Origin of the sequence: Streptomyces neyagawaensis, from assembly GCF_023516595.1 — a bacterium.
Classification (GTDB): Bacteria; Actinomycetota; Actinomycetes; order Streptomycetales; family Streptomycetaceae; genus Streptomyces; species Streptomyces neyagawaensis.
Map to the genome: position 1 here is coordinate 1 of NZ_JAMGBG010000065.1, position 57,671 is coordinate 57,671.

33 protein-coding genes and 2 pseudogenes are annotated in these 57,671 nt (G+C 72.7%); 27 read left to right on the forward strand and 8 right to left on the reverse strand.

Annotated elements, in window-relative coordinates; all coding sequences use genetic code 11:
* The 4 genes from M8J73_RS25625 to M8J73_RS25640 form a co-directional block, all read left to right on the forward strand.
* Window positions 1–148 (forward strand): SDR family oxidoreductase (locus M8J73_RS25625; RefSeq protein WP_249829130.1); only part of this gene is annotated, 148 nt, incomplete at its 5' end.
* Window positions 145–1,155, forward strand: a complete 1,011-nt coding sequence (locus tag M8J73_RS25630) for an aldo/keto reductase (RefSeq protein ID WP_249829101.1) — start codon at window positions 145–147, stop codon at window positions 1,153–1,155. The genes M8J73_RS25625 and M8J73_RS25630, both read left to right, overlap by 4 nt.
* Window positions 1,152–1,463, forward strand: coding sequence for an L-rhamnose mutarotase (locus tag M8J73_RS25635; protein WP_249829102.1), 312 nt, complete (start codon window positions 1,152–1,154; stop codon window positions 1,461–1,463). The genes M8J73_RS25630 and M8J73_RS25635 overlap by 4 nt, the downstream gene beginning before the upstream one ends.
* The gene (locus M8J73_RS25640) at window positions 1,460–2,368 is read left to right on the forward strand and encodes an amidohydrolase family protein (protein ID WP_249829103.1); all 909 of its coding nucleotides are present in this window, start codon (window positions 1,460–1,462) and stop codon (window positions 2,366–2,368) included. The genes M8J73_RS25635 and M8J73_RS25640 overlap by 4 nt, the downstream gene beginning before the upstream one ends.
* 306 nt (window positions 2,369–2,674) lie before the next feature.
* Here M8J73_RS25640 and M8J73_RS25645 read toward each other — a convergent pair whose 3' ends face one another.
* Window positions 2,675–3,421: an amidohydrolase family protein gene (locus M8J73_RS25645; protein ID WP_249829104.1), complete on the reverse strand. Its 747-nt coding sequence runs from the start codon at window positions 3,419–3,421 to the stop codon at window positions 2,675–2,677.
* A gap of 101 nt (window positions 3,422–3,522) precedes the next feature.
* Between M8J73_RS25645 and M8J73_RS25650 the strand changes: the two genes are divergently transcribed.
* Window positions 3,523–4,575: a LacI family DNA-binding transcriptional regulator gene (locus M8J73_RS25650; protein ID WP_055540811.1), complete on the forward strand. Its 1,053-nt coding sequence runs from the start codon at window positions 3,523–3,525 to the stop codon at window positions 4,573–4,575.
* Window positions 4,576–5,007: 432 nt separating this feature from the next.
* Here the strand turns inward: M8J73_RS25650 and M8J73_RS25655 are convergent, their stop codons facing one another.
* Entirely contained in the window at window positions 5,008–6,558 is a 1,551-nt protein-coding gene (locus M8J73_RS25655; protein ID WP_055540812.1) for a hypothetical protein, read from the reverse strand.
* Window positions 6,559–6,789: 231 nt separating this feature from the next.
* Here M8J73_RS25655 and M8J73_RS25660 point away from each other — a divergent pair, with 231 nt between their 5' ends.
* The 3 genes from M8J73_RS25660 (at window position 6,790) to M8J73_RS25670 (ending at window position 8,982) form a co-directional block, all read left to right on the forward strand.
* The gene (locus M8J73_RS25660) at window positions 6,790–7,113 is read left to right on the forward strand and encodes a hypothetical protein (protein WP_206187950.1); all 324 of its coding nucleotides are present in this window, start codon (window positions 6,790–6,792) and stop codon (window positions 7,111–7,113) included.
* Between the two features lie 377 nt (window positions 7,114–7,490).
* Window positions 7,491–8,408 carry a hypothetical protein gene (locus M8J73_RS25665; RefSeq protein WP_157873240.1) on the forward strand — a complete coding sequence of 306 codons (918 nt, stop codon included), beginning with the start codon at window positions 7,491–7,493 and terminating at the stop codon, window positions 8,406–8,408.
* Window positions 8,409–8,646: 238 nt separating this feature from the next.
* Complete coding sequence (locus M8J73_RS25670; RefSeq protein ID WP_055540815.1) at window positions 8,647–8,982, forward strand: hypothetical protein; 336 nt, start codon at window positions 8,647–8,649, stop codon at window positions 8,980–8,982.
* A 150-nt stretch (window positions 8,983–9,132) separates the two neighbouring features.
* Here the strand turns inward: M8J73_RS25670 and M8J73_RS25675 are convergent, their stop codons facing one another.
* On the reverse strand, window positions 9,133–9,732 hold the full coding sequence (locus M8J73_RS25675; RefSeq protein WP_240501563.1) for a hypothetical protein: 600 nt from the start codon (window positions 9,730–9,732) through the stop codon (window positions 9,133–9,135).
* Between the two features lie 77 nt (window positions 9,733–9,809).
* Entirely contained in the window at window positions 9,810–11,123 is a 1,314-nt protein-coding gene (locus M8J73_RS25680; RefSeq protein ID WP_079055053.1) for an MFS transporter, read from the reverse strand.
* A gap of 44 nt (window positions 11,124–11,167) precedes the next feature.
* Between M8J73_RS25680 and M8J73_RS25685 the strand changes: the two genes are divergently transcribed.
* Window positions 11,168–11,797 carry a TetR/AcrR family transcriptional regulator gene (locus M8J73_RS25685; RefSeq protein ID WP_055540817.1) on the forward strand — a complete coding sequence of 210 codons (630 nt, stop codon included), beginning with the start codon at window positions 11,168–11,170 and terminating at the stop codon, window positions 11,795–11,797.
* Between the two features lie 71 nt (window positions 11,798–11,868).
* Here M8J73_RS25685 and M8J73_RS45570 read toward each other — a convergent pair whose 3' ends face one another.
* On the reverse strand, window positions 11,869–12,060 hold the full coding sequence (locus M8J73_RS45570) for a Tn3 family transposase (RefSeq protein ID WP_107424057.1): 192 nt from the start codon (window positions 12,058–12,060) through the stop codon (window positions 11,869–11,871).
* A 60-nt stretch (window positions 12,061–12,120) separates the two neighbouring features.
* On the opposite strand from M8J73_RS45570, the gene M8J73_RS25690 reads away from it, so the two are divergent.
* The 14 genes and pseudogenes from M8J73_RS25690 (at window position 12,121) to M8J73_RS25755 (ending at window position 51,723) form a co-directional block, all read left to right on the forward strand.
* Complete coding sequence (locus tag M8J73_RS25690) at window positions 12,121–13,449, forward strand: DUF4241 domain-containing protein (RefSeq protein WP_055540818.1); 1,329 nt, start codon at window positions 12,121–12,123, stop codon at window positions 13,447–13,449.
* Between the two features lie 810 nt (window positions 13,450–14,259).
* Window positions 14,260–15,501: an NAD(P)/FAD-dependent oxidoreductase gene (locus M8J73_RS25695; RefSeq protein ID WP_055540819.1), complete on the forward strand. Its 1,242-nt coding sequence runs from the start codon at window positions 14,260–14,262 to the stop codon at window positions 15,499–15,501.
* Window positions 15,502–16,038: 537 nt separating this feature from the next.
* Complete coding sequence (locus M8J73_RS25700; protein ID WP_249829105.1) at window positions 16,039–17,244, forward strand: aromatic ring-hydroxylating oxygenase subunit alpha; 1,206 nt, start codon at window positions 16,039–16,041, stop codon at window positions 17,242–17,244.
* Complete coding sequence (locus tag M8J73_RS25705; RefSeq protein WP_249829106.1) at window positions 17,241–26,762, forward strand: polyketide synthase; 9,522 nt, start codon at window positions 17,241–17,243, stop codon at window positions 26,760–26,762. Before M8J73_RS25700 ends, M8J73_RS25705 begins: the two co-directional genes overlap by 4 nt.
* A pseudogene (locus M8J73_RS25710) lies at window positions 26,759–33,544 on the forward strand (SDR family NAD(P)-dependent oxidoreductase); the annotation flags it as partial. The gene M8J73_RS25705 and the pseudogene M8J73_RS25710, both read left to right, overlap by 4 nt.
* Before the next feature lie 169 nt (window positions 33,545–33,713).
* A pseudogene (locus tag M8J73_RS45905) lies at window positions 33,714–35,384 on the forward strand (ketoreductase domain-containing protein); the annotation flags it as partial.
* A gap of 330 nt (window positions 35,385–35,714) precedes the next feature.
* Window positions 35,715–36,155 (forward strand): acyl carrier protein, encoded by a 441-nt coding sequence (locus M8J73_RS45910; protein WP_283947005.1) that lies wholly within the window; start codon window positions 35,715–35,717, stop codon window positions 36,153–36,155.
* A 34-nt stretch (window positions 36,156–36,189) separates the two neighbouring features.
* A complete protein-coding gene (locus tag M8J73_RS25725) occupies window positions 36,190–42,711 on the forward strand; it encodes a type I polyketide synthase (protein WP_249829107.1) in 6,522 nt (2,173 codons plus the stop codon).
* Window positions 42,704–43,825: a DNA alkylation repair protein gene (locus tag M8J73_RS25730; RefSeq protein WP_055543344.1), complete on the forward strand. Its 1,122-nt coding sequence runs from the start codon at window positions 42,704–42,706 to the stop codon at window positions 43,823–43,825. Before M8J73_RS25725 ends, M8J73_RS25730 begins: the two co-directional genes overlap by 8 nt.
* On the forward strand, window positions 43,822–47,709 hold the full coding sequence (locus M8J73_RS25735; RefSeq protein WP_249829108.1) for a bifunctional SDR family oxidoreductase/pyridoxal phosphate-dependent aminotransferase family protein: 3,888 nt from the start codon (window positions 43,822–43,824) through the stop codon (window positions 47,707–47,709). The genes M8J73_RS25730 and M8J73_RS25735 overlap by 4 nt, the downstream gene beginning before the upstream one ends.
* Window positions 47,710–47,797: 88 nt before the next feature.
* A complete protein-coding gene (locus M8J73_RS25740) occupies window positions 47,798–48,106 on the forward strand; it encodes a hypothetical protein (RefSeq protein ID WP_055542698.1) in 309 nt (102 codons plus the stop codon).
* Window positions 48,103–49,326: a class II histone deacetylase gene (locus M8J73_RS25745; protein WP_240501738.1), complete on the forward strand. Its 1,224-nt coding sequence runs from the start codon at window positions 48,103–48,105 to the stop codon at window positions 49,324–49,326. Before M8J73_RS25740 ends, M8J73_RS25745 begins: the two co-directional genes overlap by 4 nt.
* On the forward strand, window positions 49,319–50,158 hold the full coding sequence (locus M8J73_RS25750; RefSeq protein ID WP_055542699.1) for a thioesterase II family protein: 840 nt from the start codon (window positions 49,319–49,321) through the stop codon (window positions 50,156–50,158). The genes M8J73_RS25745 and M8J73_RS25750 overlap by 8 nt, the downstream gene beginning before the upstream one ends.
* Entirely contained in the window at window positions 50,155–51,723 is a 1,569-nt protein-coding gene (locus M8J73_RS25755) for an MFS transporter (protein ID WP_055542700.1), read from the forward strand. The genes M8J73_RS25750 and M8J73_RS25755 overlap by 4 nt, the downstream gene beginning before the upstream one ends.
* Before the next feature lie 21 nt (window positions 51,724–51,744).
* Here M8J73_RS25755 and M8J73_RS25760 read toward each other — a convergent pair whose 3' ends face one another.
* Complete coding sequence (locus M8J73_RS25760; protein ID WP_249829109.1) at window positions 51,745–52,179, reverse strand: VOC family protein; 435 nt, start codon at window positions 52,177–52,179, stop codon at window positions 51,745–51,747.
* A gap of 158 nt (window positions 52,180–52,337) precedes the next feature.
* Between M8J73_RS25760 and M8J73_RS25765 the strand changes: the two genes are divergently transcribed.
* The 3 genes from M8J73_RS25765 (at window position 52,338) to M8J73_RS25775 (ending at window position 54,154) form a co-directional block, all read left to right on the forward strand.
* Window positions 52,338–53,048, forward strand: coding sequence for a 4'-phosphopantetheinyl transferase family protein (locus M8J73_RS25765; protein WP_169797877.1), 711 nt, complete (start codon window positions 52,338–52,340; stop codon window positions 53,046–53,048).
* 78 nt (window positions 53,049–53,126) lie between these two features.
* Window positions 53,127–53,501 (forward strand): VOC family protein, encoded by a 375-nt coding sequence (locus M8J73_RS25770; RefSeq protein ID WP_055540301.1) that lies wholly within the window; start codon window positions 53,127–53,129, stop codon window positions 53,499–53,501.
* 47 nt (window positions 53,502–53,548) lie between these two features.
* Window positions 53,549–54,154, forward strand: a complete 606-nt coding sequence (locus tag M8J73_RS25775; protein ID WP_055540302.1) for a hypothetical protein — start codon at window positions 53,549–53,551, stop codon at window positions 54,152–54,154.
* Between the two features lie 66 nt (window positions 54,155–54,220).
* Here the strand turns inward: M8J73_RS25775 and M8J73_RS25780 are convergent, their stop codons facing one another.
* Entirely contained in the window at window positions 54,221–54,811 is a 591-nt protein-coding gene (locus tag M8J73_RS25780; RefSeq protein ID WP_055540303.1) for a TetR/AcrR family transcriptional regulator, read from the reverse strand.
* Between the two features lie 217 nt (window positions 54,812–55,028).
* Here M8J73_RS25780 and M8J73_RS25785 point away from each other — a divergent pair, with 217 nt between their 5' ends.
* Window positions 55,029–57,107, forward strand: coding sequence for a SpoIIE family protein phosphatase (locus M8J73_RS25785; RefSeq protein ID WP_055540304.1), 2,079 nt, complete (start codon window positions 55,029–55,031; stop codon window positions 57,105–57,107).
* A 26-nt stretch (window positions 57,108–57,133) separates the two neighbouring features.
* Here M8J73_RS25785 and M8J73_RS25790 read toward each other — a convergent pair whose 3' ends face one another.
* Window positions 57,134–57,544 (reverse strand): winged helix-turn-helix transcriptional regulator, encoded by a 411-nt coding sequence (locus tag M8J73_RS25790; RefSeq protein WP_055540307.1) that lies wholly within the window; start codon window positions 57,542–57,544, stop codon window positions 57,134–57,136.
* Between the last annotated feature and the right edge of the window lie 127 nt (window positions 57,545–57,671).

The following is a 57,671-nucleotide window of genomic DNA, read 5'->3' on the forward strand; positions in this document are numbered from 1 at the left end:
GCCCATGGGACGCCTCGTCACCCCCGACGAGGTCGCCGCCGCCATCGTCTACCTGGCGAGCCCGGCGGCGGCGTCCGTCACCGGCACCTCCCTCGCGGTGGACGGCGGCATGCAGGGACTCCGGCTCCGACCGGTCGACCCGTCATGAGGACGACCACGCTGGGCGGCAGCACGGTGCCGGTCTCGGAACTGGCACTGGGCTGCGCCGCCCTCGGCAACCTCTTCCACCCGGTCAGTGACGAGGCCGCCCACGCCACGGTGGACGCGGCCTGGGACGCCGGCATCCGCACCTTCGACACCGCCCCTCACTACGGCCTCGGCCTGTCGGAACGGCGGCTCGGCGCCGCCCTGCGCGACCGCCCCCGTGACACCTACACCCTCTCCACCAAGGTGGGCCGGCTGCTCGTACCGGATCCGGACGGCGGCGCGGGTGACGACCTCGCCCATGGCTTCGCCGTCCCGGCCACCCACCGCCGCGTCTGGGACTTCAGCGCCGACGGAGTGCTGCGCTCGCTGGAGGCGAGCCTGGAGCGCCTCGGCGTCGACCGTGTCGACGTGGCCCTGCTGCACGACCCGGACAACCACGCCGACCAGGCGTTGCGCGAGGCCTACCCGGCACTGGAGCGCCTGCGCGCCGAAGGCGTGGTCGGAGCGATCGGCGTCGGGATGAACCAGTCCGCGCTGCCTGCCCGCTTCCTGCGTGAGACCGACATCGACGTGGTGCTGCTCGCCGGCCGCTACACCCTCCTCGAACAGGACGGGCTGACCGAACTGCTCCCGGAGGCAGTTGCCCGCGGCCGGAGCGTCGCCATCGGCGGCGTGTTCAACTCCGGGCTGCTCACCGCGCCCCGGCCCGGCGCCACCTACGACTACGCCCCCGCTCCGCAGCCGGTGCTCGACCGGGCGCTGCGACTGCTGGCGGTCTCCGAGCGCCACGGCGTGCCGCTGCGCGCCGCCGCGCTGCGCTTCCCCTTCGGCCACCCCGCCGTCGCGAGCGTCCTGACCGGCGCACGGTCGCCGCAGGAGGTGCGCGACACCGTGGAGCAGCTGCGACGCCCCATCCCGCAGGCCCTGTGGGACGAGCTGCGTGCCGAGGAACTGCTTGCGCCTGGCACACCCTTCCCCGCCGCCACGCCGTCGAAGGGGCCGTCATGAGGGTCGCCCTGCACACCACGGTCCGTGCCGACCGCATAGAGGAGTACGAGGCCGCGCACCGCGAGGTGCCCGAGGAGCTGACCGCCGCCATCCGCGCCGCAGGCGTGAGCGAGTGGACGATCTGGCGCAGTGGCACCGACCTGTTCCACCTTCTGGAGGTCGAGGACTACGCCGCGATGATCGCCGAACTCGAGAAGCTGCCGGTCAACATCGCCTGGCAGGCGCGGATGGCCGAGTTGCTGGACGTCGTCCACGACTACTCGGCCCAGGGCTCGGACGCCTCCCTGCCGGTGGTGTGGCAGTTGTGAGCCACGAGGAGACCGAACCCGGCATCGTCGACGCGCACCATCACGTGTGGGACCTGTCCGTCCGCGACCAGGACTGGATCCGCGGCCCGGAACTCGCCCCGCTGCGCCGCGACTTCACCCTCGCCCACCTGGAGCCGGAGGCCCGCGCGGCCGGAGTCACCGCCACGGTGCTGGTGCAGACGATCACCGTGCCCCAGGAGACCCCGGAGTTTCTGGCACTGGCCGCGCACAGCGATCTGGTCGCCGGCGTCGTCGGCTGGACCGACCTGACCGCACCCGATGTCGCCGACCGCCTCGCGTGGTTGCGCGCGGGCCTGGGCGGCGCATACCTGGTGGGCATCCGCCACCAGGTGCAGGGAGAACCGGACCCCCGCTGGCTGGTCCGCCCCGACGTGCTGCGCGGTCTGGCCGCGGTCGCCAAAGCGGGGCTCGTCTACGACCTCGTGGTGAAGCCCCACCAGCTCAAGGCCGCTGCCGAAGCCGCCTCGTGTCTGCCGGACCTCACGTTCGTCCTCGACCACCTCGGCAAACCGCCCATCGTGTACGGCGCCCTCGAACCCTGGGCCGAGGACGTCCGATGGTTCGCCGCCCTTCCCAACACCGTCTGCAAGCTCTCCGGCCTGGTCACCGAAGCCGACTGGGGTTCCTGGACCATGAAGGATCTCAAGCCGTACGCCGACACCGTCCTGGACGCCTTCGGCCCCGACCGGCTGATGTTCGGCTCCGACTGGCCCGTCTGCCGGCTCGCCGCCCCCTACAGCGAAGTCATCGCCACCGCCCGTAAGTTGACGGCGTGTCTCACCCCCGCAGAACGCCACCAGGTCTTCACCGGCACCGCCGCGCGGACCTACGGCCTGACCGTCACCGGATCCCCAGGCCCACCCCGGGAAGCACCATGCGCATAGCTGTCTCCATCACCTGCTTCAACGACGCCTGCACCGTGCCCGCCTTGGCCTCTCACCCGGCGACGTCCCCCCTGTGACGGCGCCGCCGCGCTGACGCCCGAGCTCGACTGCGTCCACGTCGCCTCTCCCGCCGGCCGGGTGTGTCAGCGGCCGGCGCGGCAGTCGTAGACCGTGAGAGCAAGGGTCTTGAACGAGTTCTCCCACGAGGCGGGGGCGGTTTCTGCCGTACAACGACAGGCACTCACGCCCTCCCCGACGTGCCCCGGCCCCTGCTCGCAGGATCCGGGGCGCGTCGGGCTGCGCGGGTCAGTGCCCTTGGCAGCAGGAACCACCCGATGTCCGGCGGGCGCCCTGCGCGCCGATGCGCCGCGCCACCTCGGCTCGGGCCCGTCCCGTCTGGGACTCCGCGTCGTGGACCACCCGTCCGGAGATCAGGGTGTACTGGACCTTGGTGGCGCGGATCTCCTTCACGGGCACCTTGGTGATGTCCCGGTCGAGGACGATCAGATCCGCCCGCTTGCCCGGACAGCCGGTTCCCGAGTTCCCGTCGTGCAACTGGTGAGCAGCGCCCGCGGTGTGCATGACCAGGGACTGGGCGCGGGTCAGTCCTTCGCGGGCGTTGAGCGGCGGCTGGTCCTCGTCGGGGTGGCTGCGGTCGATCGCGGTGGCGATCTGGGTGAAGGGTGCCAGCGGGTCGACCGGCCAGTCCGAGCCGTCGGCCAGCAGGGCGCCCGCCTTGGCCAGACTGCGAGCCGGGTACAGACGGGCGTACCGCTCGGGCCCGATGTAGGGCTTGAGCGCGTCATTGGTGAAGGAGGAGGGCTGTGCCCACTGCAGCTGCATGCTGGCCACCACTCCGGCGCGCGCGAAGCGCCGGTAGGCGTCGGGGTGCACCAGTCGGAGGTGGGTGATGGTGTGCCGTCGGCTACGGCGCCAGGTGCGGGCGACGGCCTCGTAGGCGTTCAGGGCCGTGCGTACGGCGCGGTCACCGATGGCGTGGGCGTGCATCTGCCAGCCGTCCGCGTCCAGGGCCCGGACGAGGGCGTCTGACATCTGATCACACCTCACCCGACGGCCGTACCGGCCGCCGACGCCCGGTACGGTGTGTGCTCAACGTCTTAACCACAAGCCGCCGCAGGGCCGTTGGGGTACAGATGACGAGCTCACGTGTCTGGCGGCGCCCCACACTCGGCGCAGTCGCCGCACGGGCCGGGGTGTCCACGGCCACAGTCTCCAACGCACTCAACGGCACGGGTCGGCTGTCCGATGCGACCAGGCAGCGGGTGCTCGCCGCCGCACGTGAACTCGGTTACGCCCAGGCCAGCACGGCCAGGGCCCTGGCCCGTGGCGGCACCGGATTGCTCGGCCTGACCATGACGACGTACGGCGACCTTCCCATCCCGTACACCGAGATCCCGTACTACGCCCAGCTGACGCTGAGCGCCATGGCGGCGGCGCACGAGCGCGGCTACCTGCTCACGGTGATGCCGAGTTCCCTGTCACCGTGGATGTGGCTCAACACTCCGATGGACGGCGTCATCCACGTCGATCCGCGCGCCGACGACCCGGTGCGTCACCTCCTGCGGGAGCGTGGCATCCCCATGGTCTGTGACGGCCGGCCGCCCCAGCCGCACTGGTACGACGCGTGGGTCGACACCGACTACGAAGCGGGCCTGCACCTCCTGCTCGACCACCTGGCGGAGGCCGGCGCCCGGCGGATCGCGCTGTCCCAGCCGCTTCACGACGACGCGTACCCGCGCCTGATCGCACGCGCGTACCAGTCGTGGTGCGACGGACGCCAACTGCCCGCCCTCGTCGAAGAGTACGACGCGCTGCCCGACTACTTCACGGCCGAACAGGACGCGGTCGGCCGGCTCCTCAAAGGCGATCCACGACCGGACGCCGTCATCGGTGTCTACTCCGACTCCGGCCACACCATCCTCGCCGCCGCACGCCACCACGGGCTTCGGGTACCACAGGATCTGTTGGTGGCGTGCGTCAGTGAAGATCCGGACTACGCGACGACGACCCCGCCCGTCACCACGCTCAGCCTCCGCCCGGACCTGGTGGGCGCCGAAGCGGTCGACCTGCTGATCTCCCTGATCAACGCCCGCGGCGGCGTGGACCGGCGACGATCCGTGCAGCCGGCGCTGGCCCCTCGCCGGTCCACACGGCGCCCGGTGCGGCGGACGAACGGCACACCGTGACCACAGGGCCCCGTAACCCATCGGCGAGGCATGGCTTCGCTGGACGGATTCGAGTGCATCTGCCGACCCATCGACCTGGCGTGCCCGTCAGCCGTTCGTGGCATACCGGGCGCCTGCCCCCAGTGCCTACCGGCACACAGCCGTAGTCTGCCGCAGGGCCATGGCGGCCGGGTGACGCAGGCGGGGTCCCAGGTTGCGTTCGAGTGCGGGGTGGACGGCCACGGTCGCGGGCGCTTTGGCCCGGTCCCGGCACGTCCAGGAACACCGACGAGCTGCTGGGTGTGGTCACGGTGCTGCAGGCCGGTGCAATGCCACGCTCCTTGCGCACCGGTACGCCGGATCGGGCCGCGGTCGGAACGTGGCCCGGCTCGGGCCAGTTCCGACCAGCATCCAGCGCAACCACGGCCAGGAACGGATCACACCGTCACCGGTTCACTCGGACGGGCGTGAAGCCTGGAGGGGACAGGTGAGCGGGAGCACGCGTTCGGTCAACTGCCCGGTGAGCTGGGCATCGGTGAGGGCGGCGTCGGTGAGCCAGTCCGCTGCGGTCAACTGGTCGACCAGGTGTTGCAGCTCGCCGCAATCGACCGCGACCCGGGCGGTGAGAGCGTTCAACGCGATGCCCTGACCGCCGGGACCCAGGATCCCCGAGGCGTCGGTCTGTGTGGCCAGCGTCAGGGCGAGCAGCCGGGTGCCGGCGGTGGCCTTGGCCTTGCGGAGCTTCTTGTCCGAGATGACCTTCTGGGCCCAACCGGAGAGCTTGGGCCGCGTCTTCTTTCCGAACGTGAACGGGCCTGCCTTGTCCTCGTGGGGCACCAGGGAGGGGACAGTGATCGGGGTGGGGTTCTCCGGCCGGGAGGCGAGCAGGTCCCCGGCGGTGCCGGGCAGGATGAGCCAGCCGCAGCCGGTCAGCTTCTCGACCAGGTCCTCCGGGTCGGTGAGGCCCAGAGCGGTGACGTCCTGGCCGACGAGGTTGCCTGTGCCGGTGTGCGCGGTACGCAGGGTCAGCATCAGTACCAGCAGCCGTGCCTCCGGGCCGGGCAGCGGGCTGTGGTCGGCCACGTACGCGAGGACAGAGCGCGCGTGGTCCCCCTGTGTCGGCACAGTCAGCAGGCGCGACACGGTCGGCCCGTCGCTGTCCGCGATGCCGCCGGTGCGCTGCTGGTGCTGGAACCGGGCAGCGGTGGCGGCCTGCTCGGCGCGCCGGGCCTCCAGTCGCAGGCTCATGATGCCGCTGACGTCGGCCCAGGTGGTGAAGGCCCGTGCCTTGCGCTCGTGGAGGTCGGCGAGCAGCGCGAGATCAGGCTCGGTGCGCTGCTGGTAGGCGCGGAAGAGGTCACCGAGTTCGATGAGTTCGTCCCGCAGGGCGGCGGGCCTCAGGTTGTGGGGGATGATCCGCTGGGCGATCTTCGCCTGGGGTGGGCGGCGCCGTGCAGGTACCGAGCGGGAAGCCGGAGCCCGCGTCACGGCGGCGACCTGGTGGTCGGAGAACTGCGGGGCACCCGCGCTTGCGCCCGTGGCTGCGGGGGCCGGGCGGTCGGTGGTCTGCGGCCCGGGCGCCTGGGAGGTGGCCGCGGTCCTGGCTCCGGGGGTGGCGGCCGCGCACCGCGAGCAGCACTCCATGGCGTGCCACCAGCGTCCTTCCCGGTCGGTGATCACGGCCAGGACGACCGGCCCGCCGCACCGCCAGGGTTCGGAACGCACCTGCCGGCCGGTGTCCGGCAGGTGCGTGTGGCAGCCCTCTGCCCTGCACGCGCAGTACGCCCCGGCCCTGGGGACGGGGGCGGCACGCAGGTGGGCCTTGAGGTGAGCGACCGCGGCCGCACGGCCGGCGGCCGCGGACGGAAGACGCTGCTCGGCACAGGCGGGGCGGCTGCACGAAATGCGTACTGCCCCACTGCCCTGGCCGGCGGCGTCCAGACGTACCGTCCAGCGGCGCCCCGGCACCCGTTCGTCCAGCTCGCTCACAGCGGCCTGCGTCATCCCGGTCTTCCTCCCGTCCCGTGGCTGCGATGCTCGCCCCCGCTTCCCGCCGTGCCGGGCGGTACACGTGGGCGGCGAGGGCCACCGTATGCGGCACAGGAGCGAAAGCCGATGAACTCGCCCCGCCGTTCAGACCTTTCCGGGAGCTCTCACTGGCAGGTGAGGGCTCTTCGTCGTGTGCCGCCGCGCCCATGAGGCGTCAACCCAACGCCGCCAGCACCGCCCGTTTCGGTGAGCTCCGACCTGATGACCGCAGCGGCGGCCAAGCTCATCGCCAAACTCGCGATCATGCCCGAGTCCCATGCCCACCTCCCCTCCGCCGACTCCCCCGACGGCTCGGGCTCATTGGCGGCTGGCACGGGGAGAGTCCGCTTCCCGCTCGTACGGTGGGTGCTCGCCCCGTGCACGACGTGGCAGGCGCGGCGCCTGGCCGCCGACTTCGGCGGGGGAATGGACGCGAAGACCGCGTGGGTGATGGCCCGCCTCGCCCGCCACCCGGATGAGCACGGCTACGTCATGGCCCACCTGGACGACGAACACCGCACGCCGGACTGAATGGAGCGCCGTTCAGATGTCGGCATGTGGGAGAGCCGGCAGCGGTGGAGCGGCTGGGTGCCCCCGCGCGTTGCCGTGCCGCAGGTCACGTGGCTGCCGTACGTGGTGTGCTCCCCCCACCCGCGGGGATGGTTGGCGAAGACCAGGCGCAGCCCGGGGCGGCCACGAACTGTCACCAACTTCCGCTTCCGGCGCTGCCGAAACGCTGAAACAGCTTGTCACCTCGGGAGCCGCCTGCTGGGATCCCTGCGGTCGGTGCGACATCCCAGACGCACCCGGCTCTGTCTCCAGGAGCAAAGTGACTGTCTGCGTTACTCATCTCAGCGGGGGCCTGACCGCACCCTGGTGCACGGACAGTGCTTCCCGTACAACGAATCATGGCCAACCGTCCGGAGCCCGACGACCTGTCACCGCCGGAAGAATGGAGCGCTCCTGAGCGCCGTCTGTGGTCCGCTTTCCGTGCCGGCAGCATGTTGGACCTTCGTACAGGAGTGGCGACAGGCGACGCGCCGGCGGGCGGAGCAGAGTGGGGCCCAGAGCGGCAGATCAGAGCCGACGTAATCGCGCTCCTGCTTCTCGATGGCCCGCCCGCCACTCCTGGGAAGGTTCGTGCGCTTCGTGTTTCGGGCGCACGAGTGACGGGTGAACTCGACCTCACGTCAGCGACCGTCGACTGCGAGATCGACTTTGATGCCTGTTCCTTCTCCGATGTTCTGAGCCTTCGGCACGCTACGACTCTCGCCGTCTACCTGTGTGGGTCGCATCTGCCTGAGCTCAGCGCGGAAGCCCTGCACTGTCCAAGCCTCGACATGCGCGACGCGGTCGTCGAGGGGAACGTATGGATCCAGGCGAGCGATTTCACGATCGACCTCAACCTTGATCGTGCGAAGGTCGGCGGTTGGATCAACGGCAACGTCCTCACGATCGGGACATGGTTCAACGGCCGATTCGGCCTGTCCGTAGGCAAGTGGCTCTCACTGGCCAGCGCCCGGATCGGGGGTGTCGACCTGCGCCAAGCCGATATCGGGCTTTCCGGAGGCACCGAAGAGGCACTCGGCGCCCATCTGCTGGCGTGTGACACCTTCTGGGCCTCGGAAATTCGAGTGGCACACGGCATCATCCTGAGCGGCGCACAGATCACCGGCGAAGCGGTTCTGTCGAAGGCCGTTGTGCACGGAACTCCCTCGGGCAGGCCCGCAATCCGGCTCGATGAGATCCACGCGCGACGCCTGGAGATCGATACCGCAAGGGAGGACGCGGAGTCCGTCTCGCTGCGGCCACCATTGGCAAGCTGATCGACCGTCCTCAAGGAGGTCCGCTCCTTGAAATGGACGCGCTCACCTACGCGCGACTCGAACCGCTCCCGCCTCGTTCGACCCGTATGCGCCTCGCCTGGCTCCACGAGAGCCTCGGCGACCGGTACATGCCTCAGCCTTACGAGCAACTGGCGGCAGCCTATCGAGCCCTCGGCCATGACAGCGAAGCCCGCAGAGTCCTGCGGGCGAAGTACCGCCACCACCGCTCAACTCTCCCGTGACAACCAAGATCTGGGTCTGGTTGCAGGATGTTGTCGCAGGCTATGGCTACCGCCCCGCTCTGGCCGGTGGGTGGCTTGTCGCCCTCACACTCCTCGGCACACTCGTCTTCAGCACCAACGAGCCACAGCGCTCCGAACCGGGCCGCGGCCCGGCCTTCAACCCCACTGTCTACACACTCGACCTGTTGCTGCCCATCATTGACTTCGGTCAGGAAAGGGCGTTCGTGTCGGCGAGCGGACAACAGTGGTTCGCCTATGTCCTCATTGCCTTGGGATGGATACTCGCCACCACGCTTGTCGCTGGCCTTACCCGTGTGCTGGGGCGCTCCTGATGCAAGTACCCATCGGTAGGTCCTCGCGGTTCACCGACGGCGGCGGGCTGCCGGACCGCGCCCGGCGACGTACGCGGCGACCGCGTCGACGCCCGGCCTGGGCCTTGCGGTCGGTGAGGAACAGGGGGCAGCCGCAGGTGCGGCGGACGATCAGGCGGGGACAGGAGCTGGGCGGTGCCGGACTGTCAGTGAAATCCACTCGGTCGCCCCGTCCTTGGCGGTGATCTTTCCGCGCCTGTCCTGCGGGTACAGGTCTTCCACGTTGAGGCACAGCTCCTCGTCTGCCCGTGCGGCACTTTCGTAGAGGAGCTTCCAGAAAGTCTTCTCCCGCAGTGTAGGGTCGCCGACGATCCAGCCCTGACGCTGCCACCAGCCGATCGCCTTGCGCGCGATGGACAGTTCCCGGTTGAGGGTGTCGACGTCCGTCGCGTCCGCCCGCGCCGCCGCCAGTTCGGCCAGGACTTCCGGCAGTGCCGGGTCGTCGATCGCCGTGACGGGGAAGAAGGGCGGTGTCGCGCCCCGGCGGGCGGGTCCGGTCGGCGGCGGTTCGTCGGCGAGCATCCATCCCCACGTCGTCAGCGAGATCCGGGAGATACGCACGGAGGACTTCGCGATGCCCGCGCCGGTGAGGTACCGCTCGACCGCCGCGGTGTATGACGACGGCGGGGCGGCGGACAGAGGTACGACCCGAGCGCGCGGCAACCGAAGCGCGCCCCCGCTCTCGAGTTCGGTCGCCGGTTCGATCGTCACGCTGTCCCACCCTTCCGGCGCTGCCGCAGTAAACGCCTACGCCTCGCCCCTGCGGCAGTACCGTCGTCGCCCCGGAGTCAGCGGGTCTCCGCATCGTCTGTTCGTGTGGATCCGGTGCTGTGGCGTGCTTCCCTAGCACCGTCGTCGAGGGCCGTTGGGCTCTGGGAGGGTGGCGCTGTCTTCTCGCTGGAGCGTGTGCCGATCAGGCTGGCGGTGAACAAGAGGACGGCCCCGGCGTAGAAGGGGGCGCGCAGTCCGAAGGCATGGGCGGTGAAGCCGGCTGCCACGGCACCCAGTGCGGTGCCGACGCCGATGGCCATCTGGTAGGCCGTGGCGACACGCCCCAGCAGTTCGGCGGGCACAAGTGACTGGCGCAGCGATACCGCGGTGACATTCCATGCCAGGTTCGCTGCTCCGTACGCGGCGATGCCCATGCCGGCCATAGGGCCTGAGGTCGCGGCGCCTGCGACTGCGGCGGCGATGGCAGTGCCCGCAGCGGTCAGTTTGAGGACGCGCGGAGCACCGAAGCGTGCGGTTAGGCGCGGTGTCGACATTGCCCCTGCCACGCCGCCGAGCGCGAAGGAGGCGACCAGCAGGGCGAAGCCCAGGTTGCTCAGGCCCAGGGTTTGCCGGGCGTAGAGCACCAGGATGGCGATGAGGCCACCGCCGACGAGGTTGGTGATCCCGGATGCCAGGCAGAGCCGGCGCAGCAAGTGCTGGCGCCAAAGCCAGCGGACGCCCTCGGTCGTGTCACGGCGCAGGGTCGTCCATGTCTTCGACGCTGGCTGGGAACGGGGCTGGAAGCTCCCGCGGAGGACGCATACCAGTGCGGCGGCGGTGGCGAAGGACACCGCGTCGACAGCGAAGGGGAGCGCGGCGGCGATGCCGAACAGCAGCGCACCCAGGGGGGTTCCAAGCAGGGTGTCCGTGATGAGGGAGCTGGACTGCAGACGGGCGTTGGCCCGTGTGAGTTCGCCGTGGTCAACCAGTGCGGGGACCATGCCGGCCCAGGCGCCGCTGTAGAGGGTCTGCCCACAGCCGAGCAGGAAGGCGACGAGCGTCAGGAGTGGAATTGTCACCATGTCGGCTGCCACCGCCGCGGCGAGCGCTCCGACAAGCAAGGCCCGGGACGCGTCGACGAGCCACAGGATTCGGCGGCGGTCGAAGCGGTCCGCCAGAACACCGGAGGGCAGACCGAGGAGCAGCCAGGGCAGTTGCTCCGCCAGGGACACCAGCGCGATCTGCCGCGGATCGGCGGTCAGTTGCGCCGCGAGGAGCGGCAGAGCAACGAAGCTCATGCCGTCACCGAGGCTGGATACGGTGACCGAGGCCCAGATCCGATTGAAGCTCGGCCCGAGCCGTGTGCGGGGAATCCCTCTGACGGATAACATGAACCAGACTCTGGTTCTGGTTTTGGGAGGTGTCAAGAAGTCAGATGACTGAGCAAGTCCACAAGCCGCAGCAGCAGCGCAGCCGGGAGAAGGTGACCCGCATCCTTGAAGCGACGGCGACGCTGCTGGAGACGACTTCCTATGAAGAGCTGGGCACCAAGCTGATCGCCGCCGAGGCGGGAGTCTCGGTGGGCGTGCTCTACCGGTACTTCACCGACAAGGAAGCAATTGTCGCCTCCCTGGTTCACCGCTGGTTCCAGATGGACGTGCAGATTGCCGAGCGGATCACTGAGGAGCCCTTGCCTCAGCGCTCGCAGGAGCTGCTGGAGAAACTGCTCAGCGCCTACGCGGACCGCTTCCGCAGGGAGCCCGGCTACCGGCGCGTCTGGTACCACGGGCCACGTATCGCCGCGCTGCGCGCGGATGGCCGGCAGACGGACCAGGCGATCGCTGAACGGGTGCACAAGGCACTCGTCCGCGGTTACGCGATGCCGGACACCGAGCAGTTCCGGCGACGCGCTCGACTCGCCGTGGAAGTCGGGGGCAACCTGCTCGACCTCGCCTTCCGCGAGAACGCCGAAGGCGACCCCGAGATCCTCGCCGACGCCGCGCTCATGATGGACCGCTACCTCTTCGCACCGTCCACCGCCTCAGGGTCTCCAGGAACCGGGTGAAGCTGCGACAGAAGCCCTCCGGTACGGACTGTCAGGCGGCCTGACCGAGAACAGCAGCGGTCAGGTCCTGCTCACGCAGCGGGGCGAAGTCGACGTCCCGCTTCGGGTCGTACGCCTCGGGCTGGGTTCCGAGCTCGTGGGTTGAACCTCATCGCCTGCTCCTGCTCGATGGGGTCGTTGTCGGCGATGACGCCGCGATTGCCGAAGCCAATCCACTGGGAGAACCGGTTGAACGACTCGACGTTGCTAGTCGCCGCCGTCACCCGACTGTGAAGCGGTGTCCACTGTGTGCGTCAGGATCAGGCAAAGCGGGCGGTGGCCGTATGGGTGGGGATCAGGGACAGGGGACCGTCGTCGAGGTTGCGTACGCGTTGGCCTGGGATCTGGAGGCCTGCGCGTTGTGGCGGCCTCTGACCGTCGAGGCGGCGCGTGAGCGGGATGCCGCGGGGCTGCCGTACGTCGTGGTGTACCGGATCCCGGGGCGGGAGGTTCCACTGGAGGTCCGGCTGGTTTCCTGGCGGGACCACTACGTGGGCCTGTGGGTCTACGACGACCAGGGCCGCCGCACCGACGAGCTGGACCTGCGGCTGCTGGACGATCAGAGTCGGCTGCTCAGGCGACGTACCCGCAGGTGGCAGTACACCGGGCCGGAGATGGCGGAGTTCGACGACGAGTGTCCCCGCTCCGTGGTGGAGCTGTTCCCGGACGGCAGGGGATCGATCACAGAGGCGCCCCGAGGCGAGCGTGGGCGGAGGCTCGTCACCGTGCCCGACGCCGATACACGACGTTGGCAGGACCGTCCCGGGTTCGAAGACTGGCCGGTGGCCGCCGCCCGCTGGCGGGGTCTGCCGGGACCGGTGGAGCTCCAAGCGGCGGCGCTCGACTCAGGCACGGTGGAGACGCCTCGCGACGCGTCCGAGGCTCCCGCCACCTGCTGGCGACCGCCCCGCCCCGCGCAGCCCGGGCTGCTCGACGCGCTGTTCCGGGCCGGGACACGTGTGACCGACGGGTTCCACCCCGAGATGACCGTGGTGGAGCCGCTCCGGACTGGGACCCTGCGCGTGCCGAGCGGACTGCTGGCCGTCTCCGGGCCGGACAGCCTCTCCGACGAAGGGCCCGCCATCACGGTTCCTGTCCCGCCGGGGGAGTACGTACTCGAAGAAGCACAGGTCCGCTTCGGCTACGACTGTGAGTGGAGCCAGGGCTGGGTGACCCGCACGGAGACCACAGCGGTCCGGCTGCGCATCAGCGACACCCCCGCCGCGTCGTGGGAGATGGGCCTCGGGCCGGATGACGACCCCAGGCTGCTCGGGGAGAACGAGATCTTCGGCTTCGACACCGACGGTGCGACCGGATGCTTCGCCGATGCCGGGGCCTGGGAGTCGCTCCGCCGGCTCTTCGAGCGGCACGTTGTCGGAGGGGAGCCGGGCGTCGGGGAGGACACACCCGACTCCATGTACCTTCTGCGTACTCGGGACGAGGCATCCGGCGGTGAACTCGTCGCCTTCGCGACGACCGGCGACGGTACCTACCCCGTGTGGGTGGGGCGCTCCGCAGACGGGGATGTGGCCGAAGTGGTGGTGCTGGTGGAGGGGATGCCTACGGTGCTCCGGGACGGCACTGCCGACGGGGCGGAGGCGACGCTGGTTTGAGACCGGGGACTGGCGGGCTCGCGCAATCAACTGTTGTCGCTTCCCTGAGGAGCCCAGCCCGGTGGTGACCTTCCGTGGTCCCCTGGGGCGTACCGGCTCCATGTGCCGCCGGTCGTTGCGGAGCCGGGTGGTGGTTCTGTGGTGGTAGCCGAGCGCGTCCATGGCCAAGGGGGGGGCGGGCATTTCGAGGAGCTGCTGGCGGATGGCGGCGCTGCGGGCAGCCGCGGCCGGGACCCGGATCTCATTCAGCAGCGCGGGCAGGTGATCGGGGCGGGCTGGCTGGTGTCACTCGCAGCATCGAGACGTCGTCGCTGGTGCCCACCAGTCCTCGATCGAGTTGCCGCGTCCCGCTCATGGCAGGCGAATTCGGCCACTCTTGGCGCGATTTTTTCCTCTAACTTCTCGGGTTACGTCAACTGAGTAATTCGAGCCGGAAGGCGGAGTGGAAGCGCATTTCTCAAATCGCTTCCTTTACCTACGCCATGTGCTCCAGCGGGGTGGGATCGCTTACCGAGCGTGGTTGCGGCGTCGGCCTTCTCGTGTGTGACGCAAGCCATAGCTGGGGTCAAAACCCCCATTCCGAATGGTGCATGACGGTGCATATCGGGCGTCAATGTTCTTCCATGTGAATGGAGTTAGGTATTCCGGCGTCTTATCTGCGTGATGCTCAATTGACTCCTCTCTAACCATCTCTTGACCTTTGTTGGCTGATACTCATAGCCTTCACGTCACTATCGGCGCCGCCGACCACGAGCGCTGGAACCGGGCCCGATTGTCTTTCGGGTGCCTGATCAGAATCATGGGGGATGCGTGTACGACGTCATTGTTGTGGGTGCCCGCTGCGCCGGCTCACCGGTCGCCATGCTCCTGGCGCGCCTCGGCCACCGGGTCCTCGTGGTGGACCGGTCCTCTTTCCCCAGCGACACGGTCTCGACCCACTACATCCACCAGGCGGGGCTGCTGAGGCTCCGGGAGTGGGGACTGCTCGACGAGATCGTCGAAGCGAAGACCCCGGCGATCCGCAAGATGCACTACAGCTACCGGGGCATCGAGCTCAACGGCTTCGCCGACCCCGTCGACGGCCTCGACGCCATCTACTGCCCGCGCCGCACCGTGCTCGACGAGATCCTGGTCAACGCCGCCCGCAGAGCCGGCGCCGAAGTGCTGGAGGGCTTCACCGTCTCCGACGTCATCGCCTCCGAAGGCCGGGTGACCGGCATCCGGGGACGCGAGGGCGACGGACCGGAGCGGGAGTTCCGGGCCTCGGTGGTCATCGGCGCGGACGGCTTCCACTCCACGGTCGCCAAGAAGGTCGGCGCCGAGTTGTACAACGTCCGCCCCGCGGCCGGGTTCATCTACTACTCGTACTACAGCGGCCTCGACTGGGGCCTGCACCACAAGACCGGCTTCAACGAGCGCTGGTTCGGCAGCTGGCCCACCAACGACGGGCTGAACATGCTGGCCGTCATCTGCACCCGGGCCCAGCTCAAGGACTTCCGCACCGACGTGGAGACCCGCTTCCAGGCCGTGTTCGACGACGTCCACCCGGACATGGGCGCCCAACTGCGCGACAGCGGGCGGCGCGAGGAGGACTTCCGCCCCATGCGCTACCCGGACAACTACTACCGCCGCGCCCACGGCCCCGGCTGGGCTCTCGTGGGCGACGCCGGCTACCACAAGGACCCCTACACAGGGTGGGGCATCACCGACGCCTTCCTCCACGGCGAACTGCTCGCCGAACGCATCCACCAGGGACTGTCCGGGGAGCGGCCGATGGACGAGGCGCTGGCCGAGTACAACAAGGTGCGCGACGAGGAGAGCGCCGGCGTCTACGACTTCACCACCACGCTCGGCGAACTCACCGAACTCCCGCCGTTCTTCAAGGCGACGATGAGCGCGATGAGCGCCAGCCAGGAGTGGACCAACAAAATGCTCGGCCTGATCGGCGGCGTCGTCCCCGACTACGAGATCTACGCGCCGGACGCCCTGGAGCGTCTCTACGACGACGCGGGCGTACCCGAGGAGGAGCGGGTCTACGACCCGGCCGCCTGACCCGGGCGGGCGGCGACCTCCCCGGCGGCCGTCGCCGGGGAGCGGCCACCGTGACCGGTGTTCGGGCCGACCACCGCGTGCGGTTCGATCACAGTGTGCGGTTCGATCACGGTGTGCTGTTCGACCACGGTGTGCGGGCCGCCGGCAGCGTCGCACCATACGCCGGGGGCCACGGCACCCGGCGTGCCGCACCGGCCTCCGCCGCCCGCCCCTCGCATCCGCGGCCGCACGGCCCGTGCGCTGTGCCGCACCTGCCGAAGGAGCCCGGGGAGGCCGCGCCACGCCGGCGCGGTGGCGGGATCGGCGCCGTCGACCGCCGTTCGCCGTACCGCCGCCCCCTCCCCGTCCTTCCCGCCCTCCCCGGGCTCCGAGCCGCCCCGGCCCGCCGCCTCGCACGGAGTCGCGCCACCGACCACCACCGGACGGGGCGGGCGCACTCCCCGGGGGCCGTCGCACTCCCGTGCGTACACCCCGTGGCCCGGGCCCGGTGCCCTCCTCCACCGCCTTCCCGCACCTCACCCCGAGGGAGCCCAGCAGATGACGCGCGCGTCCAGCATGTTCGACCTCATCAGCGAGCAGACCGAGCAGAGGCCCTACTTCGAGTCCGGTGGCATCGGCCGGTCGCACGAGTTCTACACCGGCGAGGAGCAGTTCCAGCGGGAGATGTCCCGCATCTACGGCCGGCACTGGCTCCCGGTCGACCATGTCTCCCGCCTGAAGGAGAAGGGCGCCTACAGCACCCTGAACATCGGCAGCGGCTCCGTCCTCCTCCTCCACGGCGACGACGGCATCCAGGCGTACCACAACTACTGCCGCCACCGGGGCTACAAGCTCGTGGAGGAACCCAGCGGCAAACGGCAGAGCCTCGTCTGCCTGTACCACTGCTGGGTCTACGACCGGAACGGCCGGCTCAAGAGCCTCAACGGCACCTACTTCGACCACTTCTTCGAGAAGGAAAAGAACGGTCTGCTGCCCATCCGCACCGAGATCCGCCACGGCGTCGTCTTCATCACCTTCGCCGACGACGCCCCCGACCTCGACGAAGTCCTCGGCGAGTTCGGGGAGTTCGCGCGGGTCTACGAACTCGCCGACCTGGAGTGCGTCCAGGCCAAGGACTATCCCGTCGCCTCCAACTGGAAGCTCGTCGCGCACAACGTCAACGAGAGCCTGCACTTCCCGACCGCCCACAAGGACCTGCACCGCATCACCGACTTCGACGACGCCGGCACCTACGACCTCCGGGGCGACATCGTCGGAGCGTGGCAGTCCATCCGCAGCGGCTTCAACTCCGTGTCCATGACGGGCCACAGCCGGCGCACCCCGCTGCCGCTCGTGCCCGAGGCGGACCGGCAGCGGATCAACTGGATCACCATCCTGCCCAACCTCCTGTTCGGGTTCACCGCCGACTACGTGATGATGCAGTGGGTCTGGCCCGAGAGCCCCGGCACCTGCTTCGTACGGCACTTCTGGCTGTTCCACCCCTCCGAGACCGCCAAGGACGACTTCTCCCACGAAGCCGTGTTCGCCCTGTGGGACAAGGCGAACCACGAGGACTGGGAGATGTGCGAGCGCACCCACCGCGGTCTGTCGAACCCGCTGTGGAGGCCGGGCCAGCTCTCCCTCGACGAGGAGGTCGTCTCCCAGATCGACGCCTGGGTCGCCGCCCGCACCGCGGACCACGCGCGGGACACGGAGGCCCCCGGACCCGCCCGCCCCGCCGCCGTGGCAGAGGGGGGAGCATGACGACCACCTGCTACGTCATAGGGGGCACCAGGGTCCTCACCCGGTGCACGGAGAAGCTGCTCGACGCCGGCGTACACGTCGAGGGAGTCCTCAGCGACGACCCCGCGGTCGTGGCCTGGGCCGGCGCGCACGACGTGCCCGTGCTCGACCCGCACGACGACCTCGCGGGGACCCTGTCCCGGCGGCCGTTCGACTACCTGCTCAGCATCGTCAACTTCCGCATCCTGACCGCGGACGTCCTGAACCTTCCCCGGGTCGCCGCCGTCAACTTCCACGACGGCCCCCTGCCCCGCTACTCCGGCAGCCACGTCCCGGCCTGGGCCCTGTACGAGGGCGCCACCCGGCACGCGGCGACCTGGCATCGGATGACGGAGGCCGTGGACGCGGGCAGCGTCCTCCTCGAACGCTGGTTCCCAGTGCGCGACCACTCCACGGCGCTCTCCCTGACGTACGAGACCGCCGAGGTCGGAATCGACCTGTTCGACAAGCTCGTCCCGCACATCGTGGCGGGCACCCTGCCCGACCCCGTCGACACCGCCGGCCGGGAGCGCCGCTTCTACCGGCGGTCCGCGCGCATGGCCTCCGGCGGCATCGTCCACGCCGGCACCCCGGCCGCCGAGGCCGCCCGTATCGCCAAGGCCCTGGACTACGGCAGCTTCCCCAACCCGCTCGGCATCCCCACGCTCGTCACCGAACAGGGCGCCGTCCTCACCCGGCAGATCAGGCTGATCCCCCGCGACGAGCCCCGCACGGACACCGTGGTGCGGTCCGTGACCACCTCGGCGCTCACCCTGTCCGCCCCGGACGCCGACCTCGTCCTCAGCGACTTCGCCGCCGTCGACGGCAGCGCCCTCAGCGGCCAGGCCGCCGCCCAGCGGCTCGGCGCCGTCGAAGGTGCCGCCCTGCCTCCCGTGAGCGAGGAACGGCTCGCCGCCGTCGCCGCCGCCCAGAAGGCACTGCGCCCCCACGAACCCTGGTGGCGCGCCCGGCTGCTGGACCTGCGCCCGGCCCGGCTGCCCGTCGACGACTTCAGCGCCGGCGCGGCCCACTACGGCCGCTACGAGCTCGCGTTCGTCCCCGGCTCCCGCGAGGAGACCATCAGCGTCGTCCGCGCCTTCCTCGACACCGTGGCCGAACGTGCCGACGCACCGGTCTTCGACTTCGCCTGGTCGCCGTCGGCCGCCCGCGCACGCGCCGAGGACACCCAGGGCATAGCCGCCGCGCGATTCCCCGTCCGCTACGACGGCGACAGCGCGAGCGCCCTGCGCGCCAAGCTCGACGAAGCCGCGGCCCGGAACGGCTACACCGCCGACCTGGAGGTCCGGCTCGGCCTCGCCGGGCGGCCCCTGGGGAGCGGGGAGCCCACGTTCACCGACGTGATGGTCCTCGAACGCGGCGCGGGCGAGGAGGCGTCCGCCGAACCGCACACCGAGATCGCGCTCCTCTGCCTCAGGGACGGCCCGCCCACGGTCTTCGTCCGCGACACCGCCATGGCACGGGAGGAGGCGCTCGCCTTCACCGAGCGGATCGAGGACCTCGCCCTCACCGCCCTCCTCCACGGCGACGACACCCGGCCGGCCTCTCGAACCGGCGCCACCTCGCCCGCATCCCGGACCGACGACACCCGGCCCGCCTCACGGACCGGCGCCACCTCGCTCGCCCCTGTGTCCGACGGCGACGCCCCGCCGACCGCCGAGGAGACGACGGCGCCCGGGGGCGCGACCGTCCTCGACCTGTTCGCCGCCACCGTCGCCGACCGGCCCACGGCCACCGCCGTCCGCAGCGGCGCCCGCACCCTCGACTACGCGGCCCTCGACGCCTGGGCCGACGCGATCGCCGCCCGTCTGCACGACCAGGGCATCGAGTCCGGGTCGGTCGTCGGTGTCCTCGTCGACCGGGGCATCCCGCTGCTCCCGGCCCTGCTCGGCATCCTCCGCGCCGGAGCGTCCTTCCTGCCCCTCGACCCCGGACACCCCACGGACCGGCTGCGCGGCTACACCGAGGTCGCCCGGTGCGACCTGATCCTCACCGACCCCGCCACCCACGCGCTCGGTGCCTCCCTGGGCACGGCCCTGCTCGTCCCCGAGGCGGACGGGTCGGCACCGGCCGTGCCACCGACCGTCACCGCGGACGACCTCGCGTACACCCTGTTCACCAGCGGCTCCACGGGCACCCCCAAGGGCGTCGAGATCGAGCACGGGGCGCTCGCCGACTTCCTCACCGGCATCGGCGAGCGGCTCGGCACCCGCGCCGACGACGTCGTCCTCGCCCACACGACGGTTGCCTTCGACATCTCCCTGCTGGAACTCCTGCTGCCGCTGACCGTCGGCGCCGAGGTCGTCCTCGCCTCCCGCGAGACGGCCCGCGATCCACGGCGCCTCGCCGAACTGGCCGACCGGGTGACCGTCGCCCAGGCCACCCCCAGCATGTGGCGGCTGCTGCTGGCCACCGGCTGGACCCCGCCCGCCGACCTCACCGTCCTCTCGGGCGGCGAGGCCCTGCCCCGCGGCGTCGCCGAGAGCCTGCACGCCACGGCCCGGGCCCTGTGGAACCTGTACGGCCCCACCGAGGCCACCATCTGGGCCTCCGCCCACCGCGTCACCTCCGTGGGCTCCTTCGTCCCGCTGGGCGAACCGCTGCCGAACCTGCGGCTGCACGTCCTGGACGAGCACCTCACCCCCTGCGCACCCGGTACGGAGGGCGCGCTGTGGATCTCCGGCACCGGCCTCGCGCGGGGGTACGCCCACCGGCCCGACCTCACGGACGACGCCTTCACCGTCCACCCCGGGAGCGGGGTGCGCATGTACCGCACCGGCGACGAGGTACGGCTCCACGCCGACGGCGCCCTGGAATGGCTCGGCCGCGCCGACGCCCAGGTGAAGGTGCGGGGCAACCGCATCGAGCCCGCCGAGATCGAGCAGGTGCTGGAACGGCTCCCCGGCGTCACCGCGGCCGTCGTCGCCGCCGCACGCTTCGAGGGCCGGGGCGAGCCGCGTCTGACCGCCTACCTGGTCGGCGACGACCTGCCCGCGAAGGACCGGTTGGACGAGCACGTCGGCGCCACCCTGCCCGAGTACATGGTGCCGGACGCGTACGTACGGCTCGACGCGCTGCCCCTGACCGACAACGGCAAGGTGGCCCGCGCCCGACTGCCCCGGCCCACACGCGACACGATCCTGCGCACGGACACGACGACCTCCGCCCCGCACACGACGTCGGCCACCGAGGGCGCCGTCCTCACCGGCGAGGCGCTGACCGTGCTCGTCGCCCGGGTCTTCGGCGAGGTGCTCGGGCAGGACGACTTCCCGGCGGACGCCAACTTCTTCGACCTCGGCGGCGAGTCGGCCAACGTGACCGTCGCCGCCGTGCGCCTCGGCCGGGAGCTGGGCGCGGAGGTCACCGCCCCGTCGCTCTTCGCGACCGGTACCCCGGCCAGGCTGGCACGGCTGCTGGCCGACGAGGGCGTGGTACGGGTCGCCCGACCGGCCCCGCAGGCGCAGACCCCGGCCGATGCCGCCGAGCCCGTACGGGAGACGGCCGAGGCAGGGCAGGGGGCGGCGCCCGAGGTAGCGCGGGAGAAGGCGGACAAGCGGGCGCGGGAGGAGGCGCCCGAGGGGGCGTTGGCCGTGGTCGGGATGGCGTGCCGGTTCCCCGGTGCCGCCACGCCGGACGAGTTCTGGCGCAACCTGGCCGACGGGGTCTCCAGCATCGGTGACGCCCCGGCGGGCAGGCGCGGCTGGGCCCGGCTGTGGACCGGCGCCGAGGCGGACGCGATACCGATGGGCTGGGTCGACGGCGTCGAGTACTTCGACCCCGCACGCTTCGGCCTCAGCGACCGCGAGGCCCGCCGCCTCGACCCCCTTCAGCGGATGCTGCTGAGCGTGACCGTCGAGGCGCTGGAGAGCGGCGGCCACGACCACACCTCGCTCGGCGGCGACACCGGCGTCTTCATCGGCACCATCGCCAGCGACTTCCCGGAACTGGTCGCCCGGAGCATCGGCCACAGCGACCCGCACGTCGCCACGGGCACCGCGATCTCCATGGTCGCCAACCGGCTGTCGCACGTCTTCGACTGGTCGGGGCCCAGCATGGCCGTCGACACGGCGTGCTCGTCGTCCCTGGTCGCCCTCCACCAGGCCGCCGTCCACCTGAGGTCGGGCGACATCGACGCCGCGGTGGTCGGCGCCGCCAACCTGGTGCTGACGCCGGACAAGACCCGGTCCTTCGCCCGCAACGGCATGCTGTCCCCGCAAGGGGTGTGCCGCGCGTTCGACGAGGGCGCCGACGGCTATGTTCGCGGAGAGGGCTGCGGCGTCGTCCTGTTGAAGCGGCTCGCGGACGCCCGCCGCGACGGTGACCCGGTGCTCGCCGTGATCCGCGGCACCGCCGTCAACCACACCGGCGGCAGCGCCGGCTTCCTCACCGCGCCGAGCCGACCCGCCCAGACGGCGGTGCTGCGCAAGGCGCTCGCCGCCTCCGGCGTCGCCCCCGAAGACATCGGCTACGTTGAGGCGCACGGCACCGGCACCCAGCTCGGTGACCTCATCGAGCTGGAGGCGCTGCACGCCGTCCTCGGCGGGTCCGCCCGGCCGGTCGCCGTGGGGTCGGTGAAGACGAACATCGGCCACCTGGAGCCCGCCGCCGGCATCGCGGGACTCATCAAGACGATCCTCGCCCTCCAGGCCGGCACCATCCCGCCCTCCCTCCATCTCACCGACCCGAACAAATCGTTCGACTTCGCCGCCTCACCGCTGTTCGTTGCCGACCGCCCGCTGCCCTGGGAGGGACCGCGGATCGCCGGCGTCAGCAGTTTCGGTTTCGGCGGCGCCAACGCGCACGTGGTCGTCGAGGCCGCGCCCCCCACACCCGACGAGGCAGCGGACCACGACCGGCTGCCCCGGCTGGTGACCCTCTCGGCCGTGTCGGACGACGCGCTGCGCACCCTTGTGAACCGCCTGGTGCTGATGCTTCGCTCCCCGTACTGCCCGTCCCTGAGGGCACTGAGCGAGGCGAGCCGCAGGCGTACGGCGGCGGGGCACCGGCTCGCCTGCGTCGTCGACAGCCTGGAGCAACTGGAGGACAAGCTACGGCTGTTCCTGGCCGGCGTGGACGACGCCCGCTCCCTCCACCTGGGGCTGGCCGACGGCTCGTCGAGGACGAGAACCGCTGCGGTCCGGGACGGGGCGGACCGGGAGGAACTGAAGGCGACGGCACGGCGATTCGTCACCGGCGCCGACCTCGACACCGGGCCGGGACGGGCGGGCGTACGCTTCCCGACCGCGCCACACGACGAGAAGTACCTCTGGCTGGAACCGGCCGCCACGCCAGCACCTCAAGAGGTCACGCCCGCCGACGTACCCGGCGGGGCCGCCACGACCGGGCGTACGACCCACTTCTGGGCGCGGCTCCCCGAGGCCGACGAGCACGTCGTCCTCGGCAGGCCGACCCTGCCCGGCGCGGCCTACCCCGGCAAGGTGGCCGAACTCGTCGGCCGGGAACGGTTCGGCCTGCGCGATCTGACGTTCCGCAAGGCCGTCGAGGCACCCGCCACCCTCTCGGCCGAACGCGACGGAACACGCCTCGGCTTCCGGGACGGCGACGGAGCGCTCGTCGCCACCGCCGAGCTGACCGAGCCCGAGCCTCCGGCACTCCGCGTCCCGTCGGCCGAGGACGGCTTGACCCCCGTCGAACTCGGGTCGCTGTACCGTGCCTTCGCCCGTGACGGACTCGCCTACGGCACCGCCTTCCGGACCGTCGCCGCGCTCTCCACCGCACCCGGTCGGGCGACGGGGACGCTCCGCGCCGCGACCGCACCCGAGGGCGTGGTCGACGCCCGGCTCCTCGACGGCGCCTTCCAGATCGCCCTCGCCGCATGCGGCGCGCAGGGCCTGTACGTGCCGTTCGCCGTGGAACGGCTCACCGTCCTCGGCCCGGTCCCGGTCACGGCCCGTGTCCATGCCCGCCGCGAGAGGGACACCGGGCCCGACTCCGGCCTGCTGACCGCGAGTCTGCTGATGCTCGACGGCGACGATCCGGTGCTGGAGGCCCGCGGCATCACCTGGAAGCGGCTGTCGGGCACGCCCTCGTCCGGCGCCCCGAGCCCTGTCACGGCCCGCGGCGCCGACGCCGCTCCCGCGAGGCCCTCGGTACCGGCCGCGCGGAGCAACGGTCATCGTCCCGCGCCCGTCCCGCCGGGTCCGGGCCGGGGACGGGGTGACGGCCTCGACGCGACGCTGGCCCGCTGGGTGGCCGACGCCCTGGAGAAGGGCGTCGACGAACTCGAACCGGACCGTCCGCTGCAGGAGCAGGGGCTCGACTCCGTCCTCGCGGTCGCCCTCGCGCAGGACATCCGCACCAGGCTCGACGTCGACATCCCGGTCACCCTCGTCCTGGAGACCGGAACGGTCGACCGGCTCACCGCCGAACTCCGCGAGGAGTACGGCGTCACCCTCACGCCCGGCGCCGCGGACGGCCCCGACACACCGGCGCATCCGGCGCCCTCGGCGGAGCCGGCGAAGCCGGACACCGCCACCGCCCCCGGCGTCCAGCGGGAGGATCCCCTCGCCCCCGCCGAGCCGGCCGTCGCCCCGGCTGGGACGGCCGTCGCCCCGGCTGGGACGGCCGTCGCCCCGGCTGGGACGGCCCTCGCCCCGGCTGGGACGGCCCTCGCCCCGGCGGAGCCGGCCGTCGCTCCCCTCGCGGCCACCGCCGCGTCGACCGCCGTGGCCTCTGCCGCGTCGACCGCCGCGCCGGTCCTCGCTGCCGGCCCACCGGCCGTCGATCCGGCCGAGCCGAACCCCGCTCCCGCCGCTTCCGCCGCCCCCGCCGCCGGCGGTGCCGACCCGGAGCGGCACGACATCGCCGTCGTCGGCGTCGACGGTGTCTTCCCGAGCGCCGCCGACCCGGGGGAGTTGTGGCGGGTCCTGCTCGACGGTGAGGACTGCCTCCGTGAGGTGCCCGCCTCCCGCTGGGACATCGACGCCTACTACGGCACCGACGGCGAGCCCGGCACCGTATACCTCAGGCGGGCCGGCTTCGTCGACGGGCTCACCGACTTCGACCCCGGCTTCTTCCGGCTGTCACCCGCCGAGGCCCAGTGGATCGACCCGCAGCAGCGGCACCTGATCCAGTCGGCCTGGCGCGCCCTGGAGGACGCCGGGCTGGCCGGCAGACCGCACCGCTCCACAGGCGTGTTCGTGGGCGCCAGTTACCAGCACTACCGCGACCTGGTCGTCGACGACGTCGTGCAGACCGCTGCGGGCCTCGGCAACCACAACGCGATCCTCGCCAACCGGCTCAGCTACTTCCTCGACCTGCACGGCCCGAGCATGACGGTCGACACGCTGTGCTCGTCGTCGCTGGTGGCCCTGCACACGGCGGTGCGCAGCATCCGCGCCGGCGAGTGCGAGCAGGCCATCGTCGCCGGCGTGCACCTGGGGATGTCACCCCAGTACTTCCAACTCGGCTCACGCCTCAGGTCGTTCTCGCCCACCGGCAGGTCACGTGCCTTCGATGCGGGCGCCGACGGCTTCGTCCCGGGCGAGGGTGTCGTCGCGGTCGTGGTGAAGCCCCTCGCGGCGGCGCTGCGCGACGGGGACCGGGTACGGGGGGTCATCCGGGGCACCGCGGTCAACCACGGCGGCCGTACGAGCGGCCTGACCGTGCCGAGCGGTGCGGGGCAGCAGGAGGTCGTGGCGGCGGCCCTGGCGGACGCGGGCGTGTCCCCGGAGTCGATCGGTCTGGTCGAGGCGCACGGCACCGGGACGGGGCTGGGCGATCCGATCGAGGTGGAAGGGCTGATGCGGGCGTGGCGCCGTTTCACGGCGAGGTCGCAGTTCTGCGCGCTCGGCTCCCTCAAGAGCAACATCGGCCACCTGGAGCCCGCCGCCGGACTCGCCGGACTGGTCAAGGTCCTGCTGGCGCTCGAACACCGGGTCATCCCGCCCACGGCGAACGTGACCCGCCCGAACGACCACATCCGCTTCGAGAACACGCCCTTCTACCTCGCGGACCGGCCCGTCGAGTGGCCGCGGGGGAGCGGGCCGCGCCGGGCGGCGGTCAGCGCGTTCGGCATGGGCGGCGTCAACGCCCATGTCATCGTCGAGGAAGCCCCCGACACGCCCGCCCCCTCGGGCCCGACGCAGGACAGCCATCTCCTGCGCGTCACCGGCGCCGACGAGGCCGCCGTACGCGCCCTGGCCACCGCCTACGCCGACCACGTGGCTGTCACCCCCGAGGACCGGCTGGGGGACGTGGCCTTCACCGCCAACACCGGCCGGGCAGCCCAGCGTCACCGGGTCGCCGTGCGGGGTGCCACGGCCCGAGAGCTGGCCGAACGCCTGGGCGACGTCGCGGCCGGCCGCACACCCGTCGTCCGGCACACCGGCAGGGCCGTCACCACGGCCTTCCTGTTCACCGGCCAGGGCTCCCAGTACCCCGGCATGGGCCGCGGCCTGTACACCACGGAACCCCGCTTCCGCGACGCGCTGCACACCTGCGCCGACCTCCTCGTCCCGCACGTCGACGTCCCCCTCCTCGACCTGCTGTGGGGCGACGCCCAGGACCTGCTGGAGCACACCCGGTACGCGCAGCCCGCCATCGTCAGCGTCGAGGTGGCCCTGACCCGCTACCTGGAGGCCACCGGGGTGCGCCCCGACGCCGTAGCCGGGCACAGCCTCGGCGAACTCACCGCCGCCTGGTCCGCCGGGGTGCTCTCGCTGCCCGACCTGCTCCGGCTGACCGCCCTGCGCGGACGGCTCATGCAGGACCGGCCCGCGACCGGCGCCATGGCCGTCGTCCACACCGACACCGACACCCTCATCGACGCGCTGCGCGCCCACCCCGGCCTGGAGATCGCCGCCTACAACGCGCCGAACGCGCACACCGTCACCGGTCCTGCCGACACGCTCGCCCGCTTCCGTGAGGACACCCCGCACCGCACCCAGCTCCTCCCGGTCAGCCACGCCTTCCACTCCGCCGACATGGAACCGGCCGTCGCCCCCTTCGCCGAGGCCGTGGCCGCGACCGCCCTCAAACCGCCCGCCGTCCCGTTCGCGTCCACCCTCACGGGGACCTGGCACACCCCGGACTCCGCCGTGGACGCCGGGCACTGGGCCGAGGCCATCCGCCGGCCCGTCCGCTTCACACAGGCGCTGGCCGCCCTCGCGGAGACCGACCCGCGGGCGGTCTGGGAGATCGGCCCCCACCCCCACCTCACGCCCCTGGCCCGTACGACCCTCGCCGAGCCGCACCCCGTCTGGCTCACCACCCTCCAGCGCGGGCGGGGCGACCAGATCCAGCTGCACACCGCCCTCGCCGCCCACCACAACCTCACGGGCGCCGACCTGAACTGGCCCGCGCTCCACGAGGACAAACGGCACCGCACGACCACCCTGCCCGTCTACCCGTTCCACCGGGAGCCGCTGGCCGCACCCCCCGCACGTCGCCGCGCAGTGACGAACGCCGTCAGCCACCCGCTGTTCGACCGCCACTACCAGCACCGGAGCGAGGGACAGTGACGCAGCGAGCCGAGACGTACGAGAAGACCTTCGCGGGGAGCGAGCCCCTCATCGCCCAGCACCGCGCCGGGGGCACCGGACTGCTGCCCGCCGCGGCGCAGTTGGAGATGGCGATGGTGGGCGTGGCCCGGCTCGGGCCGTTCGCACCGCTGGAACTGACCGACGTGGCCTTCCTCAGGCCCCTCACCCTCGCCGACGACGCCACGGCGGCCGTCCGCCTCGACGTCGTCCACGACCCGGACACCCGCTTCGAGTTGAACACCGTCACCGCCGGGGAACGCAAACAGCTCTGCACAGGCCGCGGCCGACCCCTCCCGTACGACACGCCCAAGGGGACCGTCCCGCGGATCACCGTCCGTCGCACCATCGCCCCGGACGACCTGTACGCCGGCTGGTCGCGGGCAGGCCTGCGCTACGGGCCGGACTTCCGCACCCTCCGCGAACTCACCGTCGGCGACGGCACCGCCCGCGCCCTTCTGCGCAGCGACGCCGAACCCCTGCCCTGGTTCGCCCACCCCCTGCTGACGGACGGCGTGTTCCAGGTCATGAGCTGCGCCCTCCAGGACCTCGACGCAGCGACCGGGCCGCGGCCCATGCTGCCGATCGGTGTCGCGCGCGTCGCCGTCCACACCGATCTGTCGGCCCTGGCGTCCGGGGCCACCGTCCTGGCACGCCGCACCGGGGTCGAGGGCGCCTACTCGACGGGCGACGCCCTGGTCCTCGGGCCGTCGGGCGAGGTCGCGGCGGAGTTCACCGGAGTCCGTATGCGCAGCACCACCGAAGTGGGACGAACCGCCGCCCCGAGCGGGCGCACCGCGCGGCTCGTCTCCCGTATCCACTGGCGACCCGCTCCCGGCCCGGCCCGCCGCGCCGCGCAGGGCACCTGGGTGGTCCTCCACCACGGCGACGCCCTCGGCCGGCGAACCGCCGGGCGACTGCGCGCCGACGGCGCCCGCGTGGTGGAGGTCGGCCTCGGCACACCCGCCACGCCCCGTCCGTACGAAGCCACCGGAGCGCTCCAGGACGACCGGCTCGTCCTCCCGCACGCCGACGAGGACGCCTTCCGGCACCTGTGGGAGGGCATCGGGGACCCGGTCGCGGGAGTGGTGCACCTGTGGAACGCCGGTACGACGGACGGTGACCGGGAGGAGGACACCGAACTCGGCGCCGGTCTCTACGGATGCTTCGCCGCCCTGAAGACGCTCGGCGAACGGCAGCGCAGGTCCCGTTTCCTCGTGGTGACCCGGCACGCCCAACCGGTGGGGCACGGCGACGTACCGGTGCCCGCCCGCGCCGCCCTGTGGGGACTCGTCCGCACGGCGGCCATCGAGTACCCCGGCCTGCGCCCCCGGCTCGTCGACCTCGACGACACCTCCGGCGACGCGCTCACGGCGGAACTGGGCGATGGCCTCACGGAGACCGGAGACGGCCCCGCCGCGACGGACAACGGCCCCACGGCGACGTACGACGGTCCCACGGAGGTCGGCTACCGGAACGGCGTCCGCCACGAACCCGTCCGCGTGTTCGACGCACTGGCCGGTCCGGTGGTCCGGCCCATCCGGCGGGGCGGCCGCTATCTCGTCCTCGGCGGACACGGGGGACTGGGCCTGGAGGTGACCCGCCGCTTCGCCGCGGAGGGCGCGGGACTCGTCGCGCTCGTCAGCCGCAGCGGCCGACCGGGAGCCGCCCCCTCCCACCCGGTCGACACCGGAGCAGCGGAATGCACCGTCGTGTCGTACGCCGCCGACGTCACCGCCCCCGGTGAACTGAGCGCCGTCGTCGAACGGATCCGCGACGAGCACGGCGAACTGCACGGCGTGGTCCACGCGGCGGGCACCCTCAAGGACGGACTGATCCGGTCGACCACCGCCGAGGACATCACCGCCGTCCTGCGGCCCAAGGTCTCCGGCGTACGCGAACTCGCCGACGCCGTCGCCGGCACGGACCTCGACTTCGCCGTGCTGTTCGCCTCCGTCTCCGGCACCTTCGGCAACCTCGGCCAGGGCGGCTACGCCGCCGCCAACGCCTATCTGGATGCCTTCGCCCACGCGCACGGCACGCCCTGGCTCAGCGTCGACTGGGGCCTGTGGGGCGAGGTCGGCATGGGCACGGCGGTCGCGGACCAGCTGCGGCGCCGGGGCGTCAAGCCACTGGGCACGGCCGAGGCCCTGGACGCGCTGATCACCGTGCTGGGCGGGGACGCCCGCCAGGTGGTCGTCGCCCACCCCGACGCTTCGCAGGCCGGGCCCGACGGGGACGAGGGGAACGCCACCCCCGCCACCCGGCCGCCGGCCGGCGCGGACACCGGTGACCTGGACGCCGTACACGTCGCCGAGGGACGGGAACGGGTGGAGGACGCGCTGGAGTGCTTCCTCGCCGAGCGGCTCGGCGTGTCCTCGTTCGACCGCCGCGCGCCCCTCGCCGACTACGGCATGAGCTCCATCATGAGCGTCGAGCTGTCCGAGGAACTCTCCCGCCGGTGGGGCCTCCATCTCCCGGCCACGCTCTTCCTGGAGCACGGCGACTTCGCCGACCTCGCCCAGGCGTTGACGGACCGATACGGGGCGGCCGGCGCGGTCGCGCCCCCGAGGACGACCGGGCCCGAGCCCGGCGTGGGGGAGGGGAGGACGACCGGGGCCGAGGCCGGCGCGGAGGACGTACGGTCCCCTGAGCCGCAGTCCGGGTCGGTCGGGCGGACCCGGCGGGCTGCCGGCCGGGCCGGGCGGGACATCGCGGTCGTCGCCGTCTCGGGGGACCTGCCCGGCGCGCCGGACGTGGCCGCCCTGTGGCCGCTGCTCCGCTCCGGCGGACACGCGTTCACCGAGATACCGGCCGAACGCTGGGACATCGACGCGCACTTCGAGGCGCGCGGCCCCCACATGACGGGCACCTACTGCCGCACGGGAGCCTTCCTCGACGCCATCGACCGCTTCGACCCGTCGTTCTTCGGCATCTCCGTACGTGAGGCCGAGGAGATGGACGCCCAGCAGAAGCTGCTGCTCGAACACGCCTGGGCGGTACGCGACGAGAGCGGCCTCGCCGGTCGCCGCGACATCGGCGTCTTCGTCGGCGCCACCTACACCCACCACCGCGACGCCCACGGCCTCGACACCGTCGGACCGCACACCGCCCTAGGCTCCCTCAACGCGGTGCTGGCCAACCGCGTCTCCTACGCCCTCGACCTGACGGGCCCCTCCCAGACCGTCGACACCCTCTGCTCCTCCTCCCTCGTCGCCGTCCAGCAGGCCGTCGCCGCACTCCGCTCCGGGACCTGCGGCGCCGCGATCGTGGCCGCCTGCCACGTCGGGCTCACTCCTTGGTACTACCGCAGCCTCAGCCAGCTCGGGGCCCTCTCCGAGACCCTGCCGAGACCGTTCGACGAACGCGCCGACGGGTTCGTCCCCGGCGAGGGAGCGATCGCCGTCATGCTCCGGCCCCTGGAGGACGCCGAGCGCGACGGTGACACCGTCTGGGGCGTCATCCGGGGGACCGCCGTCAACCACGGCGGCCGTGGCAGCGCCCTGCCCGTGCCCCGCAGCGAGGCACAGAGCGCTGTCATCCGGGCCGCCCTCGACGACGCCGGCGCGGCCCCGGCGGACATCTCCCTGATCGAGACCCACGGCACCGCGACCCGGCTGGGCGACCCGATCGAGATCGCCGCGCTCACCGAGGTGTTCGGCGCCGACCCGGACCGCCGGACTCCGCTCCACCTCGGCTCGGTGAAGGCCAACGTCGGGCATCTGGAACCGGCGAGCGGACTGGCCGGACTGGTCAAGGTGCTGCTGTGCCTCAGACACGGGGAGATCCCGCCCCTCGCGGGCCACGAGACGCCGGGAACGCACCTCGACCTCACGGGTGGGCCCTTCGTGATCCCCACGCGGCGCACACCGTGGCACTCCGACACGCCGCGCCGTGCCGGGATCAGCGCCTTCGGCATGGGCGGCACCAACGCCCACATCGTCGTGGAGGAGTACGCAGCACCGCCCGCGCCGGACGCCTCCGCGCACGCTCCGCTCGGCGAGTACCTGCTTCCGCTGTCCGCGCACACCCTCAATGCCCTGGTCCGGCGCGCGGCGGACCTGGAACGGGCGCTGCGCGCCGAACCGTCCGCCGCGGGCGCGCTGTGCCGCTCGGCCGCCGCGGGACGCGACCATCTGCGCCACCGGGCCGTGGTCCTCGGCACCACGGCCGACTCCCTGCTGGCCGGACTCGTGCGGATCGCAGGCGGAGACCGAGAGGCCCTCGGGGACGGGGAGTCGCGCGGCATCGTCCTGCGTGACGGGACGGTGCCGCGCGGCGCCGAGCGTCCCGCCGACGCCGCACTCGCCGCCCGCCTGGCCCCCTTCACCTCGCACACCCCCGACCGGATCGCGGCCCAACTCAAGCTCCCGGATGACCGGTTGAGCACCGGGCTGGCCTTCTTCCACGCCGGCGGCGGAACCGTGGACTGGGGTCGGGTGTACGAGGGCGTGCCGACCCGCCGCGTCGCTCTGCCGCCCTACCCCTTCCGGGCCGAAGCAGCCGTCGCGCCCGCCACGGGGACGGAGTCCACGGACCGGGGCGCACGCCAGGTCACGGCCGACGTGACGGGGATCGTCGAGCGGCTCTCCCGCGCCCACCGCGTGTTCGGTGAGGACACGCTGCCGGGAGCGCTGACGCTGGCCCTGGCTCTCCGCAGCGCCGCTGTCCTCAGGCGGGTCGCGTTCGTGAGCCGCGGCACGGGCTCCCACCCCCTCCTCAGCGACCTCGGCGACCTCGACGGCCCCACCCGCACCGGGCCGGTGACCTTCCGGCACGGCGGCCGGATCGTGGCCCGCCTGGAGACGGGCCGCGCGGACGAGGTGCCGGCCGGCAGGTTCGGCGGCCTCGACATCGACGCCCTGCGCGCGGGGCTCGACCGCACTCTCGAACCCACCGGGCTGTACGCCTGGTTCGCGGCCAAGGGCATGGATTTCGCCGCCCCGCTGCGCTCCCTCACGGAGGTGCGCTTCGGTGCGGCCCGGGTGCTGGCCCGGGTCGACGTCCCTGCCGGTGACGCCCTGGAGGGGGCCGCGGTCGCCCTGGACGCCGCGCTGCAGAGCATGGCCGTCCTGACACTGGCCGATCCTGCCGCGGTGTCGGCGGCGTACCTGCCGGTGTCCATCGGGCGCGTCGTACGGCTGGACGATCCCGCGCGGGCCACCCATGTGCTGCTCGACGCCGACGACACCGCGCCGGACGGGGTGCGGCGCGGACACGCCTCCCTGCTGTCCGCGGAGGGCCGCGTCCTGGTGCGCCTGGAGGACGTGGAGTACCGGACGGTGGCGGCCGGGGCCCGGCAAGCGGTGAACGGCGCAGCCGTGACCGCCGCCCTGCCCTCGCCCAAGTCTGCTTCCGCAGCCGCGCCTGCGCCATCCTCTGAGCCCGAGCCCGAGCCCGAGCCCGAGCCCGCACCCGTGGCCGGGGTCGAGGCCGCCGTGCTGGCCGTCGTGCGGAACGTCCTGCACGACCCGAGCGTCACGCCCACCACCTCCCTCTCCTCCGCCGGCCTCGACTCCATGCTGGCGACAGCGATCGCGGCGGAGATCGAGGAACACCACGGCGTACGGCTGAGCCCCACGGACGTCCTCGACGCGGCGGACTGCCGCGCCCTCGCCGCCCAGGTGGCCGAACGGACCGAGGCACCCCGGCCCGCCACCCTCGCCGCAGTGACGGTCACCGCCGCTCCTGCCCCCGACCCGGCGCCCGAGCTCACACCTGAACTCGCGGCCCATTCCAAGGACATGGCCGTCATCGGCCTCGCCCTCGCCCTGCCCGGTGCCCGGAACCCCGAGGAGCTGTGGCGGCTGCTGATGCGCGGGGGCTCGGAGATCGGGGCCGCGCCGGCCCACCGCTGGGGGACGTACGCGGAGAGCTCCGCGTCCGATCTCGGCGGCTTCCTCGACGACGTCGAGGACTTCGACGCCCGCTTCTTCGACTTCTTCCCCAAGCAGGCCGAGGTGCTCGACCCGCAGGCCCGCTGGCTGCTGCGCACGACCTGGGAGGCGCTGGAGTCGGCAGGTCTGCCGCCGCGCGGACTGCCGCCGTCCACGGGGGTGTTCGTGGGCGCCAGCTACCAGCACTACCGCGACTACAACATTCCGCCGGAGCTGGACGCCCACAGTGGCCTCGGCAACCACAACGCCTTCCTCGCGAACCGGCTCAGCCACTTCCTGGACCTGCGCGGCCCGAGCATGACGCTCGACACGCTGTGTTCGTCGTCGCTGGTGGCCCTGCACACGGCGGTGCGCAGCATCGGCAACGGCGAGTGCGAGCAGGCAATCGTCGCCGGTGTCCGCGTCGCCATGTCGCCGTTGCACTACGTGGCCATGAGGAATCTGCGGGCCCTGTCCGCCTCCGGCGCGTCGCGTGCCTTCGACGCGGCGGCCGACGGGTTCGTACCGGGCGAGGGCGTCGTGTCGGTGGTGGTCAAGCCGTTGGCGGCGGCTCTGCGGGACGGGGACCGGGTACGCGGGGTGATCCGGGGGAGCGCGGTCAATCACGGGGGCCGCACCAGCGGACTGACGGTGCCGAGCGCGCGCGGCCAGGGGGAGGTGGTGGCCGAGGCCCTACGGGACGCCGGCGTGTCACCGGAGACGATCGGGCTCCTGGAGGCGCACGGCACGGGGACGAGCCTCGGTGATCCGATCGAGGTCGAGGGTCTGACCCGGGCCTGGCGTGAACACACCGATCGCGCCCAGTTCTGCGCGATCGGCTCGCTGAAGTCGAACGTGGGCCATCTGGAGCCGGCGGCGGGCCTCGCGGGCCTGGTGAAGGCCCTGTTGGCGATGGAGCACGGCGTGATCCCGCCGACGCTGCACGTGACACGCCCCAACGACCACATCCGCTTCGAGAACACCCCGTTCTACCTGGCCGACCGCCCCCCGGCCCTGGCCGCGAGGCGGACAACCGAGGCGGGCCGCGGTCAGCGCGTTCGGCATGGGCGGGGTCAACGCCCATGTCGTCGTCGAGGAGCCACCACCCGCACCCGCCCGTACGGTGACCGTTCAGGGCCCCCACCTGGTGCGTGTCACCGCGGCGGACGAGCCCACCGTGCGCACCCTCGCCGCCGCCTACGCCGACCGCTTCGACGCCGCACCCGACGACCGGGAGACCGCCGACCTCTGCCACACGGCCAACGTGGGACGTTCCCCGCTGGAGTTCCAGACGGCCGTGAGCGGGCGCGACGCCGCCGAACTCGCCGCGGCACTGCGTTCCGTCGCCGCGGGCGAGCTGCCGATCGCCCGCGTCGACAGCGAGCTCACCGCCGAGCAGGCCCTCGGCGGCACGGTCGCGGCCGGGGAACCGCACCGTCACACCGCCGTCGTCGCCATGGTGAGAGCCGGATACGCGCACGTCGAATGGGCTCGGCTCTCCGCGCCCGGAGCATGCGTCACCGACCTCCCGACCTACCCGTTCGCCGCGCGGAAGCACTGGCACACCCGCGAGGCCACGGCACCGTCATCCCCCGAGGCGCTCCGCGTCGCATGGCATCCCCAGGAGCTGCCGCTCGCCGGGGCCCGGCCGCCGCGTGGCTCGGTGCGCCTCGTCACCGCCGACACCGCCCTGCGGGCCGCCCTCACGGCCCTGCTCCGCGAGGACGGCGCGATCGTCGAGGAGACCGGTCTGGGCGCCGACACCGTCGTCGTGGTGAACCCCCCGGACGGTCCGGCCGGCGAACCGTCCGACCTCAGCGCCTTCTGGTCCGAACTGGCCTCCCTCGTCAAGGCGTTGCCCGCGCACGGGCGGCTGCTCTGGGCAGGACACCACGGCGCGGCCGTGCACGTTCCGGCTGTGCACGTTCCGGCCGTGCACGGGGCCGAGCGCGCGCGGCCGGAAAACGCACGGCTGAGGCCCGAGGCCGCCGCCATGGCCGTGGCCGTACGGGCGGCCTGCGCCGAGAGCCGGAAGCGGTGCGCCGTCGTCGACCTGGACCCGGCGGACCCGGTCGGCGTCCGGGCCCGGCAGGTCGCCGCCGAGTACACGGCCCTGCTCCAGGGCCCCGACGCCGATCCGGGCACGGACCTCCTCCCCGGCACGAGCGTGGCCTACCGCCGGGGTGTCCGGTACGTGCCGCGAACGGCCGCCGCCCGGCCCGGCCCCTCGTACCGGCCGACCGGTGACGGGTACTACCTGGTGACCGGGGGACTCGGCGCGGTCGGACGGCATCTCATCCGGCGGCTCGTCGACGGCGGGGCCCGTCACATCGGCGTCATCGGGCGCTCTGTCCTCGACGAGGCCCGCGCCGCACGGCTGCGGGAGGCGGCGCAGGGGGCCGAGGCGGCGTACCTGCCCTGCGATGTCGCCGACGCTTCCGCCCTGGCCGCCGCGGCACACGAGTTCGGGGCGCGCTGGGGCCGCCTGCTCGGTGTCGTGCACTGCTCCGGCGGGGTCAACCCGTTCGGCGCGATGCACCGCCGGCCCTGGAGCGACGCCGCGCGCGTGGTCGCCCCGAAGGTCCCCGGCTCGCTGAACGCCGTACGCCTGGCCCAGGAGGAGGGCTCCGACTTCGCGGTCCTGGTGTCCTCGATCGCGGGCACCCAGCCCCGGGCCGGACGCGGCCTCGTCGACTACAGCCTGGCCAACGCCTACCAACTCGCCCTCGCCGAGCGCGAGAACGGCCCCGTCACCGCGGTCACCGCCCACGCGTGGCCCAACTGGACCGGCACGGGCATGGAGGCGGACGCGTCGTACTCCGCCGCGCACTCCCTCGCAGCGGACGAGGCGGCCGACGCGTTCCTCGCCCACATCAGGTCGGGTGGCGCGGTCGTCTTCCCCGGCACGGCCTCCACCGCCGCGCCGCCGCAGGCACTACCCGCATCGGCCGACTCTCCCGCGACGCGAGGGGTGGCCCGGCCCGGGGCGTCCGACGAGGTGGCGGAGATCCGTACCGTGATCGCCGCACGGCCGTCCGGTGGACGGAATCACGAGCTGATGCGTGGTCATGTGCGGGACGCGTTCGTGCATGTGTTGGGCGAGGACCCGGGCGACCGTCCGCTTCAGGCGCTGGGACTGGACTCCCTGGTCATCGCCGAGCTGACCGCCGCCCTGGAGCGGTGCAGCGGCCTCACCGTCGATCCCTCCCTGCTGATGCGGGCCCCCACGGCCGCCGAGGTCGCCGCCGGTCTCACCACGGCCGCCCCGGAGAGCTCCCCGGCCTCCGCCGAGGACACGCCGTCGCCGGGACCCGTGGCCGTGAACGACCAGCGTGTCTCCGCGGCCGGGGACGGTCAGCGTGTCTCCGCGGCCGTGGACGGTCAGCCTGCCTCCGTTGCCGTGGACGGTCAGCGTGCCTCCGTTGCCGTGGACGACCAGCGTGTCTCCGCCCTGAGCGCTCTGCTGCACCCCCTCCTCACCCGCGACCGGAACCGGTGACGCCATGACGACCGAGCCGAACGAGAGGACCGCTGTGAGCGAGCTCGATGGCCGCATCGCCGTGATCGGTATGGCGGTGCGGCTCCCGGGGGCCGAGGACGTCACGGACTTCGCGACCCTGCTGAGGCGGGACGGCGTCGAGGTCGACGAGGTCCCGCCGAGCCGCTGGGCCCGCGAGCTGTACCTCGGCGACGGCGCCCATCAGGGCACGCACCACCGGGGCGCCTTCCTGCCGGACCCGTTCTCCTTCGACCACGAGGCGTTCGGCCTGACCGCCGAGGACGCCGTCCTCCTCGACCCGCAGCAGCGGGTGATGCTGGAGGTCGGAGCCCGGGCGCTGGAGGACTCCGGCTATCTGAGGACCCGTCGGCGCCTCGACGCGGGCGTGTTCGTCGGTGCCCGCATGAACGCGTACGGCTTCGACCACGGTCGCGGCCTCGGCGCCGACGGCACACCGGGACCGTCCGGGGCCCCGGCGTACGGCCCCGGTGACGGGCCTCGGCCCGCCTCCCTCTGGGGGCGGTCGCAGAACTTCATGGCGGCCTGGCTGTCCGACCGGTTCGACCTCGCCGGTCCGAGCCTCGTCGTCGACACAGCCTGCTCCTCCTCCCTGACAGCCGTGTGGCTGGCCTGCCAGAGCCTCACGGCGGGGGCCTGCGAGCTGGCCGTCGTCGGCGCCGTCGACCTCCTGATCGACCCGCTCACCTTTGTCCTGCTCTCCCGCACCGGCGCCCTGTCCCCGGCGGGCCTGTGCCGGACCTTCGACCGCAGGGCCGACGGCTATGTGCCCGGCGAAGGAGCCGTCGCCCTCGTCCTGAAGCCGATGAGAGCGGCACGGGCCGACGGTGACCTGGTCCTCGGCGCGATCGCCGCGAGCGCGGTCAACAACGACGGCCGCACCATGGGCGTCACCTCGCCGAACCTGGAGGCCCAGGTCGAACTGCTGGGCAAGGTGTACGGGCGGATCGACCCGCTGTCCGTGCAGTACGTCGAGGCCCACGGCACCGGTACCGCCATCGGCGACCCCATCGAGGCGCGGGCCCTCACCGAGGTGTTCGGCCGGCACGGCGTACCCCGCAACTCCGTGGCGCTCGGTTCCCTCAAGCGCCGCATAGGCCATCTGCACTCGGCGGCGGGTCTGGCGGGCCTCGCGAAGGTGATCGTCATGCTCCGCGACGGCATCGTCCCCGCGCTCACCGTGGAGGACCCCAACCCCCGCCTCAACCTGGCCGACAGCCCCTTCCACCTCCCCGTCACGAACGGCGCCTGGCCCGAGGCGCCCGTGCGGCGCGCCGCGGTGAGCGGGTTCGGTTTCGGCGGGACGAACGCGCACGTCGTCGCCGAAGCCGTACCCCCGGCCCGCCGCGAGGAGGACCACGCGGCCGGGCCGTCCCGCACGACGGTGGCACGGGCGGCCCACGAACTGCTGCCCCTGTCCGCCGACACCCCGTACGCGCTGCGGGAACTGGTCGCGCAGTGGATCGAGTTCCTGCCCACCGCGGCCGGTGACCTCGACGACGTGTGCGCCACCGCGAGGCTGGCCCGTCCGCACCGCGCCGCGCGCGTCGCCGTCACCGGGGCCGACGCGACAGAGCTGGCGTCCGCCCTGCGCGCCTGGCTCCTCCGGCCCGAGACCCCGGACGCCGCCCCGGCCGGGGAAACCGCCGTACGGACCCTCGGACGGACCGCCGTACGGGTCCGCCCCTCGTCGGACGAGGCACCCCCCTGCTGGCTGGGGGTGCTCGACCGGTCGGTGCCGGCCGTGCACGAGATCATGCGCCTCTTCGAGACGGCGACCGGGGTACGCCTGGCCGACTTCTCCGGTGAACTGCTCCGGATCAGCGAGGGAATCGCCCTCACCGTGGCGTTGCGGGACACCGGAGTGCCGGAGGCCGCGGTGGACCTGCCCGCGGGCTGGGAGGCGCTCCGCGACTTCGCCTGGGGCCGCGTCCCGCTGGAGGAGGCACTCGCCGACGTCCTTCGCCGCGACGGCGACCCGTCACCCGGAGCCGAGTACGAACCGGCAGCCGACGACGAGTTGAGCGGGCGCCTGGCCCGCGCCCACGACGAACGGGAGGTCGCCGCGGAACTCGCCGCGGTCACCGCCGGCCTCTTCGCGGCGGGCCAGGACATCGACTGGGCCGCGTACCAGCGGGACACCGTGTGGCGCACCCGCCTGCTGCCGTCGGCCCAGCCGCGCGGTCGGGCCCTGGACCTGCGCGAGCCGCTGCGCTCACCCGAACCCGGCGCGCAGGCCGAACTCGTGCGGGACGAGGGCCCCGCCGGTTACGTCGTCGCGCGGGTCTTCGGACCGGGCGAGGCGCCCCTCGCGCAGCACGCCGTCTACCGCCGGATCATGCTGCCCGGGGTGGCGTGGCTGGAGTTCCTTCGCGAAGGGGCCGCGCTGCGCGGCGAACCCTTCCACGGGGTACGGGACCTGCTGTTCCACCGCCCGCTGATCCCCGCCGGCGCGTCCCGCGTGGTGTGCCGTGTCGACGGTCAGGGGCGGTTCACGGTGGAGGACGACCTCGACGGGGGCCCCTTCGTCACCGGGCGGCTGCTGGGAGAGGCGGTCGCCGAGCCCGCCCCTGTGCCGGTCGCCTCGCTGCTCGGCTCGTGCGGGGAGGTGCGCGCCGGGTCGGGCCTCTACCGGTGGTTGCGGCGGATCGGGTACCACCACGGCCGCTACTACCGGAACATCTCCTGGGTGGCGGGCCTCCCCGACGGCGGCACGCTCGCCCGCGTCGAAGGGGCGCGGCAGCGCGAGATGAACGAGCCCGGCGTCGAGTTGTTCCCGGGTCTGCTCGACAGCGTCACCATCGCCGCGATCGCCCCGGACAACCCGGTGTTCGGCGCGTCCGACGCGTCCGCGTTCATCCCCCTGTCGGCAGCGGGCGTCCACCTCCACGGCCCGCTGCACGAGGCGGCCTACGTCCGCACGGAGACCGCCTTCTGGAACGAGGAGGCCTGCCGCGTCACCCAGACGGTGACGGACGCCGCGGGCCGACCGCTGCTCGTCTTCGCCGACATGTCGTCCAAGCGGGTACCGGCGGAGGCATTCGCCGAGGCACGCACCCAGGTGCGCCGGCCCGCCGCGCCACCGACCCCGGGGCGGGCTACGGCGCCGCCGCCTGCCGGCGGAGCGGCTCGCGGCGAGGTGGCCGCGACAACTCCGGTCTCGGCTGCGCCACCCTCGCGCGGCGACTCCCCGCGTGACAACGCCGAAGCGATGACACCCGCCGATCCGGCCTTCGCCCCGCCGCCCCCACCCACCGCGCCGGTCCGCCGGCCGGCGACGCCCGAGCGGGTGCTCGGCTGGTTCCTGGAGCTGACCGGGACCTCCGTGGGCGACGCCGACACGGAGTTCCTGTCGGCCGGGTTCGACTCGGTCGGCCTCGTGTCGCTGAGCGAGCGGATCTCCTCGGAGCTCGGGCTGTCCCTCTACCCGACCGTCTTCTTCGAGTACCCGACGCCCCGCCTCTTCGCGGACTTCCTCGTGACCGAGTCACCGGACGTGGCCGCCCCCCTCGTCCCCTCGACACCCACATCCCCCTCGCCGGACGAAACGCCGACGCCCGCATCGCCGCCCGTCGCGCAACCGACCGAACCGCCCACCACACCGGCCGCCACACCCCCGGCCGCACAAGCCACCGCACTCCCGGCCGCCCATGTCACCTCCGGGCCCACCACCCGCCCCACCCCCGCAGCCGCCGCACCCGCACCCGAACCCGCACCGCACCCCCTCCCCACGCCCCGGCCCCCGACCCCTGCCGAGTCACCCCGCGCCCGCGACATCGCGATCGTCGGTGCCGCGGTCCGCCTCCCCACCGCGCACACCCTGGCCGACTTCGCCGACCTCCTCCGCCGAGGGCGCGACACGGTACGCCCGCTGCCCGACGGCCGCTGGAGCCGGCCGTCGCACGGGCCCGTCCCGTACGCCTCGTTCCTGGAGGCCGTGGACGAGTTCGATCCGGGCCCGTTCCGGATCTCGCCCCGCGAGGCCCCGCTGATCGACCCGCAGGCGAGGATCGTGTACGAGACGATCTGGCAGGCCCTGGAGGACGGGGGACGAGCGGGCGAGCGGGTCGCGGACAGCAGGACCGGTCTGTGGATCGCGTACAGCCACGACCACTACCACGAGGAACGGGCACGCCACGGCGTCCCCGACGGCCGGGGACTCGGGCTCGAGGCGATGATCCCGAACCGCCTGTCGTACCTGATGGACTGGCACGGTCCGAGCGGCCTCGTCAACACCCTCTGCTCGTCGTCGCTGGTGGCCCTGCACACGGCCCTCCAGCACCTGCGCGCCGGTGACATCGACACGGCTGTGATCGGCGCGGTGCACGCCGGCCTCAGCCCCGAGTACTTCCGCTCGATGGGCGATCTGATGGCCCTGTCACCGAGGCACCGCTGCCGGGCCTTCGACAGCACCGCCGACGGCTTCGTCCCGGGAGAGGGCGCCGTCGCGGTCGTCCTGCGCCGCCACGACGACGCCCGACGGGACGGCGACCCGGTCCGGGGCCTCGTCAAGGGCGCGGCCGTGAACCACGGCGGCCGCACCACCCGTTACTCGGCGCCCAGCCCCCGAGGGCAACGCGATGTCATCGCGGAGGCCCTACGGGACGCGGGTGTCACCCCGGACACGATCGGACTGCTGGAGGCGCACGGCACCGGGACGAGCCTCGGCGACCCGATCGAGATCGACGGGCTGACCCGGGCCTGGCGTGAACATACCGACCGCGCCCAGTTCTGCGCCATCGGCTCGCTGAAGTCCAACGTCGGTCACCTGGAGCCTGCGGCGGGCCTCGCGGGCCTGGTGAAGGCCCTCCTCGCGATGGAGCACGAGGTGATCCCGCCGACCCTGCACGTCACGCGCCCCAACGACCGCATCCGCTTCGAGGACACCCCCTTCTACCTCGCCGACCGCTCGCGGCCCTGGCCGCGTGAGGGGCACCCGAGGCGGGCCGCGATCAGCGCGTTCGGCATGGGCGGCGTCAACGCCCACGTCATCGTCGAGGAACCGCCCCGGCCGACCAGGGACACCCCGGTGCCGCAGGACAGCCACATCGTCCGCGTCACCGCGGCCGACGAGACCACCCTGCGCGACCTGGCCGGCACCTACGCCGACCACCTGACCGGCCTCACCTGCAACCGGCTCCCGGAGGACCACGTCACCCAAGGCCGGCTCTCCCAGGACCACCTCACCCAGAGTCGGCTCACCGAAGACCGCTTCACCGAGAGCCACCCCACCGAAGACCCGCTCGGCGACTTCGCCCGGACCGTCAACACCGCACGAACCGCCCACCCGTACCGCACCGCCGTCCACGGCACCACCGCCGCCGAACTGGCCGCCCGGCTCGCCGAGGTCGCCTCCGGGGCGGCCCCGACGACCCGCCACACCCGGACGGCGACGACCACCGCCTTCCTCTTCACCGGGCAGGGCTCGCAGTACGCCCGCATGGGCGAGGGCCTCAGGGCCACCGAACCGCACTTCCGGGAGGCCCTCGACGAGTGCGCCGACCTGCTCCGCCCCTGGACCGACGTACCCCTGCTCGACCTGCTGTACGGCGACGCGCGGCACCTCCTGGACCAGACGCGGTACGCGCAGATCGGCATCGTCGGCGTCCAGGTCGCCCTGGTGAGGTTCCTGCGGGCCGTCGGCGTCCACGCCGACGTGGTCGCCGGGCACAGCCTGGGAGAGCTGACCGCGGCCTGGGCGGCCGGCGTCCTTGCCCTGCCCGACCTGCTGCGACTGACGGCGCTCCGCGGCGAGCTGATGCAGGCCCAGCCCGCCACCGGCACGATGGCCGTCGTCCACACCGACGCCGACACGCTGACGGCCGAACTCCGGGCCTACCCCGGCCTCGAGATAGCCGCCCACAACGCGCCCCGCGTCCACACCGTCAGCGGCCCGGCAGAGGTGATGGCCCGCTTCCGCGAGCAGACCTCCTCACGCGTCCAGCCCCTGACAGTCAGTCACGCCTTCCACTCCGCGGTGATGGAACCGGCCCTCGCCCCCTTCGCGGACGCCGTGGCCGCCACCCCCCTCGCGCCGCCCGCGATCCCCTTCGCCAGCGCCCTCACCGGCACCTGGCACAGCGACGTCACCGCCACCGATCCCGGGCACTGGGCCCAGGCCATCCGCCGCACCGTCCGCTTCGGCCAGGCCGTCACCACGCTCGCCGAGACCGGCCCCCACACCGTCTGGGAGATCGGCCCGCACCCACAGCTGATCCCCCTTGCCCGCGCCACGCTCGCCGAGGCGCGCCCCGACCTGACCCCCCTGTGGATCCCCACCCTCCAACGGGGCCGCGAGGACCAGCCGCAGCTGCACGCCGCGCTGACCTCCCACCACAACCACACCGGCACCGACCTGCACTGGACCGGCCTCCACCACGGCAAACGCCAGAGCGTCACCACCGCCCCCGGCTACCCGTTCAGACGCCGCCGGTTCTGGATCACCCCCGGCGCGCCCGATGCCCAGGGCCCCGCACCCACGACCACCACCCACGGCAATCACACGCACGAGACGAAGAGGCCCGAGCACCATGGCTAGCGAATACGGACTGAAGCGACACTTCAACGGCGAGGCCGCGCGCCTCATCGGCGGCAAGGTCCGCGCCGTACACCCCGACTTCGACGTCGAGGGGTACGCCGCCGAGGTCGAACAGCGCATCCCCGGCAAGGAACTGAAGGACCGCGTCCTCATCCTGACCGAGGGCCTGCGCAGCCGGCTCCCCGAGGACTACCCCACGGCCGTGGCGGTGCTCCTGTCGATCCTCGGCGACGAACTCGCCGAGGGCGAGGGCATGTTCAACACCAGCTGGTTCCTGATGCCGGTGGCCAGGTTCGTGGAGGAGTACGGCCGGGACCACCCCGAGGTGTCCCTCGACGCCATCGAGGAGATCACCCGGCGGCACACCGGCGAGTACGCCATCAGGCCCTTCGTCGAGGACCACTACGAGCTGACGATGAAGCGGGTCGCGGAGTGGGCGCACAGCCCCAGCCACAACGTGCGGCGCCTCGCCAGCGAGGGCGTCCGACCGCGCCTGCCGTGGGCCCGTACCCTCGACGTCTTCGTGAAGGACCCGCGCCCCGTCCTGGAGATCCTCGAACCCCTGCGCAGCGACCCCTCCGAGTACGTCCGCAAGTCCGTCGCCAACAACCTCAACGACATCTCCAAGGACACCCCCGACCTCGCACTCGCCACCGCGCTGCGCTGGCTGGAGGAGAGCCCCACCCCCGAGACCGACTGGATCGTGAAGCACGCCCTGCGCACCCTGGTGAAGAAGGGCGACCAGCAGGCCCTCGCCATCCTCGGGGCGACGGGCGGCGAACTCGTCCAGGTGTCCGCCCTGCGCGTCACCCCCGGTGCCGTCACCGTCGGGGACACCCTCCTCATCGACTTCACGGTGGAGAACGGCGACGACCGGCCGCACAGCGTGACCGTCGACTACGTGGTGCACCACGTGCGCAAGAACGGCCGCAGCATCCCCAAGGTCTTCAAACTGACATCGCTCCGACTCGCCGCGGGGGAGCGACGGACCGTGCGGAAGTCCCACCCCATCAAGGAGGTCCAGACCCGCCGCTACTACGCCGGCGAGCACACCGTGGACATTCAGGTGAACGGCCTGGTGAAGGCCACCGAGCGGTTCGACCTCCGCACATGAGCGGCTTCCGGGTCCACCTCGGCGTCACCGATCCGCTGGTCCGCGACCACCGCATCGGTGACACACCGGTCGTACCGGCCGCCCTCCAGACGGACGCCGTCCTGACCGCCTGCGACACCCGATGGCCCGACCGCGTGTGGACGCTGGACAACGTCACGTTCCGCGCACCGCTGCGGGTGACCGGGCCCGGCGTCGATCTGCGAGTGATGACGGCCGACGACGGGGGGTGTTCGGTCCTCTCCGCCGGTGACGACGCGGGCGGCGCGCCGGTCGAGCACAGCTCGGCGCGCGCCCGCGGCGTGCCGATGCCGCCGCCCCGCTACGTCGACGTGGACGGACTGCGGGCCGGCTGCACCCGGCCCGTCCCGCTGACGGACATCGAGGCGTGGCGGCAGGCCAGCGGCATCACGTACGGGCCCGCCTACCGGGCGATCCGCTCCGCGCACCGGGGAGCGGACCGCATGCTGATGGTGCTGCGCGCCGACGACGACCTGCACACAGCCCGGTTCGTGCCGCCGCCCCTGCTGGACAGCGTCTTCCAGGCCCTCGGCATGCTCGACGACGGAACGGCCGGGGCGTGCCTGCCGTGGTACGTGGGCCGGCTCGTGGCCCGCCGCCCCCTCTCGGGCACGGTCCTCGCCCTCGTCGAACGGGACGCGACGGCAGGGGCCCGCGCCGGTGCCGTGCGGGGGCGGGCCACCGTCTGCAATCAGCAGGGCGAGGTGCTGCTCGAACTGGAGCGCATCACGCTCAAGTCGCCCACGGCGGAAGCCCCGACCGGTCCGGCGGCGGAGGAGCGGAGCCTCTCCGCCGCCGGTTCGATCGAGACCCCGGTCTGGCGGGAGGTCCGCCCCACCCGCACGCCACGGGAGCGCCAAGGCCCCCTGCTGCTGGTCTCGCGGCGGCGGACACCGGCCTCGGACGGGCCGCCCGTCATCCACTTGACGCCCGAGGAGTTGACGCCGGAGCGACTGGACGAGGTGCTCGACGGGACGCCCCTGGGCGCGGTGGTCTACGAGGCGCCACGCGGACTGACGGACGAGGACCGGGTGGGCGAAGCCCTGCGGGGGGTTTTCGCCCTGGTACGGCGGCTGGCGGCCCGTCCGCCGATGCCGGACCTGCTCATCGTCACCTGCGGCGCCCACCGGGTGACGGGGGAGGAGACCGTCGACCCCTTCATGACCTCCCTGTGGGGCCTCGGTCGCACCCTGCGCGTGGAACACCCCCGCACCGATGTGCGCCTGGTGGACCTGGACCCCGGCGCCGACCTCACGCCGACGAACACGCCGACGGACCTCCTCGGGTACCCCGAGCCGGAACTCGCCCGCCGCCCCTCCGGCTGGTACCGGCCGGCGCTGGAACCGGCCGGGCCCGCCCCGCTGCCACCGAGCAGCACCGACGCGCCGGCGCCCGCTCCCCGTTTCCGCGACGGGCGGTTCCTCATCACCGGGGGAATGGGCGGCATCGGTCTGCGCATCGCGGAGTTCCTCGCGGCCGAGGGCTGCGCCCATCTGACCCTCGTGGGCCGCACGGTCCCGGACACGGGGGAGACACGGGCACGGCTCGACCGGCTGGGCACCCGCTGCGACCTCCACACCCTGGCCGCCGACGTCCGTACGCTGCCGAAGGCACTCGACGGCGCCGAACGCTTCGACGGCGTGTTCCACGCGGCGGGAGTGCTGCGCGACGGCCTGGCCCGCACCCTGACACCGGAACAGGTCACGGACGTACTCGGCCCCAAGGTCGGCGGGGTGCACGCGCTCGACGACCTGATCGCCGTGAGCGGCACGCCCGACTTCGTCGCCCTCTTCTCGTCCGTCGCCTCCGTCCGCGCCAACCTCGGACAGAGCGCCTACGCCACGGCCAACGCCTACCTCGACGGCTACGCCGCCCGCCGACGTGCCGACGGGGCCCCGTGGTTCAGCCTCGGCTGGGGCCTGTGGAGCGTCGGCATGGGCGCGGGCATCGCCCCGAAGGCCGCCGCGCACGGCGTACCGGTCCTCACGGCGGACAGCGGTGTCGCCCTGCTGCGCACCGTCCTCGGCCGTCCTCCCGCGCACTACGTCCTGTGCGCCGCCGCCCACGCGAAGGAAGAACCCATGACCGTTGTGACGCCGGAAAGCGGACTGTGGCTGTCGCTGACCACGGCTCTGAAGAACGTGCTGCACGTCGACGCCGTGGCGCCCGAGGACGATCTGCTGGAACTGGGCCTCGACTCCATGATGGCGGTCGAACTGGCGGCGTCCCTGTCCGCCGACGGCTTCGAGGTCGACCCGATGGTCTTCTTCGAACACAGCACGGTCGGCGCACTGGTGAACCATCTGCACCCCTCCGCCCCGCCCTCGGCGACCACGCCCCCGCCGACCCCGTCTCGGCTGACCACGGCTCCCACGACCCCGGCCCCGGAGCAGCCGGCGCCCGCCGTAGCCGTACCCCACAGCGCCGCTGACTCCTTCGTCCCCGACTGGGACCGCTTCCGGACCCCCGCCTCAGCCGGCCCCGAGGAGCCCCCGGCCGTGCAGGCCCCGCCGGCACCCCGGCCGGCGCCCGCCGCGACCGAAGCCACAGCCGTGCCCCCTGCGGCCACCCCCTGGGCTGCCGTGCCCGTGACCGCACCGGCCCCCCACACGCCCCACCCCACCCCCCGCGTCCCCCGTCGCACCCTCCCCGGCCGGCTGTCCGACCGGCCCGGCGGGACCTTCCTGGACCGGCGTATCGACGCCCTCTCCGTGGACGACCGGGTGCTCGTCGCGAAGGACGAGTACTTCTACGAGCCCGTCATCGAGGAGGCGCGGGGCGCCCACATCAAGTTCGACGGCCGCTGGTTCCTCAACTTCGCCTCGTACAGCTATCTCGGGCTCATCGGCCACGACTACATCGAGCAGCAGGCGCTGCGCGCGGTGGAGCGGCACGGGACCGGCGCCCACGGCGTGCGGCTCCTCGCGGGCACCCTCCATCTGCACCGTGAACTGGAGCTGACGCTCGCCCGGTTCCTCGGCACCGAGGACGCCGTCGTCTTCTCCAGCGGTTACATGACGAACGTGGCGACGGTGGGCGCGCTGGTCGGCCCAGGCGACGTCATCATCGGCGACGTCTACAACCACGCCAGCATCCTCGACGGCTACCGCCTCTCGGGCGCCCGGGTCATCACGTACGCGCACAACGACCTCGCCGACCTGGAGCGCGCTCTGCGCAAGGCGGGGGACGCGGGCCGACTGGTCGTCACCGACGCCGTGTTCAGCATGGACGGCGATGTCGCCGACCTGCCGGGCATCGTCGAGCTGTGCGAGCGGTACGACGCCCCGCTCATGGTGGACGAGGCGCACAGCCTCGGTGTGCTCGGCCGCACCGGGCGCGGCATCACCGAGCACTTCGGCATCGACCCGGCCCGCGTCGACGTGAAGATGGGCACCCTCTCCAAGACCGTGCCCAGCGCGGGCGGTTACGTCGCCGGGTCGAGCGACCTCGTCTTCGCGCTGAAGAACAACGCGCGCGGCTGGATGTTCTCCGCGGCGGCCACCCCCGCCCAGGTGGCGGCGGCCCGGGCGGCCATCGAGGTGATCGACGCCGCGCCCGAACTGCCGCGGGAACTGCGGGCCAGAACCACCCGCTACCGGGAGCGGCTGCGGGCACTGGGCTTCGACACGCTCACCGGTGAGACGCCCGTCGTGCCGGTCATCTGCCGCAGCGCCGAACAGGCGGGCGCCATGGCCCGCATGTGCCAGCGGGACGGCCTGTTCGTGCAGCCGATCGTCTACCCGGCGGTGCCGCGCACGCTGCCGAGGCTGCGGACCATCGTCAACCTGAGCCACTCCGAGGCGGACCTGGACACGGCCGTCACGACGCTGGAGAAAGCCGGCCGCGCCTGTGGCCTCATCACCTGACACACGTCCCGGACACGCGGCGGGAAGCCGCGTCGGCCGGGTGGCACGGCACGTCGCACGCACACACGACGAGCAAGGGGGAACCGACATGGCGGACATCGACAAGACGGCGTTCTTCTCGGCGGTGCTGAAGACCATCGCCTCGACCCGCAACCACAACACCGACCAGGACGAGCACGCCAAGGGCGTGGTGGAGCCGGCCGCGCGCATCCGCGCCGTCGAGGAGGAGGTCGCCGAACAGCCGCTCACCTCGGGGCGGACCGGTGAGGTCCTCGACCTGCTGGAGACGACGTTCCGGGCCAAGCGCACCCCGGACGAGGAACGCGAGTACTACCTCCAGTACATCGAGAAGGTCTCCGGCGTCAGCCGCGCCTCGCTGGGTGTGTCCGCCGGGTGAACACGTCCGACCTCGCGTGGTACAGCCACGAGATGTGCTTCTGGCACGACCCCGGGCCCGGCTCGGGGTACGTGCCCGTCGGACCCGGTGTCGAACCGCTGCGGCAGTTCGCGGTCGACCCCGATCTGCGCCGGGCCGAGGGGCTGGTCAAGGCGTCCGGAGTGCTGGACCGGTACACGTGTGTGTCGCCGACGCCCGCCACCGACGAGGACCTGCTGCTGGTGCACGTGCCGGAGCACATCGAGCGCGTGGAGGCGGTGTCGGCGTCCGGCGGGGGCGACGCCGGCGTGTACGCGCCGGTCAACTATCACAGCGCGCACGCCGCCAGGCTCGCGGCGGGCGCCTCGGCGCAGGCCGCCGAGCAGGTCCTGGACGGGCGGTTCCGGCGGGCGTACTGCCTGGTCCGCCCGCCGGGCCACCACGCGGAACCCGACCGTGCGATGGCCCTGTGCCTCTACAACAACGTCGCCGTCGCCGCACGGGCCGCGCAACGCCGCGGGGCGCGCCGGGTGATGATCCTGGACTGGGACGTGCACCACGGCAACGGCATCCAGCGGGTGTTCTACGACGACCCGGACGTGCTGTACGTGTCGATCCACCAGGACGGGCTGTTCCCGGCGGCGTCCGGCCACGTCATGGAGACGGGCACGGGGGCGGGCGCCGGCAGCACGCTCAACGTGCCGCTGCCCCCGGGCTCGGGCCACGGCGCCTACCTCGCCGTCGTCGACCGCGTCGTGGAACCCGCGGCCCGCGCGTTCCGGCCCGAGCTGATCCTGGTCGCGGCGGGCGTCGACGCGGGCGGCCACGACCCGATGGGCCGCATGATGTGCACCAGCCGCACGTTCCACGCCATGACGTCCACGCTGTGCCGCCTCGCCGACGAACTCACCGGGGGACGCGTCGTCTTCGTCCACGAGGGCGGCTACTCGGCGTGGTACCAGCCGATGCTGGTGCTCGCCACGGCGAGCGCGATCGCCGGACTGCCCGCACCCCAGGACCCGTTCCTGCACTCCCTGGACCATCTGCCGGGCCAGCGCCTCCAGGGCCACCAGAGCCGGGTCGTCGAGCATCTGCGGGCCCACCACCCGCTGCTGGCCCGGCGATCGGCAGACACCCACTCGGACACCTCCACCGACATCCACACCGAGAGCGGCACCGGAACCGGCACCTCAGACACCGGCACCGGCACCGGCAGGGGACGGGCGGTGGCCGATGCGTGACTGGTGGACCACCGTGGGCCCCCGGCTCGCGCCCCGCTTCCGTGTGGTGGCCTTCCCGCACGCCGGCGGGTGGCCCTCCGCGTTCCGCTCGTGGACGCGGTACCTGCCTGCGGACGTGGAACTCGTCGTCGCCCAACTGCCGGGCCGGGGCGCCCGGATCAACGAGCCGCCGCTCACCCGCGTCGAACCCCTCGTCGACGCGCTCGGCGCGGCCCTGACGGAGCTGCCCGAGCTGCCGTACGCCGTCGTCGGGCACAGCTTCGGCAGTGTGCTGGCGTACGAACTGACGCGCACGATGGAGCACAAGGGGTTCGCGCCGGAGCTGCTGGCCGTCTCGGCGCGGCAGCCCCCGTGCTTCCCCGCCGAGCCGCCCTTCGCCCACCTCAGGAGCGACACCGAACTGGTGGAGCACCTGCTGGACATCGGCGGCATGACGCCCCAGCTGCTGGACCGGGACCACCTGGTCCGGCTGTCGCTGCGGGCGATCCGCGCCGACCTGGAGGCGATGGAGCACCACGAACGGCCCCTGTCGGGCACCGGCGTGCCCATCCTCGCGCTCGGCGCTGTCGACGACCCCGTCGTCGTCGCCGAGCGGCTGCACCTGTGGTCCCTGGAGACCACCGGCGGCTTCCGGCGGCTGATGTTCCCCGGCGGCCATTTCTACCTCTACGAGCCCGCGCCCGCCGCTGCCGTCGTCCACCGCCTGGTGGCCGGCCGCCCCGGCGCACCGCACGCGGGCACCCCGTACGGGGGCCGGGTCCCCCGTACGTCCGGCCGTCCGGTACCCGTTCCGGGCGGCGGTTCGAAGCACCTGTTGAAGGAGACGAGTTGAGCACCATCGCCGATACCCCCCACCAGGCCGGGCCACGGGAGTGGCTGGGCCTGGCCGTGCTGGCGCTTCCCACGCTGCTGCTGTCGATCGACGTGAGCGTTCTGCACCTGGCGGTCCCGCACATCAGTGAGGCGCTGAACCCCTCGGCCGCCCAGATGCTGTGGATCATCGACATCTACGGCTTCCTGATCGCCGGCTTCCTGGTGACCATGGGGTCGCTGGGCGACCGCATCGGCCGCCGGAAGCTGCTGCTGATGGGCGGCGCCGCCTTCGGCGTGGCCTCGGTGGCGGCCGCCTACGCGGACGACCCGGCCACGCTGATCGCGGCGCGCGCGGCGCTCGGCGTCGCCGGCGCCACCCTGATGCCGTCCACGCTCGCGCTGATCACCAACATGTTCCGGGACGGCAGGCAGCGCGGCGTGGCCATCGCCGTGTGGGTCACCATGTTCTCCGTCGGCATCGCGCTCGGCCCGGTGGTCGGCGGTGCCATGCTGGAGTACTTCTGGTGGGGGTCGGTGTTCCTGCTCGGGGTGCCGATCATGGCGCTGCTGCTGGTGGCCGGTCCGATGCTGCTGCCGGAGTACCGCGACGAGCAGGCCGGCCGCGTCGACCTGGTGAGCGTGGCGCTGTCGCTGGCGGCGATCCTGCCCGTGATCTACGGCCTGAAGGAGATCGCCAACGACGGGGTGTCGGCACTGCCGCTGCTGGCCCTGGTCGCGGGCCTGGTGATGGGCGTGGTGTTCGTGCGCCGGCAGCGCGGCCTGGACAGCCCCTTGCTGGACTTCCGTCTGTTCGGCAACCCGGCGTTCCGCACCTCCCTGGTGACACTGCTGCTGAGCATGCTGGTCGCGGGCGGCACCTATCTGTTCGTGACGCAGTACCTGCAGCTCGTCGGCGGCCTGTCACCGATGAAGGCGGGCCTGTACCTGCTGCCCGCGGCGTTCGCGCTGATCGTGACGTCCGTGGTGTCCCCGATCGCCGCGAGCAAGGTGCGGCCCGCGTACGTCGTCGCGGCCGGCCTGGCCGTGTCGGCGCTGGGGCACCTCATGCTGGCCCTCGCCGACAGCACCTCCGGCATCGCGCAGGTCGTGACCGGTTTCGCCTTCGTGTACGCAGGCGGCGGCCCGCTCATCGCGCTGGGCACCGACATCGTGGTCGGTTCGGCGCCGCCCGAGCAGGCGGGTTCCGCGGCGGCGATCTCGGAGACCAGCACCGAGCTGGGCATGGCCCTCGGCGTCGCGATCCTCGGCAGTGTCGGTACGGCCGTGTACCGCAGCGAGGTGGACGTGCCCGCGCGGATCCCGGACGGTGCCGGTGACACCCTCGCCGAGGCGCTTCAGGCCGCGAAGGCCCTGCCCGCGGACGTGGCCGCCGCGTTCGTCGACTCGGGCCGGGCGGCGTTCACCGAGGGCATGAACGTCATCGGTGTCGTCGGCGCGCTGCTCGCGCTCGGTACGGCCGTCCTGGTGGCGGTCGTCATCAGGACCCCGCCCACGGGCGCCGGGGAGCAGGCCCAGGAGCCCGCCGAGAGCCCGGTGACGCCCGCGGAGCAGCCCGCCTCCTGACCGGGGAGCGGGCCACGGCCCTCACGCGCCGGGGCGCTCCGTGTAGGCGGCGGCGTGCTCGGCGGTGGGGGCGATGGGGGTGATGACGTCGACGAGGACGCCGTCGGGGGCGGCCACGATGAAGTGCCGTTGCCCGAAGTCCTCGCTGCGCAGGGGGAGTTCGGGCTTCAGCCCGGACTCCTCCACGAGCCGGGCGTACTCGGCGTCGACGTCGGGCACCTCGAAGTTGAGCAGGACGCCCTGAGCGGGGCGGCGGTAGGCGTCCGGGATCGTCTCGTGGGCCGCGTCGACCAGGGCGAGTTCGTAGTACGGGGGCTCCGGCCGGCGGAGGCTGACGTACCAGTCGTTCTCGAAGGTCTTCTCGAATCCGAGCAGGTCCGTGTAGAAGTCCGCGGATTCCCGGAGCCGCGGGGTGCAGATCACCGGGTAGAAGCTGGTCACGGCGGAGGGCGTCATGGTGTCACCGTTCTGAGGTGGGCACGGGTCGTTCGAGCGCGGGTGGCGTTCGTCGTGCCAACGAGGCAACGCCCCCACCGTCACGTCGCCGGCAGCGGAACGGGGGGCGTATGGCGGTCGCAGTGCCGAGGCATCCGGAGTCACCGCAGGTGTGGGCCGTGAGGAGACCGCCGCCGTGGGACGAGGCGCTGAGCCTGTCGCTGCTGGACGCCGAGGAACGGCGCAGGGCCCGCTCCTTCCGGCGCCCCGCGGACCGTTCCCGCTACCTCGCCACGCATGTCGCGCTGCGTCTGCTGCTCGCCGAGCAGCTCGGCTGTCATCCCGTGGACGTCCTCCTCGGGCGGGCGCCGTGCGCGAGGTGCGGCGGCCCGCACGGGCGGCCCGTTCTCCTGGGGAGCGTGGCCGGCCCGTACTTCTCCCTCTCCCACTGCCCGGGCCTGTCGCTCGTGGCGTTCGCGGGTGTGCCCCTGGGCGTGGACGCAGAGCGGATACCCGGCCGCCGGACCGTCGAGTCGTGCCTGGAACGTCTGCACCCGCAGGAGCGGCGCGAGGCCACCGCGGTCCCGGAGCAGGGGAGACCCCGGTGGTTCTGCCGCCTCTGGGCGCGCAAGGAGGCCTATCTGAAGGCCCTCGGCACCGGCCTCGGCCGCGCGCTGGACCGGGACTACCTGGGCGACCGCGAGACGCCCGGGGCGCCCCGGCGTCCGCCCGGCTGGACCGTCCGCAACCTGCCGTGCGGCCCCGCGGACACCACTCACGCGGCGGCCCTGGCCGTGCCCGAGGGCACCCCCGTACCCGCCGCGCCCTACGAGCTGAACTGGCCTTTCGTGTGCGGCCGTTGGCGTGGCGGAGCGGACGCGGGCGGGTGACCGCCCGTGTTGACATACCGATGGTACGTCACTAAGTTCACTCGCATACCTTCGGTACGTGACTGGAGATGGCACTCCATGCTGACCAGCCTCTGTCCGGTGATCCGCACCTTCCGCATCGAGGAGTCCCGCGCGTTCTACACCGACCTGTTCGGCTTCAAGGTCACCGACGAGACGGAGTGGTACGTCGGTCTCGGCCGACCCGGACCGGCCCCCTGCGAACTCCTCCTCGTCGACCCCACGCACCCGGCCCTCCCGGAGCCCCTGCGGCGGCCGATGAGCGTGGTCCGTTTCACCCTCGAGGTGGACGGCGGACAAAGGGAGTTGGAACGGGTCGCCACCTGCGCGGCCCCGACCGGAGTGCGACGGTCCGGCACCGAAGCGCCTGAAGGTGACGACGTGCTCGTCACCGATCCCAATGGAGTGAAGATCCGCGTGATCGCACCGGAATGACCCCTCGGTGCGCGCGCGGGATCGCTGGTCGAGGGGGGAGAGCGGTCATGCCCGGAAGAATCGACGCCGAGGTCGCGGTCGCGGTGATGCGCGCCGCGGGACTCGAACCACTGGAGCCCTACCCGGGCGCCAACGTGGCCTGGAACAGCCGCTGCACGAAGAACGCCCACCACGTCGCACCCACCTTCACATCGGTACGCATAGGCGCCAGCGCGGGATGCCGCCACTGCGGACGCATCGCCGCGGGGGAGCGGCGGCGAGCGGCCGGCCGGGCGCAGGCCGAGGCCGACATGCGCGCCGCGGGCTTCGAACCGCTGGAACCGTACCCGGGGGCAAGGGTCCGATGGCTGTGCCGGCACGTCGTCTGCGGCCGCACCGTCCACCCGAGACTGTTCGGTATCCGCGCCGGGAAGGGCGGCTGCCGCGCCTGCGCCGGGCGGGCCCCGGTGGACCGCGCGGCGGCCGAGGCGGAGATGCGGGCGGTCGGCATGGAGCCGCTGGAGCCGTTCCCCGGACGGGTACGGGACCGATGGAGATGCCGCTGCATGACCTGCGGTCACATCGGGACGCCCGCGCTCAACAACATCCGCCGCGGCCAGGGCGGCTGCTACGCCTGCGCCCACCGCGCGGGCCGTCCCCTCGACGTGGCCTGACCGGCCCGCCCACCCGCACCAGCGAGGTGCCCCGCCGCGTGCGCGCGCGGCGGGGCACCGGCCGTGTCAGGTCACCCGGAGGGCCTGCAACATCGCCACCAGGGCCTTCTGCGTGTCGTCGAGGTCGGCGGGATCCTTCGAGGCGGCCAGCCACAGCGCCGCCTCGTTCATCGCGCCCGACAGCAGATGAGTGAGCGGCTCGACCGGCTGCGCGATGATCGTCCCCTCCTCGATCAGATCCCCGAGCACCTGCGCCAGGTGCCGCCCCGACGTCGTCTCGTTCATGGCCCGCCACTCGCTCCAGCCCAGCACGGCGGGACCGTCGACGAGCATGATGCGCTGGATCACCGGGTCCGTGGAGACGGTGAGGAACGCCTGGCATCCCGAGATCAGCTGCTCCCAGGTGTCCTCCCGGGCGTCCGCCGTCTCGGCGATCCGCTCGGCCACCTCCTCCTGCACCTGCTCCAGCACGGCCCGGAACAACTCGGCCTTGCTGGAGAAGTGGTGGTACAGCGCGCCCTTGGTGACACCCGCCGCCCGCACGATCTCCGACAGCCCCACGGCCCCGTACCCCAGCGTGGCGAACAACCGGCGGCTCTCCCGCACCAGCGCCTGCCGGGTCCGCTCCCGCTGCTCCGCCCGAGTCCCTCGCGTCATCCGCTCCCCCCGTCCTTCACGTACTGAAGGTACGTGAACTTTCCCCGCATGGCGATGCACCCTCGGGACCGTTCCCGATCCGCGCTCCGACGGCGCCGAGCCCGCTCGGCAGGGAGGTGTGAGGGCGTGCGGTGGCGCGGGGTCGGAGGTATGACTGACAGGGGGCCCGGCAGCAGGGGACCGGTTTCCCGTGCTGCCGCCGGAAGGAGCGTCCGGTATGCCCGAGCGAGAGACCCGGGCCGGCAGCGGCTGGCAGGACGGCATCACGGCCGCGCCCGGCGGGCTGCTCGACGTGCTGAGCGTGGCGGCCCTCGTCCTCGGCAGCGACGGCCGGATCACCCTGTGGAGCCCCGAAGCGGAGTCACTGCTCGGATTCCCCGCCGAGGAGGCGCTGGGCCAGGACGCGGGCGCGCTGCTCGTCGCCCCTGAGAACCAGGAGCGGGCGCGCGAACTGTTCAGAAGCGTCCGCACCGGGGCCCGCTGGGCAGGGGTCTTCCCGGTACGGCACAAGGACGGCTCCACCCGCCGCGTCGAGTTCCGCACCATGCAGCTGCGCGACGCCGACGGCGACATCTTCGCCCTCGGCCTGGGCACCGACGCGGACACCGTCCGCGACGTCGAACGCGACCTGGCGATCTCCCACATCCTGGTCAGCCAGTCGCCGGTGGGGATCGCCGTCTTCGACCCGGACCTCAGATGGCTGCGCGTCAACCCGTCGCTGGAACGGCTCAACGGAGTGCCCGAGGCGGCCGTACTGGGCCGCCGCGTCGGCGAGGTGCTGCCCGCCCTCGACGTCGACGCCATCGAGTCGCGGATGCGCTACGTCCTGCGGACGGGTGAGCCACTGCTGGACCAGCAGACGGTCGGCCATACGGAAGCCGACACCGAGGACCACGCCTTCTCGGAGTCGTACCACCGCATCGAGGACCCGAACGGGCGGGTACTGGGCCTGGCGATCTCCGTCCTGGACGTCTCCGAGCGGGAGCGGGCGGCGGCCGAGGTCGCGCAGGCGCGCGAGCGGCTGGCGGTGATCGCCGACGCCGGCGTCCGTATCGGCACCACACTGGACCTGCGCCGGACGGCACGCGAGCTGGCGGACGTGGCCGTGCCCCAGCTCGCCGACCTCGCGGCCGTGGACGCCCTCTCCGTCGTCGTCAACCCCGGCGGCTCGGCCGCGCCCCACGCGGACGGCTCCCTCGACTTCTGGGCCCTCGCCGTCAAGGCGAGCCGCCCCACCGACGCGGTCGAGGCCGCCGACCCGGTCGGGCAGCCCGCCCTGTACAGCCCGTCCCGGATCGTCACCCAGTGCGTCCGCGAGGCACGCCCCATCCTGCGGGCACGCGTCGACGACACGGTGCTGCGGCGCATCGCCCGCGACGACGCCGCGGCCGAGACCCTGCGGAGCGCCGGCGTCCACTCCTATCTGGCCGTTCCCCTGATGGCCCGCGGTGAGGTCCTGGGCACCCTCAGCCTGTGCCGCACGGTCAACCCCCGCCCGTTCGACGACCAGGACGTCACCCTCGCCGTCGAACTGGCGGCGCGCGCCGCCATCTGCATCGACAACGCGCGGCTGTACGGACGGGAACGGGACATCGCGCTCACCCTCCAGCGCAGCCTGCTGTCCCAGGCGCCGCCGCACCACGGCGGCATGGAGGTCGCCTCGCGCTACCGGCCCGCCATCAGCGAGGTGGGCGGGGACTGGTTCGACGTGCTGCCCCTCGCCGACGGCAAGACCGGGCTCGTCGTCGGGGACGTGATGGGCAAGGGGGTGCACGCGGCGGCGATCATGGGCCAACTGCGTACGGCGACCCGCGCCCTGGCCCGGCTCGACCTGCCCCCCGCCGAGCTGCTGCACCACCTCGACGGCCTCACCGCCTCCCTCGGCGACGCGGACACCCTGGCCACCTGCCTCTACGTCGTCTGCGACCCCCGCCGCGGGCGCTGCGAACTCTCCCGTGCGGGCCATCTCCCGCCGGTCCTGGTGGGCCCGCACGGGAAGGCCGAACTCCTCGACATCGCCGCCGGTGTCCCCCTCGGGGTGGGCGGCGTCCCCTTCACCGTCGGCGAGCACGAACTCGCCGAGGGGGCCCTGCTCGCCCTGTTCACGGACGGCCTGGTCGAGAGCCACGCGATGTCCGTCGATGCGGGACTGCACAACGTGCTGCGCGTCCTCGACGACACCCGGCTCCCCCTGGAGCAGATCTGCGACCTGCTGCTCGCGGCCCTCACCCCCGAGCCGGACGACGACGTGGCGCTGCTCCTGGCCCGCCGCGCCAGCGGCCATCGACAGGGATAGAGCGGTCACATCGACGGAGAGAGCCGTCAAGGGGACGAGTGAGCGCCCCGCGGCGGGTCCGCGTCGAAGTCGTGGCGGGCCTGCTCGACCTTGTCCAGGTTGCCGGCGGCCCAGGTGGCGAGGTGTGCGAAGAGAGGGGCCAGGCTGCGGCCCAGGTCGGTGATCTCGTACTCCACCCTGGGGGGCACCTCCGGGTGGTACGTGCGCACGACCAGGCCGTCCCGTTCCAGTTGGCGCAGCCGCTGGGTCAGCACCTTCGGGGTGATCGTGCCGATCCGTCGTTGCAGCTCGACGAACCGCTGCCGGCCCTCCGTGTGGAGGGTCCACAGAATCGGCGTGGTCCAGCGGCTGAACACGATGTCGATGACCGCGCTGGTCGGGCAGGCGAGTGCGGGATCGGTCGTGGCCGCTGCCACCCAGTCGGTGTCGCCCGCCATGAACACCCCTTCGGGATAGCCACTTTCCTCTAGGTACCTACTATACCGACGGTGTTAGCGTCCCCGTGTCGCCCGGAGAGCAGCTCCAGGGCGACGGTCCCGCCCACACGGGCGGCGACAACATGCC

Coding starts and splice junctions, on each gene's coding strand:
- M8J73_RS25630 (WP_249829101.1), top strand. CDS start 145: ATGAGGACGACCACGCTGGGCGGCAGCACGGTGCCGGTCTCGGAACTG.
- M8J73_RS25635 (WP_249829102.1), top strand. CDS start 1,152: ATGAGGGTCGCCCTGCACACCACGGTCCGTGCCGACCGCATAGAGGAG.
- M8J73_RS25645 (WP_249829104.1), bottom strand. CDS start 3,421: ATGTCAGACGCCCTCGTCCGGGCCCTGGACGCGGACGGCTGGCAGATG.
- M8J73_RS25650 (WP_055540811.1), top strand. CDS start 3,523: ATGACGAGCTCACGTGTCTGGCGGCGCCCCACACTCGGCGCAGTCGCC.
- M8J73_RS25655 (WP_055540812.1), bottom strand. CDS start 6,558: ATGACGCAGGCCGCTGTGAGCGAGCTGGACGAACGGGTGCCGGGGCGC.
- M8J73_RS25665 (WP_157873240.1), top strand. CDS start 7,491: ATGGCCAACCGTCCGGAGCCCGACGACCTGTCACCGCCGGAAGAATGG.
- M8J73_RS25680 (WP_079055053.1), bottom strand. CDS start 11,123: ATGTTATCCGTCAGAGGGATTCCCCGCACACGGCTCGGGCCGAGCTTC.
- M8J73_RS25685 (WP_055540817.1), top strand. CDS start 11,168: ATGACTGAGCAAGTCCACAAGCCGCAGCAGCAGCGCAGCCGGGAGAAG.
- M8J73_RS25690 (WP_055540818.1), top strand. CDS start 12,121: ATGGGTGGGGATCAGGGACAGGGGACCGTCGTCGAGGTTGCGTACGCG.
- M8J73_RS25700 (WP_249829105.1), top strand. CDS start 16,039: ATGACGCGCGCGTCCAGCATGTTCGACCTCATCAGCGAGCAGACCGAG.
- M8J73_RS25705 (WP_249829106.1), top strand. CDS start 17,241: ATGACGACCACCTGCTACGTCATAGGGGGCACCAGGGTCCTCACCCGG.
- M8J73_RS45910 (WP_283947005.1), top strand. CDS start 35,715: ATGCGTGGTCATGTGCGGGACGCGTTCGTGCATGTGTTGGGCGAGGAC.
- M8J73_RS25730 (WP_055543344.1), top strand. CDS start 42,704: ATGGCTAGCGAATACGGACTGAAGCGACACTTCAACGGCGAGGCCGCG.
- M8J73_RS25735 (WP_249829108.1), top strand. CDS start 43,822: ATGAGCGGCTTCCGGGTCCACCTCGGCGTCACCGATCCGCTGGTCCGC.
- M8J73_RS25740 (WP_055542698.1), top strand. CDS start 47,798: ATGGCGGACATCGACAAGACGGCGTTCTTCTCGGCGGTGCTGAAGACC.
- M8J73_RS25750 (WP_055542699.1), top strand. CDS start 49,319: ATGCGTGACTGGTGGACCACCGTGGGCCCCCGGCTCGCGCCCCGCTTC.
- M8J73_RS25760 (WP_249829109.1), bottom strand. CDS start 52,179: ATGACGCCCTCCGCCGTGACCAGCTTCTACCCGGTGATCTGCACCCCG.
- M8J73_RS25770 (WP_055540301.1), top strand. CDS start 53,127: ATGCTGACCAGCCTCTGTCCGGTGATCCGCACCTTCCGCATCGAGGAG.
- M8J73_RS25775 (WP_055540302.1), top strand. CDS start 53,549: ATGCCCGGAAGAATCGACGCCGAGGTCGCGGTCGCGGTGATGCGCGCC.
- M8J73_RS25780 (WP_055540303.1), bottom strand. CDS start 54,811: ATGACGCGAGGGACTCGGGCGGAGCAGCGGGAGCGGACCCGGCAGGCG.
- M8J73_RS25785 (WP_055540304.1), top strand. CDS start 55,029: ATGCCCGAGCGAGAGACCCGGGCCGGCAGCGGCTGGCAGGACGGCATC.
- M8J73_RS25790 (WP_055540307.1), bottom strand. CDS start 57,544: ATGGCGGGCGACACCGACTGGGTGGCAGCGGCCACGACCGATCCCGCA.